Here is a 49,177-nt window from a genome sequence, read left to right on the forward strand (position 1 = left end):
TCGACCTGGATGCCTCGTGCATCATGCTCGACGCCGACAAAAAGCCCCTCGATCTGGTCTGGTTCCGCCAGCTGCAATCGCGTGACGGTGCCATTCAGCATTCGGGTGACAACCGTACCGGCGAAGGCGCGGGCGACGATGAAACCATCAGCGTCGATCTGGAAAAACTGCCTGCCACGGTCAAATACCTGGTGTTCACCGTCAATTCGTTCACCGGTCAGAATTTCGAAAAAGTCGCCAACGCCTACTGCCGTATTGTCGACCTGGGCAGCCGTAACGAACTGGGCCGCTTTGATCTGTCCGAAAAAGGTCAGCACACCGGCGTGGTGATGTCCTATCTGGCGCGCACCCCTGCAGGTTGGGATTTCACCGCAGTAGGGCAGGTCACCAATGGCCGTACTGCAGATGATCTGGTCGAGCTGGCGATCGGGGCTGTACGCGCATGACCCAACTTGTCCCGGGCGCCAACGCGCCGGTCGCTGCGGGCCCGCTGACGGTGGAAGTTATTTACTCTCCGCTCGCGGATGCGGATATCGATGTGTCTGCGTTCCTACTGACCGGTTCCGGCAAGGTCCGTGGCGATCAGGATATGTGTTTCTACGGCCAGAAAAGCGTGAACGGCGGTGCGCTGCAGCAGACGGAAGCGTCAGCCGGACGCGCAGTGTTCAGCCTTGACCCGAGCCGTCTGGACTCGGTTATCGAGAAGGTGGCCCTGACGGCGACCATCTATGAGAACAAGGCCAGTTTTGGCAGCGTGTCGCGCCTGGCCTTGAACATCACCGGTGGTATCGAAGCCGATATCCCTACCAGCGGCATGAAAGAAACCGCGTTGATTCTGGGCGAGTTCTACCTGCGTCAGGGGGCATGGAAGTTCCGTTGCGTGGCCCAGGGTTTTGCTGGTGGCCTTGAGCCGTTGGCGAAAAACTTCGGCGTTGAAGTCGCCGCGCCGCAGGATCAGCCTGCACCTGCACCTGCACCTGCACCTGCACCTGCACCTGCACCTGTTCCAGCGCCTGTGCCCAAGTCGACCGTCAGTCTGAGCAAGATCACGCTCGACAAGACCCGTGCTTCGATCAGTCTGGAAAAGTCCAGTGCCGGTTTCGGTGAGATTCGGGTCAACCTGAACTGGAACCGTCGTAACGACAGCAAGGGCGGTGGCTTCTTCTCTATGAAGAAGAGCAATGCCATCGACCTTGATGTAGGCTGCCTCTTCGAAATGCAGGACGGTCTCAAAGGCGCTGTTCAGGCGCTGGGCAACTCGTTCGGTTCGCTCAACACCGAGCCGTTCATCAAGTTGATGGGCGATGACCGTACCGGCTCGATCAGCGACGGTGAGTGGCTGCATATCAATGGCGCGCACTGGAGCAAGATCCGTCGCATCCTGGTCTACGCGTTCATCTATGAAGGTGCGCCGAACTGGAAGGAAACCGACGGGGTCGTCACCATTCACGCGCCGGGCCAGCCGCCCATCGAGGTTCGCCTCAATGAAGAGGGCGGTCGCCAGGGCATGTGTGCCATTGCCCTGCTGGAAAATGACAACGGTGCGGTCAAGGTGACGCGTCGTGTGGATTTCCATAACGGCCACAGCAACATGGATAAAGCCTACGGATGGGGCATGCGCTGGGCTGCAGGTTCCAAGTAAACATACCGTGGTATTTCTGGGCTGGCTGTGCCGCCTCATGGGAGATAGACATGCTGGACTGGTTGAAAACAAACGCAACAGCTGCTCGCGACAAGCTGGCTTCGGAAGTCTCGAAGTTCAAGAATCGCGAATTCATGGAGGCTGTGGTTTCCGGCTGTGCTCTGGTATCGGCCGCAGACGGTGATATCAGCTCCAGTGAAAAGCAGAAAATGGCCGGCTTCATTCAGAACTCTCAGGAACTGAAAGTTTTCGACATGAAGGACGTCATCCAGGGCTTCCAGGAAGCCTGCTCAAAGTTCGAGTTCGATTTTGAAATTGGTCGTGCCGAGGCCTTGAAAACCATCGGCAAGATCAAAAAGAAAGAAGATGCAGCCCGTTTGCTGGTGCGCGTCTGCTGTGCTATCGGCGGCGCCGATGGCAGCTTCGATGAGAAAGAGCGGGAAGTCTGCCGCACGATCTGTCGAGAGCTTGGCCTCAACCCGTCCGATTTCGACCTGTAATTTTTTACCCTAAGGAACGCAGTTAAATGGAAAGCACCTCTCTAGGCTTCCCTCCACTCACGATGGCGGTTTTCGTCGGTCTGGCCGTTACGGCCATGGCTATCGACATGTTCTCCCACCGGGGAAACAAGCCAATCACCCTCGCGCAAGCCTCGGCGTGGTCGATTTTCTGGGTCGCCATTTCGCTGGCCTTCGCCGGTTTCCTGTATGTCCAGCACGGCTCTGAAGTCGCCACGCTGTTCGTGACCGGTTACGCGCTGGAAAAAGTGTTAAGCGTCGACAACCTGTTCGTGTTCATGGCGTTGTTCTCCTGGTTCAAGATTCCGGATGGCCTGCGCCACCGCGTTCTGTACTGGGGCATCATCGGCGCCATCGTCTTCCGCGGCATCTTCGTCGCCATCGGTACCGGCCTTCTGGCGCTGGGTCCATGGGTCGAAGTGGTGTTTGCGGTCATCGTTGCCTGGACAGCCATCATGATGCTCAGGGCGGGCGATGACGACGACGAAGAAGTCGACTACTCGCAACACATGGCTTATCGCTTCGCCAAGAAGCTGTTCCCGGTGTGGCCAAAACTGCACGGCAGCAACTTCTTCGTTCGTCGCTCGGTTCTCGAGCAGGAAGTCAAAAAGCCTGAAAACGCCGGTATCACGCTGGCGGCCAAAGGCGCTCTGTTCGCGACCCCGCTGTTCCTGTGTCTGGTTGTGGCGGAAATCTCCGACGTGCTGTTCGCGTTCGACTCCGTGCCTGCAATCATCGCCGTGAGCCGCGAGCCGCTGATCGTATTCTCGGCCATGCTGTTCGCGATTCTCGGTCTGCGTACCCTGTACTTCGTTCTGGAAGCCCTCAAGCGCTACCTGGTGCACCTGGAGAAAGCGGTTATCGCCTTGCTGTTCTTCATCGCCGTCAAACTGGGCCTGAATGCAACCAACCACCTGTTCCATCACGGTTACGAGATCAGCGCCAACACCAGCCTGCTGGTTGTGGTCGTCGTATTGATCATCGGTATCGTTGCAAGCCTGCTTTTCCCGGGCAAAGACGAATCCGCGGAAGAAAAAGCGTAAACACTGGATAAAGGAGATAAACGAATCATGGCTTTGACTCTGCAAAAAGGTGGCAACCTTTCGCTGTCGAAAACCGACCCTACCCTGACCAACGTATTGATCGGTCTGGGCTGGGATCCGCGAGCCACTGACGGACAGGATTTCGACCTGGACGCCAGCGCATTCCTGTTGGCCGCCAATGGCAAGGTCCGCAGTGAAGCTGACTTCATTTTCTACAACCAGCTCAAGAGCGCCGACGGTTCTGTCGAGCACACCGGTGACAACCGTACCGGTGCTGGCGACGGCGATGACGAAGTCCTCAAGGTCGATCTGGCCCGTGTCCCTGCCGATGTGGAGAAAGTTGTTTTCGTCGTGACCATTCACGACGCAGACAGCCGCAAGCAGAACTTCGGTCAGGTGGGTGGCTCGTTCATTCGCGTATTGAATGAGCAGTCAGGTTCTGAAGTTGTTCGCTACGACCTGGCAGAAGACGCTTCCACTGAAACCGCGATGATTTTCGCCGAACTGTACCGCAACAATGGCGAGTGGAAGTTCCGCGCCGTGGGTAGCGGTTTTGCCGGTGGACTGAAAGCCGTAGCCAACTCTTTCGGCATGAATTTCTGATTCACGCCCAACCACTTTTCTGGAAAGGATCAAGAACATGGCAGTAAGTCTGAGTAAAGGTGGCAACGTTTCCCTGTCCAAAGAGGCTCCTGGCCTGACAGAAATCACCGTGGGCCTGGGCTGGGATCCGCGTGTGACCGATGGCACCGAGTTCGACCTGGATGCTTCGATCTTCATCGTTGGCGAAAATGGCAAAGTGCTGGACGACAGCAGTTTCATTTTCTACAACAACAAGAAGTCGGCTGATGGTTCAGTCGAGCACCTGGGCGATAACCGTTCAGGCGCTGGCGAAGGCGATGACGAGTCGGTAACGGTCAAGCTCACTGGCCTGGCAGCGGCAGTGAAGAAGCTGGTTTTCGCGGTTACCATCCATTCCGCTGAAGAGCGCAAGCAAAGCTTTGGCCAGGTTTCCAACGCTTACATCCGCGTTGTGAACAAGGCTGACGGCAAGGAAGTTGCTCGTTACGACCTGTCGGAAGATGCATCGACCGAAACCGCGATGATCTTCGGCGAGTTGTATCGCAATGGCGAAGAGTTCAAGTTCAAGGCCATTGGCCAGGGCTTTGCCGGCGGTCTGAAGCCTTTGGCAGAAGCTCACGGCGTGGCAATCGGCTAAACCCGAGCAGCGCCCAATAAAAACCCCCGCCAGCGATGGCGGGGTTTTTTTATTGGGTGCTGATCATAGCTATCGTTCCTCACGCTCCAGCGTGGGAATGCAGTTCACGACGCTCTGCGTCGTCAAGAGAACGCGGAGCGTCCGGAAAGGCATGCGACGCAGAGCGCCACACGATAGTTGCAAGTGCGCAGCACAGTCTTCGGTCCAATAACGTAGTGCTGAAGTTAACGTTCGCTTCTGCCCACACCCGATGGTCCTGCGGCCAGCATGCGCCCGGCCAGTCGAGAGAAGGGCAGGCTTTGCAGCCATACTGTGCCGGGGCCGGTCAGTCTGGCGAAGAAAACCCCTTCGCCGCCGAACAGCATCGACTTGATGCCGCCACCGACCGTGCGGATATCGTAATCGACGGTCTGGGTCATGGCTGCCAGGCAGCCGGTGTCGACGTCCAGCGCTTCGCCTGCCGTCAGTTCGATCTTGCGCACCGTGCCGCCCATGTGCACGAACACCCAGCCGTCACCTTCCAGCTTTTGCAGGATGAAACCTTCGCCCCCGAACAGACCGGTGAGGATTTTCTTCTGGAACTGGATACCGATGGAGACGCCCTTGGCGCCAGCCAGAAAACTGTCTTTCTGACAGATCAGCCTGCCGCCGAAGTCGCGCAGGTTGAGCGGCAGTATCGTGCCGGGGTAGGGCGCTGCAAACGCCACGCGGCCCTTGCCTGAACCCTGTTGCGAAAACACCGTAGTGAACAGGCTCTCGCCGGTCAGCATGCGCTTGCCTGCACCGAACAGCGAACCCAGCAGCCCGGACGATTGATTGCTGCCGTCGCCGAAGATGGTCTCCATCTGCACGTCGCAGGTCTTGTACATCATCGCTCCGGCTTCGGCGACGGCGCTTTCGCCAGGGTCAAGCTCCAGTTCGATGAACTGGGTTTCCGTGCCGTACAGCTTGAAGTCCACGCCATCGGCGGTCTGCGCCAGGCCATAGCCGCCCGAGGCGTTCGGGTCGCGCGTAAACGAAGGGCGTCTGGCGGGCACAGAGGCCGGCGCGGGTGTCGGGGCTGCCTGCGCCGGCAGCGCGGACGGCCTGGGCTGGATCATGTCCGGCGTCGGCTCAGGAAAAGGCGTCACCCCGTCCTTCTTCATGGCGCGCACCTGCGGCACCTGATAGATCGGCTGCCAGTCCGGCATGCCCTGCTTCCAGCACCACGCGCCGGGCGACTCACGGGCAATCAGCCGCGCAGCATCCGCGTCCATCGGGCCGAGTTGCTTGCCCGCGTTCATCACAAACCATTGTTCCAAAGCGTCTACTCCCGAGCGAATAGTGACAGTTGGCTGTGCGCGATGCGTCAGAGGCTCAGGCGCATGGACAGGTCCACGGCTTTCACGTCCTTGGTCATCGCACCGATGGAAATGTAATCGACACCCGTTTCTGCAATCACCCGCAGGGTGTCGTCATTGATGCCGCCGCTGGCTTCAAGGCTGGCACGGCCTGCGGTAAGGCGCACAGCCTCGCGCATGTCATCAAGGCTCAATTCATCGAGCATGATGATGTCGGCGCCTGCGTCCAGCGCCTGCCTGAGCTCACTCAGGCTTTCCACCTCGACTTCCACAGGCTTGCCGGGGGCAATCCGGTGCGCCGCTTCTATTGCCTGAGCGATGCCGCCACAGGCTGCGATATGGTTTTCCTTGATCAGAAACGCGTCGTACAGCCCGATGCGATGGTTATGACAGCCGCCGCAGGTGACCGCGTATTTCTGCGCCAGGCGCAGGCCCGGCAGGGTCTTGCGGGTATCCAGCAGTTTGACCTGAGTGCCCGCGACCATGTCCGCGAAGTACTGCGCCCGGGTGGCCACTCCCGAGAGCATCTGCAGGAAATTGAGCGCGCTGCGTTCGCCGGTCAACAGCGAGCGGGCCGGGCCTTCAAGGTGAAACAGCGCCTGATTGGGACTGACACGGTCGCCATCGGTCACTTGCCAGTGCACGGCGACGCGCGGGTCCAGTTGCCGGAAGACCGCATCGACCCAGGCAGTACCGGCGATCACCGCTGCATCGCGGGAAATGATAGTGGCCTTGGCCAGCCGTTCTGCCGGAATCAATTGGGCGGTGATATCGCCGCTGCCGACATCCTCCAGCAATGCGCGACGCACATTGGCCTCGATCTCGGCGGTCAGGTCGGCAATTCGTAAATTCGGCATAGCGGGCTCCAGTAGCAAAGTCGTTCGAGTATAAGGCACCGCATCCCGCTTACCCACCTGCGCCATGCCAGGGTGTTACCCCTGGAAACGTGCAGTTGGTCGGTTTGGCAAATTCGTTTGCGATGGAAAGCGAATATCGCGGTCTATCGCTGCATATGAATGCCTTGCCGCTTCATTCGCGAGAGTGAAAGAAAAGTCTCACTGGCGTTGATGACAAGTTTTGAAAGATAATCCGACTTGTAATTGACGCCATGAGTTTGACGTTGCGCAAGGCCAAGGGGGTCGCTTCACAGTGCGAGGGTAACAAGCCACGTTTGTGATGGGGTTCAGGTTGTTTCCTGTCAGGGGGTGTAATGCCAAACGACGAAAAAGTAGTGCCGTTGAGCAAATCGTTCCCTTTGCAGGGGGCGGGTACTCCGTTGGCCCGGTTACCCGTTGTGTTGTTGCAGGTTCGCGACAAGGCGGCCCAGCAGCTCAAGGATGCATTGCAGGCGTTGTTCGATAACGCCGACGATACGCTGTTCGAAATGGCTGACCGCGCCCGCAGCAACACTGAGCAGAACATCTTTTTTGAAGCCATGCGTGACCTGCGCCTCAAGCGCAAAAGCATAGAACGTGGCTTCCTCGACAAGTTCTACGAGTCCTTTCTGGTCCTGGGCCAGTATCAGATTCAGGAGCCTGTGCTTCCGGCCCCTGTGTCCTTCGACAAGCTGTCGCTGGTGCACAACGACGATCTCGAGAAGACCGTGGCCGTGGACGCTATGGTCAGCAAGGTCATGAGCCGTGACGCCCTGGCTCTGGGGCAGCTCACTGCACGCCTGGACGTGCTCATTCCGCAAGCCATTGCCGAAGACTCCAACCCCCTGGGGCCGGCGATGCTGTGCCGGTTCTTTCTGGACGCCGGGCGCAGCCTTGGCGTCGAGATCAAGGTCAAACTGATCATTCTCAAACTGTTCGAGAAGTACGTCCTGGCCAATACGGACGACCTGTACAGCGAAGCCAATCAGTTGCTGATTGCCACAGGTGTATTACCGAACATGAAAGCATTGCCGGCCCGTCGTTCATCCGACAGGGCGGCGCCCAGAAGTCGTGTTTCCGAGATGTCCGACCCTGCCCTGAACGAAGCCGCCGACAAACTCGACAAGGGTGTGCAGGAGGTCTTCTCGGCGTTGCAGGAATTGCTGCTGCACGTGCGCGGTAATCTCGCGCCGCGTCATGAGCCCAACGCCGAAGTGCGTCCGATTTCCAGCCGGGACCTGCTGCGCCTGCTGTCTCACCTGCAGCAATATGTGCCGTCGCAGGACACTTCAGACGATTTCGACCTGCGCAATCAGTTGGAACAACTGCTGACGCGAGTCAACGTCAAGACCGGCAAATCCAGAATCGTCGGTGTCGGTGACGAGGACGTCATCAACCTGATCGCCATGCTGTTCGAGTTCATTCTCGATGACCGCAACCTGACGCCTTCACTGCGTGCTTTGATCGGGCGTCTGCAGATTCCGATGCTCAAAGTGGCGGTCATTGACAAAAGCTTCTTCAGCCGCGGCAGTCATCCTGCCCGTCGCCTGCTTAACGAAATTGCCACTGCCGCATTGGGCTGGGGCGGTCGTGACGACTATCAGCGCGACTCGCTGTATCAGCGTGTCGAGCAGATCGTGCAGCGCCTGCTCAATGATTTTGTCGATGACCCGGCAATTTTTTCCGAGTTGCTGGCGGATTTTCTGGCCTTCACCAGTGACGAGCGTCGCCGCAGCGAGTTGCTCGAGCAGCGCACCCGCGATGCCGAAGAAGGGCGCGCCCGTGCCGAATTGGCCAGGCAGCAGGTGCAGCATGAGCTGAATCAGCGCCTATTGGGCAAAACCTTGCCCGAGGTGGTTGTGCGGCTGTTGCAGGAGGCCTGGAGCAAGGTCCTGCTGTTGACCTGTCTCAAGCATGGCGAAGAGTCCAGCGAGTGGCAGGCCGGGCTGGAGACCATGGACGAGTTGATCTGGAGCGTCGAGCTGCACGACGACCCGCAGGCTCTGCAGCGCTTGCTGGAGCTGGTTCCGGGACTGCTCAAGTCGCTGCGTGATGGCTTGACCAGCGCCGCGTTCGACCCGTTTGCCACCAGCGAATTCTTCAGCCAGCTGGAGTCGCTGCATGTCCAGGCTTTCCAGCACTTCTCGCGCCTGCAGGAAGGCGAGGGCGATACCGTTCAGGCAGACGGCCTGGCCGTCGAAGGCCCGCCGATGATGGCGGTGGTCGAGGAAATCGTTCTGATTACTCCTGAAGAGCAGATGCTCAATGAACCGGTGGTTCAGCTACCCGACGACGATGCAGGCCTGCAGATGGTCGACAAGTTGCGGGTCGGTTGCTGGGTCGAGATTCAGGAAGATGAAGAGCACAAGCTGCGTTGCAAGTTGACCGCGATTGTCGAGCCTACCGGACGTTATGTGTTCGTCAATCGTACCGGCATGAAGGTTCTGGAAAAGACCCGCACCGGCCTTGCCGTCGAATTTCGTCGCGGTGCGGTGCGTATTCTCGACGACGCGCTACTCTTCGATCGGGCTCTGGAGTCCGTCATCAGCAACTTGCGCAACCTCAAGGGCGCCTGATTGACTGATTAAAGCTATCGTTCGTCTGCGCTGCTGATCGTCAGGCAGCCGATTGACCAGCGTGCCGACGCCTCGCGTCGGCACGTGCCAGTGACGCTCCGTCACAGATCCCTGCATCTACGGCGTCTTTCCTACATCGCGGATCCGTACCCCAACCCCCACGTCAGCTGCTGTCACGGGCATAATCAGCGCTACTTATTTACCCCCGTTCAAGGAGCATTCATGCAACTGGACTCCGCAAGCGGCTGGTGCGACGGCGTGCAGCATTGCCCCTCGCCCAACTTCAATGCGCGACCCGAAGGCGAAATCTCGCTGCTGGTGATCCACAACATCAGCCTGCCGCCAGCGCAATTCAAGACCGGCAAGGTGCAGGCTTTCTTTCAGAACCGGCTCGACACCGACGAGCATCCCTACTTTGTGGGGATTGCCGATCTGCGCGTTTCAGCGCATTTTCTGATTGAACGTGATGGCGAGGTCATTCAGTTCGTCTCTTGTCTTGATCGTGCGTGGCACGCCGGTGTTTCCTGTTTTCAGGGCCGGGAAGGGTGTAATGACTTTTCTGTCGGCATCGAACTGGAGGGGACGGATGACCAGCCTTTCACCGATGCGCAATACCACGCGCTGATCGACCTGACGCGACAGTTGCGCCAGGCATTCGAGGCGATCACCCCCGAGCGTATCTGTGGTCACAGTGACGTGGCGCCGGGACGCAAGACTGATCCTGGGCCCTGTTTTGACTGGGCCAGGTTTCGAGCGGCTTTGCTGGATTGATGTGAGGGACGAACAATGAGTTTTCTGGTGCTACTGCTGGCCGTTCTTATCGAAAAGTTTTCTGCCCTGCGTCAGCGCGTTCAGCGTGACGGGCCGTGGCTGAAAGAACTGGCAAAGCTCGAGGCCAGCCCGCGGACCTCGACACGTCCCTGGTTGATGCTGGCGCTGCTGGTGCTCGTGCCCGTGCTGATCCTGCAACTGGCGCTGACCATCATCGGCTCGGTAGCCTATGGCTGGCTGGTTCTGCCCATTCACCTGCTGGTGTTGATATACAGCCTTGGCCGGGTGGATCTGGTCGCGGTGCTCGGGCCGTTTCGTGATGCCTGCCGACGTGGCGATGCGCAGGCTGCGGTGCACTTGGCCGAGCGCGACATGGGCGTGCAGGCGGACAACAGCGAGCAATTGCTGCAGGGTGTGCAGGGCTACCTGCTCTGGCAGGCGTTTCAGAGTTTCTTCGCCGTGATTTTCTGGTACTTCGTACTCGGCCCGGTGGCTGCGCTGGCCTACAGGCTATTGGCACTTGCTGCCGAGCACGGCAAGACTCCAGCACTGGTCGAGCGCGCAGGGCAGTTGCGCCATGCCTTTGACTGGGTGCCGGTCAGGTTGCTCGCCGCCAGCTTCGCATTGGTCGGCAATTTTGTGGCGGTCACCCGGGTGATGCTGCATGAACTGCTGAACTGGAACATCAGTGCTGCGCAACTGATTACGCGCGTTGGCTGCGCCGCCAGCGAGGTTCCGCCTCCGATGATGGGCGCGCAGGGCGTCACCGGCCTCGACATGCTCTGGGAGCTGCTGGTACGTGCGGCGGTGGTCTGGTACGCAGGGTTTGCCCTGTGGACCCTTCTGCTCTGATCCGATCCTGGCCGCACAGGTCAGGCAGGTGACATCAGGTGTGTGACAGGCGAGGCCAGTCGAACAGTTCGCAGGCGTTGTCGGTGCTCGCCTGGGCCAGTCGCTGGGGGCTGATCTTCATCAGCTCCGCGATGGCCTCGCAAATGTCGGGCAAGTGCTGCGGGCTGTTGCGCTGGTAGGGATGCATGGCGGGCGCCATGTCCGGTGAGTCGGTTTCCAGCACCACGCTGTCCAGCGGCAGTTCGGCGATGACCCGATGCATGCGCAGTGCCTGCGGCCAGGTCGCCGCTCCGCCCAGACCCAGTTTGAACCCCAGTTTGATGTATTCGCGTGCCTCTTCGCGGCTGCCGGCAAAGGCGTGAATGATGCCGCTGCGTTTTGGTTTGTGGCGCTTGAGCGTCGAGATCACATCGGCATGGCTGCGGCGCACGTGCAGCAAGGCGGGCAGGTTGAAGTCCGCTGCCAGCTGCAATTGCGCGTCAAAGAGCGTCTGCTGACGCGCCTTGTCCGGGCGCTCTACGTAATAATCCAGACCGATCTCACCCACCGCACATAACTGCGGATGGCCTTTCAGGCGCGTCAGCCAGTCGCCCAGCTCGGTCAGGTGTTCGGTCAGGTGTTCGGTACGGTGCTCATCGATGTACACCGGATGCATGCCGAACGCTGCGTGCAGGGCGGGGTTGGCTTCGGTCAGTTCCCAGAGCCGCTGCCAGTTACGCTGATACACCCCGAGCACCACCATGCGCTCAACGCCAAGCGTCAGACAGTTGTCCAGAACCTGAGCGCGGTCGGCATCGAAATCCGGAAAATCCAGGTGGGTATGGGTATCGATCATCGTCACAGTCACGCCTCGTGAATACGTTGCTTGAAAGCCCTGGCAATCGCATGCACGCCGGGCTGGTAATCGTCCTTCTCGATAGCGGCCAGCGCCAGTTGCAGGGCCTTGTCGGCGATCAACTGGTGTTGCTGGGCCATGGCGTTGACGGGCAACGGCAGAAAATCGAGCAACTGCGTATCGCCGAAGGTGCCCAGATGCAGTGGGGGCGATTGCAGCACCTGACTTTGCAGCACATCGAACACGCCTTGCAGCAGCACATAAGACGTTGTGATCAACGCGTCCGGAAAATGTCCCTGGCGCTGTAGCAGTTCGGTCATCAAACGCTGACCACACTGGCGGCTGAACGCTTCGCCGTGCTCGATGATGGTGGCGCCGGTAAACCCGTCGAGTGCATGTTCGAAGCCGGCTGCACGCGCGCGACTGATGCTCAGTTCAGGGCGTGCGCCGATCAGGGCGATATGTCGCGGTCGGGTTTGCAGGAGGCTGTGGGTCAGTTGCTGGCAGGCGTCATGGTCATCGCTGACCACCGAGCAGAAAAACTCGGGATTCATTTCCCGGTCGATGGCGATGATCGGCGTGCCCTTGAGCTGCAATTCCCGGTAGCTGTCGTCACCGGTCGGCAGGCAGCTGGCCACCAGCAGCGCGTCGCAACGGCGGGCGCGGAACAGCTGCAACAGTTGCAGTTCGCTGGCGGGGTCGTCATCGGAGCTGGCGATCAGCAATTGATAACCGAGGCTGCGCGCGCCTTGCTCGAGCAATTTGGCAATGCGTGCATAGCTGGGGTTTTCCAGGTCGGGCAGGATGAAGCCCAGTGTCTTGCTATGACGGCTGCGCAGGCCCGCCGCTTGCGGGTTGGGTCGGAAGTCGTGCTGCTCGACCACGGCTTTGACACGCTCGACCGTTGCCGGACTGATGCGCTGTTTTTCGGCCTTGCCATTGATCACGTAACTGGCCGTAGTGACAGAAACACCTGCCAGACGTGCGATATCGCTCAGTTTCACCCCGGAATTTCCTTTTATTAGGTACGCGGCTCAGGACAATCGAGTTATTTTTTTCATGGCGCTGATCTTTACACCAGACCGTAGGAAATTCCCAAGTACTTCACGTATTTTGGGAATTGTCCCACAGTGATCGCGCCGTCCGGGCTTCAATGAATCCGCAGAATCGAGTAACGTGCCGGGCAATTCTAGATTAAACGATTCAGCACGCCTGTTGTCTGCTGCAATCGAGATGAAAGTGATGTCCGATACGATGCTCGGAAAGATATCACCCTCATCCCCCCTAAGCTGTCGATCACGTGATCGTCATTAAAACAAGAATCAGGTGGCGCCTTGGCGCTGCACAGGAGTCAAGGCAATGCTCGAACTCACTCTGGAGCAAATATCCATGGCCCAGTCGGCTGTGGATAAAACTGCCGCACTTAAGCTGATTGCCGACCACCTGGTCGCTGATGGTCTGGTTGCCGAGGGCTACCTCACCGGGCTGATGAACCGTGAGCAGCAAGGCTCGACCTTTCTCGGCCAGGGCATCGCCATCCCACACGGTACACCCGAAACCCGCGACCTGGTGTTCACCACCGGTGTGCGTCTGATGCAGTTCCCCGAAGGGGTGGACTGGGGCGACGGACAAATGGTTTACCTGGCGATTGGTATCGCTGCCAAATCCGACGAGCACTTGCGTTTGCTGCAACTGCTGACGCGCGCACTGGGTGAAGAGGACCTCGGCCAGGCGCTGCGCGAAGCGAAGACCCCGGAAGACCTGCTCAAGCTATTGCAGGGCGCTCCGCAGGAACTGGCACTCGACGCCCAGATGATCAGCCTCGGCGTTTCAGCCGACGATTTCGAAGAACTGGTCTGGCGCGGCGCACGCCTGTTGCGCAAGGCCGACTGCGTGAGTAACGGTTTTGCCGCTGTGCTCCAGCAAGTGGAAGCGTTGTCGCTGGGTGATGGCCTCTGGTGGCTGCACAGCGAGCAAACCGTCAAGCGTCCCGGTCTGGCGTTCGTCACCCCCGACAAACCCATGCGCTACCTGGGTCAGCCGCTGACCGGTCTGTTCTGTCTGGCCAGCCTCGGTGAGGCGCATCAGGCGCTGCTCGAGCGTCTGTGTCTGTTGCTGATCGAGGGCCGTGGCCACGAGTTGGGTCACGCCACCAACAGTCGCGCCGTGCTGGAAGCGCTCGGCGGCGAACTGCCCGCCGAGTGGCCGACCCGGCAGATTCAGCTGGCCAACGCCCATGGCCTGCACGCTCGCCCGGCGAAGATACTGGCGCAGTTGGCCAAGGAGTTTGACGGCGAGATCCGCATGCGTGTGCTGGAAACCGGCGAAGCCGCCGTGTCGGCCAAGAGCCTGAGCAAGCTGCTCAGCCTCGGTGCGCGCCGTGGTCAGACGCTGGAATTCATTGCCGAGCCGAGCATCGCCGACGACGCGTTGCCAGCCCTGATCGCTGCCGTTGAGCAAGGTCTGGGCGAGGAAGTGGAACCCTTGCCTGCTGTCTCGCAGACCGAGGCTGCGCCAGCGCCGGCCCCGGCGGCTGTCAAACCGCTCAGCGCTCCGCCAGCAGGCAGCGTGTTGCAGGCCGTTTCTGCTTCACCGGGCATTGCTATGGGGCCGGCGCATATTCAAGTGCTGCAAAGCTTCGATTATCCCCAGCGGGGTGAGTCGGTGGCTGCCGAGCGCGAGCGCTTGCACAAGGCGATTGGCGAAGTGCGCAGCGATATCGAAAATCTCATTCAGCGCAGCAAATCAAAGGCCATCCGGGAAATCTTCATCACCCACCAGGAGATGCTCGAAGACCCGGAACTGACCAACGAAGTCGAGGTGCGCCTCAATAACGACGAAAGCGCGGCGGCTGCGTGGGCCACGGTCATCGAGACCGCTGCCGTTCAGCAGGAACAGCTACAGGACGCGTTGCTGGCCGAGCGCGCCGCAGACCTGCGTGACGTCGGTCGCCGCGTACTGGCGCAGATCTGTGGCGTCGAAACCGTTGCGGCCCCGGACGAACCCTACATTCTGGTGATGGACGAAGTCGGCCCGTCCGACGTTGCCCGTCTCGACCCGGCGCAGGTCGCCGGTATTCTTACCGCACGTGGCGGTGCCACCGCGCACAGCGCCATCGTGGCGCGTGCGCTGGGCATTCCTGCACTGGTAGGGGCTGGTGATGAAGTGTTGCTGCTCAAGCCGGGCACCGTACTGCTGCTCGACAGCCAGCGTGGACGGCTAACCGTCGCGCCTGACGAGGCGACTCTGCAGCGCGCAGTTCAGGACCGTGACGCGCGTGAGCAGCGTCTCAAGGCGGCAGCCGAAGCACGCATGGAGCCCGCCGTGACGCGCGATGGTCATGCTGTCGAAGTTTTCGCCAATATCGGCGACAGCACCGGCACACCGGCCGCCGTGGAGCAGGGCGCGGAAGGCGTCGGCCTGCTGCGTACCGAACTGCTGTTCATGGCGCATTCCCAGGCGCCCGATGAAGCTACGCAGGAAGCTGAATACCGCCGCGTGCTGACCGATCTGGGCGGGCGTCCGCTGGTGGTGCGTACGCTGGACGTCGGTGGCGACAAGCCGCTGCCTTACTGGCCGATCGCCAAAGAGGAAAACCCGTTCCTCGGCGTTCGCGGTATCCGTCTTACCCTGCAGCGCCCTGACGTCATGGAAAGCCAGCTTCGCGCCCTGTTGCGTTCGGCAGACAGCGGCCCGCTGCGCATCATGTTCCCGATGATTGGCACGCTTGAAGAGTGGCGTCAGGCGCGGGACATGACCCAGCGCCTGCGCGAGGAAATTCCGGTCAGCGACCTGCAACTGGGGATCATGATCGAGGTGCCATCGGCGGCGCTGATCGCTCCGGTGCTGGCGAAGGAAGTGGACTTCTTCAGCATCGGCACCAATGACCTGACGCAATACACCATGGCCATCGACCGCGGCCACCCGACGCTGTCGGCCCAGGCTGACGGCCTGCACCCGTCGGTGCTGCAACTGATCGACATGACCGTGCGCGCTGCGCATGCCAACGGCAAATGGGTGGGCGTGTGCGGTGAGCTGGCTGCAGACCCGCTGGCCGTGCCGATTCTGGTCGGTCTGGGCGTGGATGAATTGAGTGTTTCGGCGCGCAGCATTGGCGAGGTCAAGGCCTGCGTACGTGAACTGACCCTGAGCAGCGCTCAGCAACTGGCGCAAAATGCGCTGACGGCGGGCAGCGCCGCTGAAGTCCGCGCGCTTGTGGAGGCTGTGTAATGGCGAAGATTCTTACCCTGACCATGAACCCGGCGCTGGACCTGACTGTGCAGTTGGGGCAGTTGGAGCTGGGCCAGGTCAACCGCAGCACGGCGATGCTCACTCACGCCGCGGGCAAAGGCCTGAATGTGGCGCAGGTGCTGGCTGATCTGGGCCATGACCTGACCGTTGCCGGTTTTCTCGGTGTCGATAATCAGCAAGCGTTCGAGGCGTTGTTCGAGCGCCGTCAGTTCGTCGACGAGTTTGTCCGGGTGCCGGGCGAAACGCGCAGCAACATCAAGCTGGCCGAAGGCAGTGGCCGCATCACCGACTTGAACGGCCCGGGCCCCCAGGTCAGTGAAGAGGCGCAGCAAGCGCTGTTCACTCGCGTTGAACAGATCGCTCAGGGTTTCGACGTGGTGGTCGTGGCGGGCAGTCTGCCGCGCGGTGTCACGCCGGAGTGGCTGCAAAAACTGTTGCTGATGCTCAAGGACCTCGGTCTGAAAGTGGCGCTGGACAGCAGTGGTCTGGCCTTGCGTGCCGGTCTGAAGGCCGGGCCCTGGCTGATCAAACCCAATACCGAAGAGCTGGCTGATGCGCTCGACGCTCCGATCATCTCCATCGCTGCACAAGCCGAGGCGGCTGCGCGTTTGCAGGCGCAGGGCATCGAGCATGTGGTGATCTCTCAAGGCTCCGAAGGCGTGCACTGGTTCAGCCCGAGCGTGGCACTGCATTCACTGCCGCCCAAGGTTACTGTGGCCAGTACGGTCGGTGCGGGTGACTCGCTGCTGGCAGGCATGGTGCACGGCTTGATCAGCGGTCAAGAGCCGCAGAAGACCTTGCGCACTGCCACAGCGATTGCCGCCATGGCGGTGACCCAGATCGGTTTCGGTATCACCGATGCCGCGCAACTCAAACGGCTTGAAGGCGGCGTCACTGTACGCAGCCTTTCAGAACAATAAGAGAGGATCGTCATGAAGTTAGCCATAGTTACGGCCTGCCCGAACGGCAAGGTCAGCAGCGTACTCAGCGCACGATTGCTCGAAGCGGCGGCCCTGCGCCAGGGCTGGGAAACCAGCGTCGAAATCATCGATCCCAATAAGGCCGATCAGCACTTGTCCGCTCAGGACATCGAAGCCGCCGATCTTGTCCTGGTGGTCAATACCGGTCCGGTGGACCTGAGCCGCTTTGTCGGCAAACGCCTGTTTCAGGATTCGCCTGCGCATGCGTTGCAGGATGTCGACAGTTTTCTGCAGCGCGCCGAGCGAGAAGCGCAGGTGCATGTGGCGTCCGACGCAGCGGTGCCTCAGGCAAGCGGTGATACGGGCGCGCAACCGCGCATCGTTGCGATCACGGCTTGTCCGACCGGCGTCGCGCACACGTTCATGGCGGCCGAAGCGATCCAGCAGGCTGCCAAGCGTCTGAATTACGACCTGCAAGTCGAAACCCAGGGTTCGGTCGGTGCGCGCAACCCGCTCAGCGCCAAGGCCATCGCCGATGCCGGCGTGGTGCTGCTGGCGGCGGATATCGAGGTCAATACCGACCGCTTTGCCGGCAAGAAGATCTACCGTTGCGGCACCGGGATCGCCCTCAAGCAGTCCGAGGCGACCCTGAAAAAAGCCTTGGCGGAAGGGCAGGTGGAATCCGATGAGGCCACCGCCAAGTCACCCGCCAGACAAGAAAAGACGGGCGTCTACAAGCACCTTCTGACCGGCGTGTCGTTCATGCTGCCGATGGTCGTGGCGGGCGGGCTGTTGATCGCTCTTTCCTTCGTGTTCGGTATCACCGCGTTCAAAGAGCCGGGCACGCTGGCTGCGGCACTGATGCAGATCGGTGGGGAAGCGGCGTTCAAACTGATGGTGCCGTTGCTGGCCGGTTACATCGCCTATTCGATTGCTGACCGTCCGGGGCTGGCACCCGGCATGATCGGTGGTCTGTTGGCGAGTACGCTGGGTGCCGGGTTCATTGGCGGTATCGTTGCAGGCTTTCTGGCCGGTTACAGTGCTGCCGCGATTAACCGCTACGCACGTCTGCCGGCCAGCGTCGAAGCGCTCAAGCCGATTCTGATCATCCCGCTGCTGTCGAGCCTGTTCACCGGTCTGGTGATGATCTACGTGGTCGGCAAGCCGGTTGCCGGGATGCTCGAAGCGTTGACGCACTTCCTCGACAGCATGGGCACCACCAACGCGATCCTGTTGGGCGTGGTGCTGGGCGCAATGATGTGCGTCGACCTCGGTGGGCCGATCAACAAGGCGTCCTATGCGTTCTCGGTCGGTTTGCTGGCGTCCCAGAGCTACGCGCCGATGGCCACCGCCATGGCTGCCGGTATGGTGCCGCCCATCGGTATGGGCATCGCCACGATCCTGGCTCGCCGCAAGTTCGCCCAGAGCGAGCGTGAGGCAGGCAAGGCGGCGTTCGTGCTCGGGCTGTGCTTCATCTCGGAAGGTGCCATCCCCTTCGCTGCCAAGGACCCGTTGCGGGTGATTCCGGCCAGTGTCGTGGGTGGCGCGCTGACTGGTGCGTTGTCGATGTACTTCGGCTGCAAGCTGATGGCACCGCATGGCGGCCTGTTCGTGATGCTGATCCCCAACGCGATCAACCATGCGCTGCTTTATCTGCTGGCGATCATCGCTGGCAGCGTGCTGACCGGTGTGATCTACGCGCTGATCAAGCGTCCGGAGCCCGCTGACATGGAAGTGGCGCCCGCAGCCGCCTGATAACGCAAGGCGCGGGCTGTCCCGCGCCTTCTTCCTGCTCTAGCGTTCGAGCGCCAGAGCAACCCCCTGACCACCACCGATACACAGCGTGGCCAGACCCTTCTTCACATCGCGCCTGATCATTTCGTGCAGCAGTGTCACCAGCACGCGGCAGCCCGACGCGCCAATCGGGTGGCCAAGGGCGATAGCGCCACCATTCACGTTGAGCTTTTGCGGATCCAGCCCCAGCTCCTTGCCGACCGACAGGGACTGTGCGGCAAAGGCTTCGTTGGCTTCGATCAGGTCCAGATCGGCCAGCGACCAGCCAGCCTTGTCCAGGCAGCGACGCGTGGCACTGACCGGGCCGATGCCCATGATGGCCGGGTCGACACCGGCGTTGGCATAGGCGGTGATGCGCGCCAGCACCGGCAAGCCCAGTTGCTCGGCTCTGGCAGCACTCATCAGCATCACGGCGGCAGCTCCATCGTTCAGCGATGAAGCATTGCCGGCAGTGACCGTGCCGTCCTTTTTGAAGGCAGGCTTGAGCTTGGCCAGGGTCTCGGCGGTGGTGCCGGCGCGGGGCTGCTCGTCTGTTGCAAAGGACAGCGGATCACCCTTGCGCTGCGGGATCAGGATCGGGGTGATCTCATCGACGAAGCGTCCGGCTTCAATCGCAGCCAGCGCTTTCTGCTGAGACAAGGCGGCGAACTCATCCTGGGCTTCACGGCTGATGTCGTACTGCTGCGCGAGGTTCTCGGCAGTGATGCCCATGTGGTAATCATTGAATGCATCCCACAGGCCGTCAGTGATCATCGTATCGACCATGCTGGCGTGGCCCATGCGCAGTCCGGTGCGTGCGCCCGGCAGCACGTAGTTGGACAGGCTCATGTTTTCCTGACCGCCGGCGATGATGATCTCGGCGTCGCCGCAACGAATCGCCTGGGTCGCCAGGTGCAGGGCCTTGAGGCCAGAGCCGCAGACCTTGTTCAGGGTCATGGCTGGTACCGAGAAGGGCAGGCCGGCCTTGATGGCTGCCTGCCGCGCGGGGTTCTGACCAGCGCCCGCGGTCAGCACCTGACCCATGATGACTTCATCGACCTGCGCGCCGTCCACGCCGGTGCGGGCAAGCAATTGACGAATGACCGCTGCGCCGAGATCGACTGCGGCGACAGAGGCCAGTGAGCCCTGAAAACTGCCCACGGCGGTACGGGTGGCGGCGACGATAACGACGTCGTGCATGGTGCTGATCCTCATTGTTATTGAGCGCTCATGGTGGCACAGATAGGCAGACAGGTTCCAACCGTGAACCGCCCGGTCACGGTTTGCCGAAAACCGTCATGCCTCGTTCAAACGTCCATGCGGCGTCTGGCACGTTGCGCCGATCCGTCGCGCACGGCCCAGCGCAGAATGGGCGCAGTACTGTTGACGCCCAGGCGGATCATTCGGCGTTTGAAGGGGCTTTGCGTGACGTCGAGCATGTCGCTGGCCCAGTCCGGCAGCAGCTCGATACCGGCGCGCATCATCAACACGCCAAACGGCTTGGCCAGCCAGTTTGGTGCAGGCGCATCGAGCAGCAGGCGCAGTACTTCGCGGCTGCGCGCGTCACACACCAGTTTGCCGCGAATGTCGGTCAGGTAGTCAGCAATGGCCTGACGCGAGCGCGGAACGTTACGCGCGCCGAGTCGCTCGGCCACCAGCGCTGTTTCAGCGTAGTACGCGTCCTGAGCGGCGAGCGGCATGTCCGGGCTCAGATAGCGCACATGCGCTGCGAGGAAGCTGCTGACTTCGGCCACATGCACCCAGGTCAGCAAATCCGGATCGCTGGCGGCATACGGCCGGCCATCGGGCGCGGTGCCGACGATGTTGAGGTGAATGTTGCGGACCTTGTCGATCAGCCAGTTGGCATCTCGCGTTGAGCCGTAGGTGGTGCCGGAAAGAAACTGCCCGGTACGCCGCAGGCGGCCAAGCATGTCCTGACGAAAGTTGGAGTGGTCCCAGATGCCCGCCAGTGCCAGCGGGTGCAGAGTCTGCAGCATCAATGCGCTGATGCCGCCGACCAGCATGCTGGTGAAATCGCCATGCACTTCCCAGCACACCGCCTGAGGGCCAAACAGACCCGGGTCGCCCTTGGGGCTTTCCAGATCCAGTTGACCCAGGGCAAGGCCGGTGAGGCTGATGACCTGGTTTTCGATGCGGGTGCGGATGAATTCCATGTCGTGCTCGGGCATCGGGGAGGGAAGTACGGCAAAGAGACTTTTGTGGTAACGGACCGTGCGACCCTTCGCTTGCTTGCGAAAGGGCCGGTACATCCGTTAAAGATGTATCACTCGAAATAAAGCTTTCGCGAACAAGTTCGCTCCTACAAGGAGAGCGTACATCCGCTGATGATGTACAGGGCTTCTGCCCGCAGGGCGTGGGAGCGAACTTGTTCGCGAAAGGGCCCTGTGCAGCCGCAGAAGTTTCTGCGTCTGACATAACGCCTTCGCGAACAAGGCAGATCGCCGCCCCGGTCGCTCCTACAAAAGCCCCGTTTCCCCTACTCATCAAGACTTCTGCGTAACGCTGAGCGCAGAGCGCGGGAACGAGAGGGAAACAATCAGCCGCGGTGACGGCCGCGGAAGTAGTTGATCAGGCCTTGGGTCGATGCATCGTCAGCCGGCTCTTCGGTGCCGCCGGTCAGGCGCTGGTACACCGCTTTGCCCATTTCCTTGCCCAGCTCCACACCCCATTGGTCGAAGGCGTTGGTGCCCCAGATCACGCTCTGCACGAACACCTTGTGTTCATACATGGCCACCAGCGCGCCAAGACGACGCGGGCTGATGCGCTCGACCACCAGCGTGTTGCTCGGACGGTTGCCAGGGATGACCTTGTGCGGTGCCAGCTTCTGCACCTCTTGTTCGTCCATACCCTTCTCGCGCAGTTCTGCTTCGGCTTCTGCGCGGGTCTTGCCCATCATCAGTGCCTGGCTCTGCGACAGACAGTTGGCGTACAGCCACTGGTGGTGGTCGGCAACCGGGTTGAAGCTGACGATCGGCACAATGAAATCGGCCGGAATCATCTGCGTGCCCTGGTGCAGCAACTGGTGGTAAGCGTGCTGACCATTGGCACCCACGCCGCCCCAGATCACCGGTCCGGTGTCGGTCGACGTCGGCGTACCGTCCTGACGGACGCTCTTGCCGTTGGATTCCATGTCCAGTTGTTGCAGGTGCTTGGTGATGTTACGCAGGTAGTGATCGTACGGCAGGATCGCGTGGCTTTGTGCGCCCCAGAAATTGCCGTACCAGACGCCCAGCAAGCCCAGCAATACCGGCATGTTCTGCTCGAACGGCGCGCTCTGGAAATGCTGGTCCATGGTGTAGGCACCGGACAGCAGTTCCTTGAAGTTGGACATGCCGATGGCCAGCGCGATAGGCAGACCGATGGCCGACCACAGCGAATAGCGACCGCCGACCCAGTCCCACATCGGGAAGATGTTTTCTTCACGGATGCCGAAGGCCACGGCCGCAGCGTTGTTGCTGGACACCGCGATGAAGTGGCGATGCAGTTCGACTTCCGAGCCGCCTTGCGCCAAGTACCAGGCACGTGCCGCCTGTGCGTTTTTGAGGGTTTCCAGCGTGTTGAAGGATTTCGACGAGACGATGAACAGCGTGGTCTCGGCACGAATCTTCATCGACAGCTCATGGAATTCGCTGCCGTCGATGTTTGCCAGGTAATGGCAGCGGACACCTTTGTGCGCGTAGGCCACCAGCGCTTCGGAGACCAGCTCCGGGCCGAGGAACGAGCCGCCGATGCCGATGTTCACCACGTCGGTGATCGGTTTTTCGGTGTAACCGCGCCACAGGCCGTCATGGATGCGGCCGACCAGTTCGGTCATCTGATTGAGTACGCGGTGTACGTCCGGCATCACATCGACGCCGTTGACTTTCAACTTGTCGCCGACCGGGCGGCGCAGAGCGGTGTGCAGGGCAGGGCGGCCTTCGGATGAGTTGACCAGCTCGCCATCATACTGAGCCTTGATCGCATCCTTGAGGCCCACTTCGCCCGCCAGGCTGACCAACAGGTCGCGGGTCTCGGTGGTGATCAGGTTTTTGGAGTAATCGAGAAACAGGCCAGCGCTGCTGAGGGTGAATTGGCTGAAGCGCTGCGGGTCGGTGTTGAACGCTTCGCGCATGCTGAAGTTCTGCATGGTCTGGCGGTGTTTGTTCAACGCTTGCCAGGCGGGCAGAGCGGTCACATCGGAAGGAGTGCGGTAGTACGCCATCGCTGCGGGTTTCCTTTAACTGGTTCTGTCTTTGGATATTCTTGGAGCGAGGTCGCAAGCTTTCTCACGGGCTACACATCGCAGACTACCCTTCGCGTACCTGTTTGTCTGCGCCTCGCCTGACATGACCCCGGTACTTTTTCGCACACAGGCAACCGGGGTTTGGTCTCGAATACTGTCGGTTGTGGTTCAGGCAACCTGTACCGGTATGGCATTACCGGTGTGTCTTAGTTCATTGCCAGCGCACATCCTGTCAGCTTCTGGTCAGGTGCAGGTTGTCTATCAAGCGGGTTTTGCCCATGAACGCCGCTGCGAGGATGACCAGGTCGTGATTGTCGGCAGTCGTCGCCCGCAGGCTGGTGGCATCGCGTATCTCCAGGTAGTCGATACGAAAACCGGCAGCCTCCAGTTGCTGCTTCTTGCTTGCCAGCAGCGCGTCGAAATCCTGCTCGCCGGCCTTGATCGCGTCGGCGATCTGGCGGATCGCCTGATACAGCGCGGGTGCAGCGGCGCGCTGATCGTCGCTCAGATAACCGTTGCGCGAGGACAGCGCCAGGCCGTCGTCGGCGCGCACCGTCGGTTCGCCGATAATCTGGATCGGCATGTTCAGATCACGGACCATGGCCCGAATCACGGCCAGTTGCTGGAAGTCTTTTTCACCAAAGATCGCCAGGTCAGGCTGCACCATGTTGAACAGCTTGCTGACCACGGTCGCGACACCTTCGAAATGGCCGGGACGGCTGGCGCCACACAGGCCTTGCGACAGGTGCGGCACGCTGACCAGTGTCTGGTCGGCCATGCCGTGCGGATAGATTTCTTCGACGCTTGGGGTGAACAGCAGGTTGCAACCGGCCTGCAGGAGTTTTTCCTGATCGGCAGCCAGCGTGCGAGGGTAGGTGGCCAGGTCTTCGTTGGGGCCGAACTGCAGCGGATTGACGAAAATAGTGGCGACCACGAAATCGGCACGCTGCGCGGCCTTGGTGACCAGCGCGGCGTGGCCGCTGTGCAGGTTGCCCATCGTCGGGGTCAGCGCGATCCGCTTGCCTTCGCTGCGTGCCCGCGCGACAGCGGCGCGCAGGTCCTGTACGGTTTTTACTGTGTTCATGCCGAGAATCCGTGTTCAGTGGCCGGAAAGCTGACGTCTTTGACCGCGGCCACGTAGGCCCGTATAGCCGACTGGATATCGGGCTGACCGGTCATGAAATTTTTCACGAACTTGGGCACGCGTCCGGTGATGGATAGGCCGAGCATGTCGTGCAGCACCAGGACCTGCCCGTCGGTGGCGCTGCCCGCGCCAATACCGATGACCGGGACCTTCACCGCCTGGGTGATTTCCTCGGCCAGTTCGCTGGGCACGCACTCCAGCAGAATCATCGCTGCGCCCGCCTGTTCCAGTGCGATTGCATCGGCACGCATCTGCCGCGCCTGCGCCTCCAGCCGGCCCTGCACCTTGTAGCCACCCAACACGTTGACTGCCTGTGGGGTCAGACCCATGTGCGCGCACACCGGAATGCCGCGCTCGGCAAGCAAACGGATCGACTCGGCCAGCCAGGCAGCGCCTTCGACCTTGATCATGTGTGCGCCTGCCTGCATCAGCGTCGCGCTGTTGATCAGGGTCTGCTCCAGCGTCGCGTTGGCCATGAACGGCAGGTCGGCGAGGATCATCGCGCCCTGGTTGCCGCGTTTCACACACGCAACGTGGTACGCCGTTTCAGCCGTGGTAACAGGCAGGGTGCTGTCGTGACCCTGCAGGACCATGCCCAGCGAGTCGCCTATCAGCAGCACTTCTACACCCGCTTGAGAGGCCGTGTGGGCGAAGGTTGCGTCGTAGCAGGTCAGCATGGTGATTTTTTCACCTTTCTGCTTCATGGCCAGCAGCGACGTAACGGTTATGTTCGGCATGTAAAGTCCTCCATCAGGCGCTGTGAAGACGGGTGCTCAGCGCGTGAGAGTCATCCTGGAAAAGCAGGCACACCGTCGTGTCGCGGTGTTTTGCAAAGGCCTGTTTCGCGTCCGTTCGCCTGTGGTGTGGCGGCGGGAGGCCTATCTTCGTGAGGAGGGGGCGTGAAGTCAATTGAAGGTGTTACCTGTGCGTCCTACCGGTTACACCGGCGCGGTAACAGACAGGCTTCATGCCTCGGCGGGCAGACGTTCAAGGCCTGTGAACGGGCAATCATCGAGCAGACGATTCAGTAGGCGGCCGTCGGCCAGTGTCAGCCCCGGAGCCAGCTCTGCCAGCGGGTACAGCACGAAGGCCCTGGCCTGCATGTGGTAATGCGGCACTTTGAGGCGTGGCTCGTCGATCAGGCGGTCGCCGAACAGCAGGATATCGAGGTCCAGCGTGCGCGGCCCCCAGCGTTCGTGGCGTTCGCGGCCTTGATCCAGCTCGATGGCCTGTAGCGCATCAAGCAGTGTCAGCGGCGCCATGCAGGTGTCGACTGCCGCGACGGCATTGGTGAAGCGCGGTTGACCGGGCAGTAGCGAGTCGCTGATATAGAACGACGATACGCCGCTCAACTGACAATCGGGCAATTGCGCAATGGCCTTGAGGGCGCTGCGCAATTGCTCGGCCGGGTCAGCCAGGTTGCTGCCCAGACCGATGTACACGCGTTCAGTGGCCAACAGCGGTTCATTCACCGCTTTGCGCCTCGCCCGTGGTGCGCTTGCGTTTGGCACCGCTGTTACGACGACGCTTGCGCGGGGCTGTGCCCGCCGCTTCAGGCTTGTTGCTCAGGTCGCGAATCATGTCGCGGCGTTCGCTGTCGTTGCAGTCCTGATAATCGGTCCACCACTGGCCCAGACCATCGGTCTGCTCGCCCGCAGTTTCACGCAACAGCAGGAAGTCGTAGCCGGCGCGGAACCGCGAGTTGTCGAGCAGCAGGTCGGCGCGCTTGCCCGAACGGCGCGGCAGGCGCTCCTGCATGTCCCAGATCTCGCGGATCGGCAGCGTGAAGCGCTTGGGAATAGCGATGCGCTGGCACTGCTCGATGATCAGTTCGTGAGCGGCTTCCTGCATGGCTGCGATCGGCGGCATGCCGCGTTCCTGAGCACGCAGCACCTTGGCCGGCAGCGCAGGCCAGAGCAGGGCAGCGAACAGGAACGCCGGTGTGACCGGTTTGTTCTGCTTGATGCGCAGGTCGGTATTGATCAACGCATTGCTGATCAGCGTATGGGTGTAGGTCGGGTTGTATTCCAGGGCCTTGGAGCTGGCTGGGAACAACGGTTCGAACAGTTCCAGGTCCACCAGCATTTCAAAGGTGGGGGCGGCGTGCCCGGAGAGGAACAGTTTGAGCACTTCCTCGAACAGGCGTGCCGATGGAATGTCACGCAGCATCGGCGCCAGTGCGCGGATCGGTTGAGCGCTGTGCTTCTCGATGCCGAAGTCCAGCTTGGCCGCGAACCGCACGGCACGCAGCATGCGCACCGGGTCTTCTTTATAACGCTGTTCCGGATCGCCGATCAGGCGGATCAGGCGGTTACGGATGTCGTGCACGCCGTTGGCGTAATCCAGAACGCGCTCGCTAACCGGGTCGTAGTAAAGCGCGTTGATCGTGAAGTCGCGACGCTGGGCGTCTTCTTCAAGCGTGCCGTATACGTTGTCACGCAGGATGCGTCCGCTTTCATTGCGCGAGGACTGGTTGCTGTCCTCTTCTTCATCATCCTGGGGATGATTGGCGCGGAACGTCGCCACTTCGATGATTTCGCGACCGAAATGGATGTGCACCAGCTTGAACCGGCGGCCGATGATCCGCGCGTTGCGGAATTCGGCACGCACCTGTTCGGGCGTGGCGCTGGTGGCGACGTCGAAATCCTTGGGCGTTATGTTGAGCATCATGTCGCGTACGCAACCACCGACCAGATAGGCCTGGTAGCCGGCATTCTGCAGGCGCTCGACGATATTCACGGCATAGCGGCTGAATTGACTGCGTTGCAGCGAATGTTGGCTGCTGTTGAGCACTTCAGGCGTGGTGCGCGTATGTTGCTGCGGTTTGCGCAGTGGGGAACGAAATGACTGGAACAACTTCTTCAGCATGGGATGCACTGTTTGAAGGAATATTCGGCCAAAAACGTGGAATGACCGCATGATGGGCGGGGATTCTAGCATTTAGTCGAGTGATGGTGTAGGAAGCTGTCGCGCAAGGGTAAACGATGGCGCGGATCAAGGCGGGGAAGCTACTGGGGGAGCCGAAGCTCCCCCAAAGTGTGTGCTCTTTATTATTGTTTTCTGCCTGGGCTTCTTGTTTTTGTTGAGTGCCCATTCACGAGACTTTCGTCTGTGAAACCTCCCAGTCGGGAGTCAAGAGCAAACGGATTGCTTTGGTCGCTGCATTGCAATGATCATTCGATCCAACCAGTTCAGGCGCTACCTAAGGGTAGTTTTTGTTGTTCTCGGCCTGGTTGTGGGGCAAGCCCCAAATACAACTCCTCTCCAAAAGAATCAGTTAGCTGCGCCTCCGCCGTGTTGTTCTTGTTATGCGTGAGTCGATTCGTATTGTTTTTATTGTGGGTGTCGTACTGCTTGTTGTTCTTCTTGTACTAAGCATATAGCAGAAGCTGTGCCAACTTTTGCCAAGCCCCGTAAACCGGGGCTTTTCGGGCAACAGGCCGGTTTTGCGCACACAAAAAAGCCGGGCCTGCGTTACCGTAAGACCCGGCTTTTGTTACGTGAAACGCTTGAGGTAACAGTTTGTACCCGCCCTGCGCACCGCGTGCCAGAGCCTTGGGCTGGTTTTATGTCTCGCTGGCCACGCCCTTGCGCCGCGGGATACCCAGACGTTGACGGCGTTCCCACAGACATTTGCGACTGACGCCCAGTTTGCGTGCCAGCTCGGTTTCAGTCATGTGGTCCTGATGCTCCAGAACGAAGTGCTGAAAATAGTCTTCAAGCGACAGGTCTTCTGCGGGCTCGTTGCCCGACGAACCGGAAGAGCCCGGTAACGGTGCCATGCCCATGTACTCGTCGTCATCCAGCCCGTCGAGCTCAATGTCGATGCCCAGCAGGTCAGCGGTGATTTCCGGGTTCTCGCAGAGAATCACCGCGCGCTCCACCGCGTTTTCCAGCTCGCGCACGTTACCCGGCCAGCTGTAATGGCGGATCGCCTGTTCGGCGTCGTGTGCAAATTTGAGGTCGTCGCGTCCGACCTTGCTGCTCTGGCGGACCAAGAACGCACGAGCGATTTCCAGGATGTCGTTGCCACGTTCGCGCAGCGCCGGGAGTTTCAGGGCGATAACGTGCAGGCGATAGAACAGGTCTTCACGAAACTCGCCATTTTTGGCCAGTGTTTTCAGGTCCCGGTGGGTCGCGGCAATCAGGCGTACGTCGACCTTTTGTGATTGCACCGAACCGACGCGACGAATCTCGCCTTCCTGCAATACGCGCAGCAGGCGAGCCTGGGCTTCCAGGGGCAGTTCGCCGATTTCATCGAGAAACAGCGTGCCACCGTCAGCGGCCTCGACCAGACCTGCGCGGCCTGCGCTGGCCCCGGTAAACGCGCCTTTCTCGTGACCGAACAGTTCGGACTCGATCAGCGATTCGGGAATGGCCGCACAGTTGACGGAAATCATCGGTGCCTTGGCGCGGCGTGAGAGGTTATGCAGAGCGCGGGCGACCAGTTCCTTACCGGTGCCTGACTCACCTTGAATCAGGACGTTGGAATCAGTCGGGGCGACTTTGCGGATCTTGCTGTAGAGATCCAGCATGGGCGGGCATGAGCCGATGATGCCGATCTCGCCGTTATGGTTCTGAGCCGGGCCTTTTTCAGCATTGCTGGTCCTGGCGGTGGCGCTGCGTTCGTCCTGAAGGTGCTTGACCGTCTGCCGGTCACGCAGGATCCGCGAGACCGCCTGCAGCATTTCATCGTGATCGAAGGGTTTGGCGATGTAGTCCACCGCGCCCATCTTCATCGAATCGACTGCCGAGCGCAGGCTCGCGTAGCTGGTCATGATCAGCACCGGTTTGCCTTCGCCGAGCTTGATCAGTTCGGTGCCGGGCGCGCCGGGCAGGCGCAGGTCGCTGACGATCAGATCGAACGACGGGATGCTGAAGCGTTCCTGAGCCTCTTGAACGGAGCCGGCTTCACTGACTTCATACTGGTTGCGTTCAAGCAGGCGACGCAGGGCTGAGCGGATAATCGTTTCGTCTTCGACGATCAAAATATGCGGCATTGATTCAGTTCTCTCGACGGTCTCAGTTCGCGGTGGACGTCGCGTCGACATGGCGTGGCAAGGTCACCCGAATACGGGTTCCACGCTGTTGCTCGGGATCGGCCGGGCTGTCGATGGTGATCTGTCCATAATGCTCTTCAACGATGGAATAGACCAGCGCCAGGCCAAGTCCGGTTCCCTCGCCAGGATCCTTGGTGGTGAAGAACGGCTCGAACAATCGGTCCATGATTGCCTTTGAAATCCCACTGCCTTCGTCTTCGACGATCAAGTCCACAGTGTGCTCGGATACTTCGCTTCTGACCCTGACTGCGCTGCCTGCCGGGGAGGCATCACGGGCGTTGGAGAGCAGATTGATCAACACCTGCGCCAGCCGCTGCGAGTCGCCGACAGCCCAATGCTCGGGGTTGCACAGGTTGTAGAAGTGTACTTCGAAATTGCGCCGGTTCAGCGCCAGCAGACCAATAGCATCCTGGGCCACCACGGCCAGACAAACGGCTTCGTCGCTATGCTGATGAGCGCCCGCGTGGGCAAAACTCATCAATGACTGGACGATGCGCGAGACTCGTTTGGTCTGTTCGAGGATCTGGCTGCTGATCTCCTTGAGTTCGCCGTCTTCTTCGCGTTCCTCGCGCAGGTTCTGGGCGAGACAGGCAATACCGGTGATCGGATTGCCGATCTCGTGAGCCACGCCGGCGGCCAGTCGGCCGATACTTGCCAGGCGTTCCGAATGCACCAGCTTGTCTTCGAGCATCTGCGTGTCGGTCAGGTCTTCGACCAGCACCACCAGGCCGCTGTTGCCCGGCGCCAGAGGCTCGTTGATGGCGGCCTTGTGCAGATTGAGCCAGCGTGTCTGGCCGTCCAGACCGAGCTTCTGCTTGTGTAAATGCTCATCGGGCAGGCTGGTAAAACCGGTCAGCAGGCCCTTCCACGGCTCGGCAATGGTTTCCAGTCGTGAACCCACTACGCGCTGGGCGACGATGCCGGTCAATTCTTCCATGGCCCTGTTCCACATCAGGATCTCCTGATCTTCGGCCAGCGAGCAAACCCCCATTGGCAGTTCCTGAAGGGTCTGGCGGTGGTAGCGGCGCAAGGCATCGAGTTCGGCGGCAAGGCCGGTAAGGCGCGAGTGGTAGTCCTCAAGCCGGCTTTCAATAAAATGTATGTCTTCGGTGACGTATTTTTCGCTGCCTGATTTGTACGGCAGAAGGGTTTCCACCATGTCCTGCGCAACGCTCGGCCCCATCAGCCCGGACAGGTTGGCCTCGATGCGGTCGCGCAGGCGGCGCAGGGCATAAGGGCGGCGCTCGTCGAACGGCAGATAAAGATCGCGCAGCGCTTGCTCGACTTCCTTCTGCGCGGCTTTCGCGCCCAGCGGCTTGGCCAGTTGGGTGGCGAACTCCTGCGGCGACACCGCGTGCAGTTCCCGGCGTTGCGGGCGGCGCACGTTGTCGACTGCGCAGGCCTCGGCGGCCCCGGCTTCTTCAGGGCTGGCATTGGTGAACAGCGAGATCAGGGTGAACAGCAAGACGTTTGCGGCCAGCGAGGCGATGGCTGCCATGTGCCAACTGGTGTCGTCCAGCACATAAATCATGTTCAGCCAGGGAATATAGAAGCCCTGCAGGTTGCCGATCAGCGGCAACAGCATGCTGACTGCCCAGACCGAAATGCCAGCCAGCAGCCCGGCGATGAAGCCGCGTCGGTTGGCGGTCGGCCAGTACAGTACCGACAGCACGCCCGGCAGGAATTGCAGGGTCGCAACGAAGGCGACGATGCCCAGATTGGCCAGATCCTGCTGAGCGCCGAGCATCAGGTAGAAGCCGTAACCCAGCGCGATGATCGCCACGATCAGTCCGCGTCGTGTCCACTTCAGCCAGCGATAGATATTGCCCTCGGCGGGTGGCTGATACAGCGGCAGCACCAGGTGATTGAGTGCCATGCCGGACAACGCCAGCGTGGTGACGATGATCAGCCCGCTGGCCGCCGACAGCCCGCCTATATAGGCGAGCAGGGCCAGAGACTTGCTGTTGGCGGCGATGCCGATGCCGAGCGTGAAATATTCCGGGCTGGTGGTGGCGCCGAGCTTGAGCCCGGCCCAGAGGATCAGCGGCACTGCGAGGCTGATCAACAGCAGAAACAGCGGCAGACCCCAGCTGGCGCTGACCAGCGAGCGCGGGTTGAGGTTTTCCGTAAAGGTCATGTGATACATGTGCGGCATGACGATGGCCGAGGCGAAGAACACCAGCAGCAGCGTGCGCCACGGGCCTTCCTGCAAAGGCGTGTGCAGCGAGGCGAGGGCGGTCTGGTTCTGCAGCAGCCACAGTTCCAGTTGTTGCGGGCCGTCGAACACGCCATACAAGGCATACAGCCCGACGCCGCCCAGGGCGATCAGCTTGATCAGCGATTCAAAGGCGATGGCGAACACCAGGCCCTCGTGTTTCTCACGGGTCGCGATGTGCCGTGAGCCGAAGAAAATCGTGAACAGGGTGATCAGTGCGCAGAACGCCACCGCGACCCGATCCTGCACCGGCTCGCGCGTCAGAATGCCAATGGAGTCGGCAACCGCCTGAATCTGCAAGGCCAGCAGTGGCAGCACACCGATCAGCATGAATACGGTGGTCAGCGCGCCGGCCCAGGTACTGCGAAAACGGAAGGCGAACAGATCGGCCAGTGATGACAGCTGGTAGGTACGGGTAATTCTGAGGATCGGGTAAAGCAGCACCGGCGCGAGGAGGAAGGCCCCGGACACCCCCAGATAACTGGACAGAAAGCCGTAGCCATACTGATAGGCCAGACCAACCGTGCCATAAAACGCCCAGGCGCTGGCGTAGACGCCCAGTGAAAGGGTGTAGGTCAGCGGATGACGAATGATCCAGCGCGGAATCAGGCCATGTTCGCTGACCCAGGCTACGCCGAACAGCACCAACAGGTAGGCGGCGCTGACCAGCAGCATCTGCGTCAGACTAAAGCTCATCGGCATCTCGCTGGCTCTGCAGAATGAACGTCACCACAATCAGGATCAGCCACAACATGTAGGGCCGATACCAGGCACCGGTGGCATCGATCCACCAGTCCATGATGGCTGGAGAGAACAGATAAATGCCGACCACCAGAAGCAAAACCAACCGGTATATGTACATCTGGTCTCCCTGCGCTGGTAGATGAGGAGCGGCATGTTAACGGATGCCGGATAACCTGCAAGTATCCTTGCGTCGCAGTTTGCGGCGACCGCTCTGGATCAGTCTATCCGGGCTTCCTCAATATTGCGCAGTCGCGGTATCAGGTCAGCGTTCCAGTGACGGATGCCCCAGGCGAGCACTTCCTGCGCGGTGCCATCGGTCATGTGTGCATCGAGCGGTTGCCCCAACGCGCGCAAGGCCCGCAGCAGCAGCAGCGTCGCCTGATCGGCGGGCAGTGGTGGGGAGCGATAGGACTTGCCCAGCTTGTGACCATCGGGTTGGGTGATCAACGGTACATGCAGGTAGCGCGGTTGGGGCAGGCCCAGCAGTTCCTGCAGGTACAGCTGGCGGGGTGTCGAGTCGAGCAGGTCGGCACCGCGAACGATATCGGTGACGCCTTGCCAGGCGTCGTCAATGACCACGGCCAGTTGATAGGCATACAGTCCATCGCGCCGGCGGATTACAAAGTCACCGCTTTCGCGGCCCAAGTGCATTTTGAAGGTGCCCTGAACCCGGTCTTCGAAGCGATATTCCAGCTCCGGAACGCGAATGCGGATTGCGGCGTTGTCCGGCGAATGCCCGGCATTGCGGCAGAAACCCGGATAGACACCCTGAAAGTCTTCGAGCTGTTTACGCGAGCAGGTGCAGGCGTAGGCCAGGCCATGATTGAACCAGCGCTGGAGGATCTCGGCGTAGGCGTCATGACGCTCGCTTTGCCGCACCATCTGGCCGTCCCATTCAAAACCGTAGCGCTCGAGTGTCTCGAGAATCCCCGCCTGCGCGCCGGCTACTTCACGCGGCGGGTCGAGATCCTCCATGCGCAACAGCCACTGACCGTCTGCCGCGCGCGCATCGAGATAGGAGGCGAGGGCTGCGACCAGCGAGCCAAAATGCAGGTAACCACTGGGAGTCGGCGCAAAGCGCCCGATATAGGCCGGTTTTTTCATGGGCGGGATGTTACGGGTGACGGGCTTGGACGGGCAAGTGGAACGCAGTGTGTGGTTATGCCGGGCTGCTATTTGAAGTGCTTTTCGGGCGATGGGAAAGCGGTTCTGCGATGTCAGATGGGGCGGGGTTCGGCTCAGGTCACCTTTTCGCCCCTCGGCGAGTCACTTTGAAGGGGCCAAAGTGACCAAAGCCCCTGGCTCCGTTTCCGGCCCGACTTCGTCGGGTTCCTTCGCCCTGTCACTGATCCGGGGGTCGCCGCAACGGGCCCTCCATGGCCCGGTGCGGCTAGCCTGGCGTCCTGCCAGGCTACCCCCGGATCAGCGCCAGGACTCAGCCGTCACTTACGTCGCAATTTGCGTCGTCAGTGCCATCGCGATCAAAGAGCGCATGGGAGTAAGTTGGGCTGTGGACAGCGATGAGCAAGGAGTGGGAACAAGATTCGCCGTCATCGTGCTTTCAACAGGCACAAAAAAAGACGCCGAAGCGTCTTTTCAGTCAAAGGCGGCCCCAGGTCATTTACCGACCTGTTTTTCCTTGATTTCTGCAAGTGTCTTGCAGTCGACGCACTGGTCTGCAGTCGGGCGAGCCTCAAGACGGCGGATGCCGATCTCTACGCCGCAGGATTCACACCAGCCATATTCCTCGTCCTTGATCAGTTGCAGCGTCTTGTCGATTTTCTTGATCAGCTTGCGTTCGCGATCGCGGGCACGAAGTTCGAGGCTGAACTCTTCTTCCTGACTGGCACGGTCGGCCGGGTCAGGGAAGTTGGCAGCTTCATCCTTCATATGGTCTACCGTTCGGTCGACCTCTTGCATCAAGTCCTGCTTCCACTTGTTCAGGATCTTGGTGAAGTGCGCGCGCATCGGCTCGCCCATGTACTCTTCACCCTTCGTTTGCACGTAGGGCTCAAAGCCGCTGATTAGATGGTTCTGTTGCTTTTCTGGGGTGGGCATGTCTGGACCGCCTCTCACTCTTCTAATCTATTGCGCAGGATTGTTCCATCACCGACACCCGTCGGCCCTGCAGCTGCAAGCGGGCGAACTTACCAGATCAAATCGGAGTGCGCTACTCCCGGTTGTCGAGCATGACGACGCCGTCTTCTTATGGAGATGGCCATTTCGCATCTGCCCTGCATCTAAATGAACTCTAGTCGCTGCGCACCGTCGTAGCTTTCTTTTATTCAGCGTTCGGGGACCGGGTTTTTCAGTCCGCAAACACACCGTCGGGCGGGTGGTTGGGTAGAATCATGGCGCGCCGTGATGACAATCATGTTTTAACACCCGCCCTCCAAAGGAATATCCATGAGCCAGCCTTACAGTGCGCGCAGCCGCGCCATAGAACCTTTTCATGTCATGGCGTTGCTGGCGCGTGCCAATGAATTGCAGGCGGCGGGTCATGATGTGATTCACCTTGAAATCGGCGAGCCCGATTTCACCACTGCGCAGCCCATCATTAAGGCTGGTCAGGCGGCACTGGCAGACGGCAAGACGCGTTACACCGCCGCGCGCGGCCTGCCGCAGCTGCGCGAGGCCATTGCCGGGTTTTACGCCCAGCGTTACGGCTTCGACATTGATCCTCAGCGCATTCTGGTCACGCCGGGTGGTTCAGGCGCGTTGTTGCTGACCAGCAGTCTACTGGTCGATCCGGGCAAGCACTGGTTGCTGGCCGACCCTGGCTACCCGTGCAATCGACACTTTTTACGTCTGATAGAAGGCGAGGCGCAGCTGGTGCCGGTAGGTCCCCAGGAGCGTTATCAACTGACCCCCGAGCTGGTGGCCAAGCACTGGAACCAGAACAGTGTCGGCGCTCTGGTGGCATCGCCCGCCAACCCGACCGGCACTCTATTGAGTCATGACGAACTGGCAGCCTTGTCTCAGGCATTGAAAGCCCGCAATGGCCACTTGGTGGTGGACGAGATCTATCACGGCCTGACCTACGGTGTGGACGCCAGCAGTGTGCTGGAGGTGGATAATGACGCTTTCGTCCTCAATAGCTTTTCAAAGTATTTCGGCATGACCGGGTGGCGTCTTGGCTGGCTGGTCGCGCCAGAGGATGCGGTGGCCGATCTGGAAAAGCTGGCCCAGAACCTTTACATCAGCGCGCCGAGCATGGCGCAACATGCTGCGCTCGCCTGCTTTGAGCCGCAGACACTGGCCATACTCGAGCAACGGCGTGCCGAGTTCGGCCGCCGCCGTGACTTTCTGCTGCCAGCGCTACGCGAACTGGGGTTCGGTATTGCCGTCGAGCCGGAAGGGGCCTTTTATTTGTATGCCGATATCTCCGCGTTTGGCGGCGATGCCTTTGCCTTTTGCCGGCACTTTCTGGAAACCGAGTACGTCGCCTTTACACCGGGGCTGGACTTTGGTCGTTTCCAGGCCGGGCACCACGTGCGCTTTGCCTATACGCAAAGCCTGCCGCGCCTTGAACAGGCGGTCGAGCGAATCGCTCGCGGTTTGCGTAGCTGGGGCGTCTGATGCGTTTTTCTCCGCAGCTTGAACAGGGTCGTCTGCTGGTGCGTTATAAGCGTTTTCTCGCTGATATCGAAACCGATAGCGGTGAGTTGCTGACCATTCACTGCCCTAACACCGGTTCGATGCTCAACTGCATGATGCCCGGCGGGCGCGTGTGGTTCAGTCGCTCGAATGACCCCAAGCGCAAACTGCCGGGCACTTGGGAAATCAGCGAAACCCCGCAGGGTCGCCTGGCCTGTATCAATACCGGACGGGCCAATACGCTGGTTGAAGAGGCCTTGCACGCCGGGGTCATCAGCGAACTGACGGGGTTCACGGCGCTCAAGCGCGAGGTGGCCTACGGACAGGAAAAAAGCCGTGTGGACTTTCGTCTGGAGTATCCGGATGGCTACCTGTATCTGGAAGTGAAAAGTGTCACTTTGGGGTTCGATGGCTCCAGCGTGGCGGCATTCCCCGATGCGGTGACCCAGCGAGGCGCGCGGCACCTGCGCGAACTGGCGACGCTGGCGCGCGAAGGCGTGCGCGCCGTGCTGCTGTATTGCGTCAATCTCACCGGTATCGACGCTGTGCGGCCTGCGCAGGAGATTGATCCTGCCTACGCGGCGGCGTTGCGTGAAGCTATTGATGCCGGTGTGCAAATTCTTGCCTACGGTGCGCAACTGACGTCGGAAGAGATTTTTATCGACCGTCGCCTGCAGGTGCACGGACTGGATTGAGGCATCTGGCTACAGGCGGTTCAGACTCCGTCATGCCTCCAGATGCAGCGACACCCAGATGCCCTCGGCGTCTTCACGGCTTTTGATGACGGTCAAGGACTGGCCTTCGCAAGGCCCGGCAACGCATTCGCCGTTCTCGATCAGAAACAACGCCCCGTGCGTAGCGCACTGGATCAGGCTTGCACTGCTGTCCAGAAATTGATCGGGTTGCCATTCCAGGGGAATGCCGCGATGCGGGCAGCGGTTTTTGTAGACGAACACTTGGCCTTGGCGGCGCACGGCAAACAGCGCATGTTCGCCCAGCGCGAAGCCTTTGCTGTGGGCTTCGGGCAGGTGGCTTGAAGTGCAAAGGAATATCAAGAAGCCTCCATAGGCCAGTTGTTAGAGGGCCCGTTTTAGGGTGCCAGTTTTCAGGGGCGATGCCTGATCGGACAAGTCTGGCATTTTCTTCGGATTGATGCGCTGCGTTACGTTGAAGTCATTACAGGGTACGTCGGTTCTTTCCTGTCTTTCTGTAGCTTTCGTCTCTAAGCGCATCGCCTACGCCTGTAGGCCTTGCAGCCATATATCGTCCGCTCATGTCTTGCAGAGCGGAAATACTATGAAAGAGATGACAGCAGATGATGAGCGACTGGCGCGTCAGGTCATCGGGCTGCTTGAGCTGTTCGCCCTCAACACAGACGACACGGAGCAGCGCATTGTCGGCATCTGTCGGCGTGCATGTACGCCTGTGGGGCCGGTTGCCGCGGTCAGCGTCCAGCAACGTTTCGTGTGTCTGGCACGCACCACGCTGGATCGCCTACATGCTCGTCATATCAAGGTCGTCGCCGTGGTCAATTTCCCTCATGGCAGCAGCAATGTTCAGTCAGTCATCGCCCAGGTACGCGCTGCGCTGATGGCTGGCGCGGATGAGATCGACGTCGTGTATCCCTTTCGCGCATTGCTCGGCGGAGATCGGCAGCCCGGCCTGGCGATGATTTCGGCGTGTTCGGCTTTGTGTGCCGGGCAGGTCAGGCTTACCGCTACCCTTGAAACCGGTGACTTGCGTGACTCGCAAATGATCCTCGATGCGTGTCGCGATGCGATTGTTTCGGGCGCTGACTTCATCAAGACCAGCACGGGCAAGGCCGCCACGCATGTCACGCCGCAGGCTGCACGGATCATGCTGGAGTCCATTGCTGACGTAGGCGGACAAGTGGGGCTCAAGGTTGCAGGCGGGATCCGTACGTTCGACGAGGCGCGTGTTTACATGGCACTGGTCCGCGCGCGATTTGGTCTGCAATGGATCAGCGCCGGACGTTTACGGCTGGGAGGATCGAGCTTGCTGGACGATTTGCTGGCAAGGCTCGGCCTGCTCGAATCCCATGGTGGCGGCGCTGGCTTTTGAATGACCGGTGGTTTTGTGCCGGGCAAAAAAAGACCCGGCAAAGAGCCGGGTCAAAAACCGTGATTAGCCTGATGAGGAGATAATCTGAAAGTCCGAACCAAGGTCTTTCAGGCTACCGTCCAGTCTCGCGACCGGATGTGATAATCATAACGATTCTCATTTGTAAGTCAACATTTCTTTTGGTGGCCCGGACGCCGGTGCCTGCGCCTGATTCAGCACGCATATTTGAGGGCTAAAAAGTGCTGAGCACAGCGAAGACCGGGTTGCGCATGCAAGAGAAGGGGGGCATGAAAAGAGTGCGATACATCGCCAGCCCGCTATGCATCGCGCATGCAGGCTGCAACGTTTTTGCGGTATCAGTGGTTACGGTAGCGCAGGCGCGTGCCGAAATTCACCGACATCAGGATCTCGTCAGCCGAGAGTTCGGCCGGGAAGAACACCCCTGAAATCTGTGCGTGAGCGATGCTCGCACCTTCCATCGGCGTATTGCGCAGGTCCAGGCCGCGAAGGTCGGCAGAGCGAAAATAGGCGTCGGTGAAGTCGATGCCGGCTGTGTCCAGCTCGCGCAGGTCCAGCCCTCTGAAGTCGCCCCCGACCATGTCGATGGTGCCGGTTCGTGGTTTCTCTTGATTGAAACCTTCGACGTCATCTTTGCGCAGCAGCATATAAAGCGGTGAGTCGATCTGTTTGGGGTGGCTCATGATGGCCTCCGACATGTCATTGCGTTGGAATTATGGCGCCAGTATATCGCCATCATCTTGAGGCCGTGAAGCATTAACCGCTCAACGGCCATGCGTCTGTTTAAAGGCCCGGCAGGCGCTGACGCAGGTTGTCGATAAGGCCGTCCAGGTCGCTGCTGACGTTGGTTGCAACCTGCTTGCTGCGCAGGATTTCGTCGGCGCCTAGCGGCTCGCGACTGGCCTGCTGCGCCTCGATGACTTCCAGTGTGGCGTCGGAGGGGTCGTTGTTCTGTGCCTGACGCTGCGCAAGCCAGCCAGCGATCACTGCCTGTGGTGCTTCGCAATCCAGAATCAGGAACGGCACACCGGTGTTTTCCGCAATCTTTGCCGCCGCATCGCGTTGCTCGCGCTTCAGGTAGGTCGCATCGATTACCACCGAGAAGCCCGCGCGCAGTGTTGCGGAGGCCAGCTCATGCAGGCGTGCATAAGTTGCGCTGCTGGCTTGCGCGTCATACAGATCCTGGCCCTGGCCGGCAAACAGGCGCTTGCGCTCTACGTCCGAGCGCAGGCGGATGGCGCCCAGCGATTCCACCAGACGCATTGCTACGTGGCTTTTGCCGACGGCAGAGACACCGTGGGTAATCGTCAGAAACGGCGAAGGGATGGCGCTGTAGCTCTCGGCCAGATTGGCATAATTGCGGTACTGACGAAGCGTCGCCGCGCGCTGCAAACCGTCGGCATTGGCCGGCTGGGTAAACAGTGCCACCTTGGCGCGTACCATTGCGCGATAAGCCTTGTAGAAGTTCAACAGCTCAAGGCCTGCGTAGTCGCCGGTGACTTCGAGGTACTGACTGATCAAGCGCCGCGACAGCGACTTCAGGCCACGGTCCTCAAGGTCCATTGCCAGAAAGCCGATGTCGGCGTAGACGTCGGTCTTGCGGAACGGCTCGTTGAACTCGATGCAGTCGAACAGTACGACCTTGCCGTCAATCACCGTTGCGTTGCCCAGATGGATGTCGCCATGGCATTCACGGATGAACCCGTCGGCCTTGCGGTGAGCCAGCAGCGGCTTGAGTCGCGCAAAGCTCGACTCTGCCCACGCCTGCAGGGCATCAAGCTGTGCCAGGTCGGATTTTTCGCTGAGCAGCGGGCGAATCTGCTCGAAATTCTGTACCACCGGGGCCATCACGCTGTCAGGCGAGCCGAGCTCGCTTTCGGCCCCGACCTGCGGTGAGGTCAGGTGAAAGCCGGCAATCTGGCTCGCCAGTTCGTCGATGTGCGCAGTCGTCACTTCACCGTTGGCCTGCAGCGTGCTCAGCAGACCATCCTGCGAGAACTGCTTCATCTTCAGCGCGTACTCGATGGCTTCGCCGTCGCCGCCCAGTTGTGGCGCGTTCTCTGTGCCAGTGATCGGCAGGACTTCGATGTAGAGGTCGTCGGTCAGACGCTGATTCAGGCGCAACTCTTCTTCGCAGAAATGCTTGCGCAGGGCCAGCGTGGTGAAATCCAGAAAGCCGAAGTTCATCGGCTTTTTGAATTTGTAGGCATACGGACCCGTCAGCAGCACCCAGGAAATGTGCGTTTCGATGACCTGGAAACTCTCCACCGGATGGGGGAAGAGGGCAGGGTTCTGCAGGGCAGCAATCAAAGACTGGCTCACGGTCGATCCTTCAGGAATGTGTTCAAAATGTAAGTACACGATGCTGCCATTATGGCCGCTTGGCGCGAGGCTGCAAACCGCTGGCTCGGGCGTCTGTCGATCCTCGGTAAAGTGCGTATAATCCGCGCCCATGACTCGATCCCGCACCTCTCGTTCTGCAAAAAAACAACCTCCCCGCAGCCTTAACAAGTGGCTGGGCTGGGCGTTGAAGCTCGGTATTGTCGGCCTGGTTCTGCTCGGCGGCCTTGCCATTTATCTCGATGCAATCGTCCAGGAAAAATTCTCCGGCAAGCGCTGGACCATCCCGGCCAAGGTCTATGCACGGCCGCTGGAGCTGTTCGTTGGACAGAAGCTGAGCCGCGATGACTTTCTCATCGAGCTCGACGCCCTGGGCTATCGCCGCGAAAGCGTGGCGAACGGGCCCGGCGCCGCAGCGGTGAACGGCAATACCGTCGACCTCAACACGCGTGGTTTTCAGTTCTACGAAGGCACTGACGCAGCGCAGCAGGTGCGCGTGCGCTTTTCCGGTGACTACGTAGCTGACTTGTCTTCGGGCAATGGTGCAAAGCTTGCGGTGGCGCGGCTTGAGCCGTTGCTGATCGGCGGCCTGTACCCGAAGAACCTGGAAGACCGGATTCTGATCAAGCTGGATCAGGCGCCGCCCTATCTGCTCGACGGGCTGGTGGCGGTCGAGGACCGGGATTTCTATCACCACTTCGGCGTGTCGCCCAAGTCCATTGCCCGGGCGATCTGGGTCAATACCTCGCAGGGGCAGATGCGCCAGGGCGGCAGTACGCTGACCCAGCAGTTGGTCAAGAACTTCTACCTGACCAACGAACGCAGCCTGACCCGCAAGCTGACCGAAGCCATGATGGCCGTTTTGTTGGAGATCCATTACAGCAAGCAGGAAATCCTCGAGGCCTATCTCAACGAAGTGTTCGTCGGGCAGGACGGCCAGCGTGCTGTTCACGGTTTCGGTCTGGCCAGTCAGTATTTCTTCAGCCAGCCGCTGTCCGAACTGAAAATCCATCAGGTGGCGATGCTGGTCGGTCTGGTCAAAGGGCCGTCCTTCTACAACCCGCGTCGTAATCCGGAACGTGCTCTGGAGCGTCGCAATCTGGTGCTCGATCTGTTCGAGCAGCAGGGCGTCGCCACGCCGGAAGTGGTTGCCGCTGCGAAGAAAATGCCACTGGGTGTGACCAAGACCGGGACCCTCGCCGACAGCTCGTTCCCGGCGTTCCTCGATCTGGTCAAGCGTCAGCTGCGCGAAGACTATCGCGACGAAGACTTGACCGAAGAAGGGCTGCGGATCTTTACCAGTTTCGATCCGATCCTGCAGATGAAGTCCCAGGCTGCCATGGACGATACGTTCAAGAAGCTCGCCGGGCGCAAGGGTTCTGATGAGGTGGAGTCGGCCATGGTCGTCACCAACCCGGAAACCGGCGAAGTGCAGGCGTTGATCGGTGGGCGTGAGGTCGGGTTCTGGGGCTTCAACCGGGCGATCGACGCGGTTCGGCCGATCGGCTCGCTGGTCAAGCCGGCTATCTACCTGACGGCACTCGAACGGCCAAGCCAGTACACCTTGACCAGCTGGATCGCCGACGAACTGTTCCAGGTCAAGGGTGCCGATGGCCAGATCTGGAAACCGCAGAACTACGATCACAAGTCACACGGCAATATCTTCCTGTATCAGGGGCTGGCGCATTCTTACAACTTGTCGACCGCCAAGCTGGGTCTTGAGCTGGGCATTCCAAACGTGTTCAAGACGCTGGCCAAGCTGGGTGTGACGCGCGAATGGCCGACCTATCCGTCGATGCTGCTGGGTGCGGGTGGCTTGAGTCCGATGGAAGTGGCCACCATGTATCAGACCATCGCCAGCGGCGGGTTCAATACGCCGATGCGTGGTATTCGCAGCGTGCTCACCGCTGAAGGCGAGCCGCTCAAGCGTTATCCGTTCCAGATTGAACAGCGCTTCGATCCGGGTGCCATATATCTGGTACAGAATGCGATGCAGCGGGTCATGCGCGAAGGTACAGGCAAATCTGTTTACAACGTGTTGCCGAGCTCGTTGAATCTGGCGGGCAAGACCGGCACCAGTAACGATTCGCGCGACAGCTGGTTTGCCGGGTTCAGTCAGGACCTGCTGGCCGTTGTGTGGATGGGCCGCGACGACAACGGCAAGACACCGTTTACCGGTGCCACCGGTGCCCTGCAGGTCTGGACCAGTTTCATGCGCAAGGCTGGTCCGCTGCCGCTGGACATGGCGATGCCAGACAACGTCGTTCAGGCGTGGGTCGATGCGCAGACCGGTCAGGGTTCGGATGCAAGCTGCCCGAATGCCGTGCAGATGCCGTATATTCGCGGCAGTGAGCCCCAGCCTGGCGCGACATGCGGCGGCGCTCCGGCACCTGCCACTGAGGTGATGGACTGGGTCAAGGGTTGGTTGAACTAGGCAATCGAGGTTTTGAAGTGAATAAATGGTGGATTCCAGCTTTAACGGCACTGGCCTTGCTGAACGGCTGCGCCAGTGTGGAACGCGGCTCGATTCCGGTCGTGGATTCGAGCTCCAAGGTGTCCAACGGCGAACGTGCTGCAGCTTCGCGTCGCACCAACACCGCTCCGGTGCAACAGCAGCCGCAAGCTGTACCGCAGGACTCGGGCGTGGTGGTGATGGTGCCGGGCGCTGGCGGCGCCGATGCAGGACAGAGTTATTCTGCGCCCGCCAGTCAGGCACCGTTCAGTGTCAACACTCCGCCTGTCGATGCCGCTCCTGTCAATCAGGCCCCGGTCAGTCAGGCTCCCGCGAACAACAGTTACAGCATGCCGGCCGCCTCTGCCCCGACCGGAATTCCGTCCAGCGGTGGCGGTCTGTCAGAGGACGAGCAACTTGACGGGCCTGTACTGGCATTGCTGACCACTGCACAGCAACAGCAGACCAGTGGCGATCTCAACGGCGCGTCGTCCAGTCTCGAGCGGGCGCAGCGGGTTGCACCGCGCGAGCCGCAAGTGCTTTATCGTCTGGCTCAGGTGCGTCTGGCTCAGGGCGATGCAGCCCAGGCCGAGCAACTGGCACGTCGTGGTCTGACTTACGCCAACGGGCGCACCAGCCTTCAGGCCAGTCTGTGGGGATTGATCGCTCAGTCACGCGAAAAGCAAGGTGATGCGGCCGGTGCTGCCCTGGCTCGTCAAAAGGCTCGCTGATGGACGGACGTTTGCCTGAGGTTGCCGAGCAGCTGTTGTTGATAGAGCGCGAGTTGCGCTTGCTGGGCTGGTGGGATGCGACACCGCCCAGCGAGCAAGCGCTCGCCAGTCAGGAACCGTTCAGCGTCGATACCCTGGAGTTCGCCCAGTGGCTGCAATGGATTTTCCTGCCGCGTATGAAGGTCATCCTTGAGCGCGACCTGCCATTACCCAATGCGTCCGGCATTCTGGAAATGGCCGAGATGGTCTATGCCGGGTGCATGACTGAAACCCGGCAACTGCAAGCGCATCTGGCGCGGTTTGACCAGCTGATTACAGCAGCGCGCTGATCGGCGTGCTTTTAGCGGCAGTATTCGCTGATAGCCCTGTTGGTTTCTTCGATACGCGTCTTGCGGTTCTCATCCGTAAGACGCTTTGATTCGCCTCCAACCTGCTCGCGCACGCGCGGATTGTTCTGCAACTGCGCAAGATTGGTGCGCAACGTCTCGCAATTTTCCGCGCGCTTGGCTTCCTGAGCCTTCACCTGGCTTTTGACTTTCTGGTCAATCTCGCGTTGCTGCGCAGCCCCATCGTCCGCTGGCATGCCCGGCGCGGCAGCGGGAGGCGGTGTCTGCACATTGATTTCCTGCACCGGCTGGCCAGTGGGCGGCTGGGCATCAAAGTGCGTCACGCCCTGGGCATCCACCCACTTGTAGATCGATGCGGCCTGGCTGGTTGCGCTGATGGCCAGCGCGGCGGCGAGAATCATCCAATGCATGTCGGGTCCTTGAAAGTCTGTGCATGCAGAAAGCTACCATAACAGTGCATTTCAGTCCGAAACGGTGCGATTTCACTCGTCGGGTGGCAAGAAAGCGCACGGATCGCTTGACTTGAAGGGGGGGAATCACAACAATCCAAAGTTCGCTGTAGAAGGACTGCCAGAAGCAGACCCTCTCGGTAGATCATGAGGCGCACACCCGCGCCGACCTGTAACACCCGCAACGCGTTACCTCGCGCTGGGTGGGAATGTTCCGCAACACTCAGGGACCTCCCAATACTTGCTCAGTCAGTGCTGACGTAGTCGGCGACCACCGTCGCTCATGCTCTGCTGGCAGTAAACCTATTAAGACCCGTCCCGGAGTGGGCGGTATTCTGGCGTTTTAGAGGTGAACAACGTGGAGCTTTTATCTGGCGCTGAAATGGTCGTCCGCTTTTTGCGTGACGAAGGCGTTGAGCATATCTATGGGTACCCCGGTGGTGCCCTCCTGCATGTCTACGATGCCCTGTTCAAAGAACCGGCGGTGAGCCACATCCTTGTTCGCCACGAGCAGGCTGCCACGCACATGGCCGATGGCTATGCGCGGGCTACCGGCAAGGCGGGCGTGGTGCTGGTGACCTCGGGTCCTGGTGCAACCAATGCCATCACCGGTATCGCTACGGCGTACATGGACTCGATTCCGATGGTGGTCCTGTCCGGTCAGGTAGCCAGTACGCTGGTGGGCACCGACGCGTTCCAGGAGACCGACATGATCGGTATCTCCCGGCCGATCGTGAAGCACAGCTTCATGATCAAGCACCCGTCGGAAATCCCGGAAATCCTGAAAAAGGCTTTCTACCTGGCGCAGTCCGGTCGTCCGGGGCCGGTGGTCGTCGATATTCCGAAAGACATGACCAACCCGGCCGAAAAATTCGAATACGTCTTCCCGAAAAAAGCCAAGCTGCGCTCCTACAGCCCGGCGGTTCGTGGCCATTCCGGTCAGATCCGCAAGGCCGTCGAGATGCTGCTGGCGGCCAAGCGCCCGATCGTCTACGCCGGTGGCGGGGTGATCATGGGCAATGCTTCGGCGCAACTGACCGAACTGGCGCAACTGCTCGATGCACCGGTAACCAACACCCTGATGGGGCTTGGTTGCTATCCGGGCACGGATCGTCAGTTCGTCGGCATGCTCGGGATGCACGGTAGCTATACCGCCAACCTCGCGATGCACCATACCGATGTGATCCTGGCAGTCGGCGCGCGCTTTGATGACCGTGTCATCAACGGCGCCAGCAAGTTCTGCCCGAACGCCAAGATTATCCACATCGATATCGACCCGGCTTCGATCTCCAAGACCATCAAGGCCGATGTGCCTATCGTCGGTCCTGTCGAAAGCGTGCTGACCGAAATGGTCGCCACCTTGAAAGAGATCGGCGAGACACCCGACAAGGCATCCGTTGCCGCGTGGTGGAAGCAGATTGACGAGTGGCGCGGTACGGGTGATCTGTTCCCGTACAACCGTGGCGATGGCACGGTCATCAAGCCGCAGGCCGTTATCGAAACGCTGTGCGAAGTTACCAAGGGCGACGCTTATGTCACCTCGGACGTCGGTCAGCATCAGATGTTCGCTGCGCAGTACTACCGCTTCAACAAGCCGAACCGCTGGATCAACTCGGGTGGTCTGGGCACCATGGGCTTTGGCTTCCCGGCGGCGATGGGCGTCAAGCTGAACTTTCCGGATGCGCACGTCGCCTGTGTGACCGGTGAAGGCAGCATCCAGATGAACATCCAGGAGCTGTCGACCTGCCTGCAGTACGGTCTGCCGGTTAAGATCATTCTGCTCAACAACGGTGTGCTGGGCATGGTCCGCCAGTGGCAGGACATGAGCTACGGCGCGCGTCATTCGCACTCCTACATGGAGTCGCTGCCTGATTTCGTCAAGCTGGTCGAGGCTTATGGCCACGTCGGCATGCGTGTCACGGACCTGAAGGATCTGAAGCCGAAGATGGAAGAAGCCTTTGCCATGACTGACCGGCTGGTGTTCATGGATATTCAGGTCGATGTGACCGAGCACGTCTATCCGATGCAAATCAAGGACGGTTCCATGCGCGATATGTGGTTGAGCAAGACGGAGCGGACATAATCATGCGCCATATCATTTCCCTGCTGCTGGAAAACGAACCGGGTGCACTGTCGCGCGTCGTTGGTCTGTTCTCCCAGCGTAATTACAACATCGAGAGCCTGACGGTTGCGCCGACCGAAGACCCGACCCTGTCGCGTCTGACGCTCACCACCGTAGGTCATGATGAGGTGATCGAGCAGATCACCAAAAACCTCAACAAGCTCATCGAAGTGGTCAAGCTGGTCGACCTGTCGGAAAGCGCTCACATCGAGCGCGAACTGATGCTGGTCAAGGTCAAGGCCACTGGCGCACAGCGGGCCGAGATCAAGCGCACCACGGATATTTTCCGCGGACAGATCGTCGACGTCACCGCCAGCGTTTACACCGTGCAACTGAGCGGCACGAGCGACAAACTGGACAGCTTCATTCAGGCCATCGGCACCGCCGCTATCCTGGAAACAGTACGCAGTGGCGTAACGGGCATTGCCCGTGGCGACAAAGTGCTGAGCATTTAAATCAATTAAGCAAATGGCCTGCGTGGCCAAGATAACAGGGGATTTCCATGAAAGTTTTCTACGACAAAGACTGTGACCTTTCGATCATCCAGGGCAAGAAAGTCGCCATCATTGGCTATGGTTCGCAAGGCCACGCTCAGGCGTGCAACCTGAAAGACTCCGGCGTTGATGTCACTGTCGGCCTGCGTAAAGGTTCGGCTACTGTCGCCAAGGCCGAGGCTCATGGCCTGAAAGTGACCGACGTCGCTTCTGCCGTTGCTGCTGCCGACGTGGTCATGATCCTGACCCCGGACGAGTTCCAGTCCCAGCTGTACAAGAACGAAGTCGAGCCGAACCTGAAAAAGGGCGCAACACTGGCGTTCTCCCACGGCTTCGCGATTCACTACAACCAGGTCGTGCCGCGCGCTGACCTCGACGTGATCATGATCGCGCCGAAGGCTCCAGGCCACACCGTGCGTACCGAGTTCGTCAAGGGCGGCGGTATCCCTGACCTGATCGCGGTTTATCAGGATGCTTCCGGCAACGCCAAGAACGTTGCCCTGTCCTACGCTTCGGGCGTTGGCGGCGGCCGTACCGGCATCATCGAAACCACTTTCAAGGACGAGACTGAAACCGACCTGTTCGGCGAGCAGGCTGTTCTGTGCGGCGGTACTGTCGAGTTGGTCAAAGCCGGTTTCGAAACGCTGGTTGAAGCTGGCTACGCGCCGGAAATGGCTTACTTCGAATGCCTGCACGAACTGAAGCTGATCGTTGACCTCATGTACGAAGGCGGTATCGCCAACATGAACTACTCGATCTCCAACAACGCCGAGTTCGGCGAGTACGTGACCGGTCCTGAAGTCATCAACGCCGAATCCCGTCAGGCCATGCGTAACGCTCTAAAGCGCATCCAGGACGGCGAATACGCGAAGATGTTCATCACCGAAGGCGCCACTGGCTACCCGTCGATGACTGCCAAGCGTCGTAACAACGCTGCGCACGGCATCGAAATCATCGGTGAAAAACTGCGCTCGATGATGCCTTGGATCGCGGCGAACAAAATCGTCGACAAAGACAAGAACTAAGCATTCAGCTTCACAAAGAAACGCGGCCAATCGGTCGCGTTTTTTCGTTATGGGTCAGGCTCTGGTATAAAGCTGCAATTGTTTGCAGGCGAACCCTCGCTGCAGACCTGTGTCGAACCTTTTCATACCGCTGCAAGGTAATCTCCATGAGCGAACGTCCTGAAGAGCCCATCAAGGCCTCTGACGCTGAAAGTCTGCTACCGATCGATGAACATGTAGAAGAAGGGCATGATGCCGAAGGCCGGCAAGTCCGGCATCGCGGTATCTACCTGCTGCCCAACCTGTTTACCACTGCAAATCTGTTTGCGGGCTTCTATTCCATCATCAGCTCCATGAGCGCTCAAAGCGCGATGAGTGCAGGTGACACCGCCGGTGCGAGCAAGTATTTCGCATTCGCTGCGATTGCGATCTTCGTGGCCATGGTGCTCGACGGCCTGGATGGTCGTGTGGCGCGCATGACCAATACGCAAAGCGCGTTTGGCGCCGAGTACGATTCGCTGTCCGACATGGTTGCCTTTGGTGTGGCCCCGGCGTTGCTGGCGTTCGGCTGGGCACTGGGCGACATGGGCAAGGTGGGCTGGATGGTTGCCTTCATCTATGTAGCCGGCGCTGCATTGCGTCTGGCACGGTTCAATACTCAGGTCGGCAAGGCTGACAAGCGCTACTTCATCGGCCTGGCCAGTCCGGCAGCGGCAGGTGTAGTGGCCGGCACGGTCTGGGCATTCAGCGATTTCGGGATTCAGGGCTCCAAGCTGTCGTTTCTCGTTGCGTTGCTGGTCGCCGCCGCCGGTATGCTGATGGTCAGCAACATCAAGTACAACAGCTTCAAGGAACTGGACTTGAAGGGGCGTGTGCCTTTCGTTGCGATTCTGGCGGTGGTCTTGGTGTTTGCTGTCGTATTCAGCGACCCGCCGCGCATTTTGCTGCTGATATTCCTCGCTTACGCTCTGTCCGGCCCCATTCAGTATCTATTACGTCGCCGCAAAGCCTAGTCAATGATCTAATTTCCACCATACTCCGTAGTCTATTGGTGCATCAGTTCCCTGGCCTGCGGAGTCATCATGCTAATCAAGCTTCCTTCTGCGTCCGACTCCAAAGAGTCGGACGTCACGCCTGAATCCATTTATCTCTCGCGACGCACACTGCTCGCCAGCTCGCTTGCAGGTCTTGCCGTCACGGCAATGCCGCGATGGGCCGGTGCCGCCGATGCTTCGCGGTATGCCGATGTCGAGCCAGGTAAAGCGCCGGGCTGGTTCGCGGACAAACTGCCTGCGACGAAATGGCAGGCGGTCAACGTCAAGGACGAGGCGATCACGCCGTTCAAGGACGCGACCCATTACAACAACTTCTATGAGTTCGGTACTGACAAGGGCGACCCGGCAAAGAATGCCGGCTCTCTGCAAACCGAGCCCTGGAGTGTCGTGATCGATGGTGAAGTCGCCAAGCCTGGCCGCTATGCACTCGAAGACTTCATGAAGCCTTACCAACTGGAAGAGCGG

At 60.1% G+C, this 49,177-nt stretch carries 43 protein-coding genes (2 of these 43 cut by a window edge); 23 read left to right on the forward strand and 20 right to left on the reverse strand.

The window, feature by feature from the left end; genetic code table 11:
* The 6 genes in view from PCPL58_RS06160 to PCPL58_RS06185 are tightly spaced (at most 50 nt apart) and all read left to right on the forward strand, a layout consistent with a single transcriptional unit that may run on beyond the window.
* On the forward strand, positions 1-446 hold the 3' portion of the coding sequence (locus PCPL58_RS06160) for a TerD family protein (protein WP_002552034.1). Its footprint begins 148 nt before the window's first position; only the last 446 of its 594 coding nucleotides appear in the window; its start codon lies off the left edge, out of view; the stop codon is at positions 444-446.
* Positions 443-1,642: a TerD family protein gene (locus PCPL58_RS06165; RefSeq protein ID WP_065349044.1), complete on the forward strand. Its 1,200-nt coding sequence runs from the start codon at positions 443-445 to the stop codon at positions 1,640-1,642. Before PCPL58_RS06160 ends, PCPL58_RS06165 begins: the two co-directional genes overlap by 4 nt.
* A 50-nt stretch (positions 1,643-1,692) precedes the next feature.
* Positions 1,693-2,142, forward strand: a complete 450-nt coding sequence (locus PCPL58_RS06170; RefSeq protein WP_003371299.1) for a tellurite resistance TerB family protein — start codon at positions 1,693-1,695, stop codon at positions 2,140-2,142.
* A gap of 26 nt (positions 2,143-2,168) precedes the next feature.
* A complete protein-coding gene (locus tag PCPL58_RS06175) occupies positions 2,169-3,203 on the forward strand; it encodes a TerC/Alx family metal homeostasis membrane protein (RefSeq protein WP_003371301.1) in 1,035 nt (344 codons plus the stop codon).
* 27 nt (positions 3,204-3,230) lie between these two features.
* Entirely contained in the window at positions 3,231-3,806 is a 576-nt protein-coding gene (locus PCPL58_RS06180; RefSeq protein WP_003371302.1) for a TerD family protein, read from the forward strand.
* 37 nt (positions 3,807-3,843) lie between these two features.
* Positions 3,844-4,422: a TerD family protein gene (locus PCPL58_RS06185; protein ID WP_003371304.1), complete on the forward strand. Its 579-nt coding sequence runs from the start codon at positions 3,844-3,846 to the stop codon at positions 4,420-4,422.
* Positions 4,423-4,646: 224 nt separating this feature from the next.
* Here PCPL58_RS06185 and PCPL58_RS06190 read toward each other — a convergent pair whose 3' ends face one another.
* Both PCPL58_RS06190 and nadC read right to left on the reverse strand, forming a co-directional pair.
* Entirely contained in the window at positions 4,647-5,723 is a 1,077-nt protein-coding gene (locus tag PCPL58_RS06190; RefSeq protein WP_065349045.1) for a TIGR00266 family protein, read from the reverse strand.
* A gap of 47 nt (positions 5,724-5,770) precedes the next feature.
* Positions 5,771-6,619 carry a carboxylating nicotinate-nucleotide diphosphorylase gene (nadC, locus tag PCPL58_RS06195; RefSeq protein WP_044310142.1) on the reverse strand — a complete coding sequence of 283 codons (849 nt, stop codon included), beginning with the start codon at positions 6,617-6,619 and terminating at the stop codon, positions 5,771-5,773.
* Between the two features lie 353 nt (positions 6,620-6,972).
* Here nadC and PCPL58_RS06200 point away from each other — a divergent pair, with 353 nt between their 5' ends.
* From PCPL58_RS06200 to ampE, 3 genes are all read left to right on the forward strand, one after another.
* Positions 6,973-9,213 carry a DUF1631 domain-containing protein gene (locus tag PCPL58_RS06200; protein ID WP_065349046.1) on the forward strand — a complete coding sequence of 747 codons (2,241 nt, stop codon included), beginning with the start codon at positions 6,973-6,975 and terminating at the stop codon, positions 9,211-9,213.
* A gap of 222 nt (positions 9,214-9,435) precedes the next feature.
* Complete coding sequence (gene ampD, locus PCPL58_RS06205) at positions 9,436-9,984, forward strand: 1,6-anhydro-N-acetylmuramyl-L-alanine amidase AmpD (protein ID WP_003430703.1); 549 nt, start codon at positions 9,436-9,438, stop codon at positions 9,982-9,984.
* Between the two features lie 15 nt (positions 9,985-9,999).
* A complete protein-coding gene (ampE, locus tag PCPL58_RS06210) occupies positions 10,000-10,836 on the forward strand; it encodes a regulatory signaling modulator protein AmpE (RefSeq protein WP_065349047.1) in 837 nt (278 codons plus the stop codon).
* A 34-nt stretch (positions 10,837-10,870) separates the two neighbouring features.
* On the opposite strand, the gene PCPL58_RS06215 is transcribed toward ampE, so the two are convergent.
* Both PCPL58_RS06215 and cra read right to left on the reverse strand, forming a co-directional pair.
* Positions 10,871-11,683, reverse strand: a complete 813-nt coding sequence (locus tag PCPL58_RS06215; protein ID WP_065349048.1) for a TatD family hydrolase — start codon at positions 11,681-11,683, stop codon at positions 10,871-10,873.
* Entirely contained in the window at positions 11,680-12,675 is a 996-nt protein-coding gene (gene cra, locus PCPL58_RS06220) for a catabolite repressor/activator (RefSeq protein WP_003371318.1), read from the reverse strand. The genes PCPL58_RS06215 and cra overlap by 4 nt, the downstream gene beginning before the upstream one ends.
* Before the next feature lie 355 nt (positions 12,676-13,030).
* On the opposite strand from cra, the gene ptsP reads away from it, so the two are divergent.
* Genes ptsP through PCPL58_RS06235 form a run of 3 tightly spaced genes read left to right on the forward strand, consistent with a single transcriptional unit; the run spans position 13,031 to position 18,597 of the window.
* Complete coding sequence (gene ptsP, locus PCPL58_RS06225; protein WP_065349049.1) at positions 13,031-15,901, forward strand: phosphoenolpyruvate--protein phosphotransferase; 2,871 nt, start codon at positions 13,031-13,033, stop codon at positions 15,899-15,901.
* Positions 15,901-16,842 carry a 1-phosphofructokinase gene (gene pfkB / locus PCPL58_RS06230; protein WP_003430696.1) on the forward strand — a complete coding sequence of 314 codons (942 nt, stop codon included), beginning with the start codon at positions 15,901-15,903 and terminating at the stop codon, positions 16,840-16,842. Before ptsP ends, pfkB begins: the two co-directional genes overlap by 1 nt.
* Positions 16,843-16,854: 12 nt before the next feature.
* On the forward strand, positions 16,855-18,597 hold the full coding sequence (locus tag PCPL58_RS06235) for a PTS fructose-like transporter subunit IIB (RefSeq protein ID WP_065349050.1): 1,743 nt from the start codon (positions 16,855-16,857) through the stop codon (positions 18,595-18,597).
* Between the two features lie 39 nt (positions 18,598-18,636).
* On the opposite strand, the gene PCPL58_RS06240 is transcribed toward PCPL58_RS06235, so the two are convergent.
* From PCPL58_RS06240 to dksA, 12 genes are all read right to left on the reverse strand, one after another.
* The gene (locus PCPL58_RS06240) at positions 18,637-19,815 is read right to left on the reverse strand and encodes an acetyl-CoA C-acetyltransferase (RefSeq protein WP_065351008.1); all 1,179 of its coding nucleotides are present in this window, start codon (positions 19,813-19,815) and stop codon (positions 18,637-18,639) included.
* Positions 19,816-19,922: 107 nt separating this feature from the next.
* On the reverse strand, positions 19,923-20,789 hold the full coding sequence (locus PCPL58_RS06245) for an oxygenase MpaB family protein (protein WP_065349051.1): 867 nt from the start codon (positions 20,787-20,789) through the stop codon (positions 19,923-19,925).
* Positions 20,790-21,172: 383 nt separating this feature from the next.
* Entirely contained in the window at positions 21,173-22,837 is a 1,665-nt protein-coding gene (pgi, locus tag PCPL58_RS06250) for a glucose-6-phosphate isomerase (RefSeq protein WP_017278627.1), read from the reverse strand.
* A 253-nt stretch (positions 22,838-23,090) separates the two neighbouring features.
* Positions 23,091-23,942: a pantoate--beta-alanine ligase gene (gene panC / locus PCPL58_RS06255; RefSeq protein WP_004415157.1), complete on the reverse strand. Its 852-nt coding sequence runs from the start codon at positions 23,940-23,942 to the stop codon at positions 23,091-23,093.
* On the reverse strand, positions 23,939-24,739 hold the full coding sequence (gene panB / locus PCPL58_RS06260; protein ID WP_003423024.1) for a 3-methyl-2-oxobutanoate hydroxymethyltransferase: 801 nt from the start codon (positions 24,737-24,739) through the stop codon (positions 23,939-23,941). The genes panC and panB overlap by 4 nt, the downstream gene beginning before the upstream one ends.
* 228 nt (positions 24,740-24,967) lie before the next feature.
* Positions 24,968-25,474, reverse strand: coding sequence for a 2-amino-4-hydroxy-6-hydroxymethyldihydropteridine diphosphokinase (folK, locus tag PCPL58_RS06265; RefSeq protein WP_003317735.1), 507 nt, complete (start codon positions 25,472-25,474; stop codon positions 24,968-24,970).
* On the reverse strand, positions 25,467-26,870 hold the full coding sequence (locus PCPL58_RS06270; RefSeq protein ID WP_003345072.1) for a polynucleotide adenylyltransferase PcnB: 1,404 nt from the start codon (positions 26,868-26,870) through the stop codon (positions 25,467-25,469). Before PCPL58_RS06270 ends, folK begins: the two co-directional genes overlap by 8 nt.
* 698 nt (positions 26,871-27,568) lie before the next feature.
* The gene (locus PCPL58_RS06275; RefSeq protein WP_004415163.1) at positions 27,569-29,002 is read right to left on the reverse strand and encodes a sigma-54-dependent transcriptional regulator; all 1,434 of its coding nucleotides are present in this window, start codon (positions 29,000-29,002) and stop codon (positions 27,569-27,571) included.
* 22 nt (positions 29,003-29,024) lie between these two features.
* A complete protein-coding gene (locus tag PCPL58_RS06280) occupies positions 29,025-31,979 on the reverse strand; it encodes a sensor histidine kinase (protein WP_104685593.1) in 2,955 nt (984 codons plus the stop codon).
* Complete coding sequence (locus tag PCPL58_RS06285) at positions 31,963-32,139, reverse strand: hypothetical protein (protein WP_002552060.1); 177 nt, start codon at positions 32,137-32,139, stop codon at positions 31,963-31,965. Before PCPL58_RS06285 ends, PCPL58_RS06280 begins: the two co-directional genes overlap by 17 nt.
* Before the next feature lie 98 nt (positions 32,140-32,237).
* A complete protein-coding gene (gene gluQRS, locus PCPL58_RS06290) occupies positions 32,238-33,125 on the reverse strand; it encodes a tRNA glutamyl-Q(34) synthetase GluQRS (protein ID WP_065349053.1) in 888 nt (295 codons plus the stop codon).
* Positions 33,126-33,638: 513 nt separating this feature from the next.
* Positions 33,639-34,079, reverse strand: a complete 441-nt coding sequence (gene dksA / locus PCPL58_RS06295) for an RNA polymerase-binding protein DksA (protein ID WP_003317723.1) — start codon at positions 34,077-34,079, stop codon at positions 33,639-33,641.
* Between the two features lie 348 nt (positions 34,080-34,427).
* Here dksA and PCPL58_RS06300 point away from each other — a divergent pair, with 348 nt between their 5' ends.
* Together PCPL58_RS06300 and sfsA are read left to right on the forward strand one after the other, a co-directional pair.
* The gene (locus tag PCPL58_RS06300; protein WP_065349054.1) at positions 34,428-35,600 is read left to right on the forward strand and encodes a pyridoxal phosphate-dependent aminotransferase; all 1,173 of its coding nucleotides are present in this window, start codon (positions 34,428-34,430) and stop codon (positions 35,598-35,600) included.
* Positions 35,600-36,313, forward strand: coding sequence for a DNA/RNA nuclease SfsA (gene sfsA, locus PCPL58_RS06305; RefSeq protein WP_065349055.1), 714 nt, complete (start codon positions 35,600-35,602; stop codon positions 36,311-36,313). Before PCPL58_RS06300 ends, sfsA begins: the two co-directional genes overlap by 1 nt.
* Positions 36,314-36,343: 30 nt before the next feature.
* On the opposite strand, the gene PCPL58_RS06310 is transcribed toward sfsA, so the two are convergent.
* Entirely contained in the window at positions 36,344-36,673 is a 330-nt protein-coding gene (locus tag PCPL58_RS06310) for a Rieske (2Fe-2S) protein (protein ID WP_003345054.1), read from the reverse strand.
* Positions 36,674-36,914: 241 nt separating this feature from the next.
* Here PCPL58_RS06310 and deoC point away from each other — a divergent pair, with 241 nt between their 5' ends.
* Positions 36,915-37,700, forward strand: coding sequence for a deoxyribose-phosphate aldolase (deoC, locus tag PCPL58_RS06315; RefSeq protein ID WP_065349056.1), 786 nt, complete (start codon positions 36,915-36,917; stop codon positions 37,698-37,700).
* Between the two features lie 356 nt (positions 37,701-38,056).
* Here deoC and PCPL58_RS06320 read toward each other — a convergent pair whose 3' ends face one another.
* Both PCPL58_RS06320 and PCPL58_RS06325 read right to left on the reverse strand, forming a co-directional pair.
* Entirely contained in the window at positions 38,057-38,401 is a 345-nt protein-coding gene (locus PCPL58_RS06320) for a pentapeptide repeat-containing protein (protein ID WP_024650196.1), read from the reverse strand.
* A 100-nt stretch (positions 38,402-38,501) separates the two neighbouring features.
* Positions 38,502-40,040, reverse strand: coding sequence for a bifunctional aminoglycoside phosphotransferase/ATP-binding protein (locus PCPL58_RS06325; RefSeq protein WP_004415182.1), 1,539 nt, complete (start codon positions 40,038-40,040; stop codon positions 38,502-38,504).
* A gap of 130 nt (positions 40,041-40,170) precedes the next feature.
* Here PCPL58_RS06325 and mrcB point away from each other — a divergent pair, with 130 nt between their 5' ends.
* The 3 genes from mrcB to PCPL58_RS06340 are packed head-to-tail and all read left to right on the forward strand — an operon-like array spanning position 40,171 to position 43,570.
* Entirely contained in the window at positions 40,171-42,492 is a 2,322-nt protein-coding gene (gene mrcB / locus PCPL58_RS06330; RefSeq protein ID WP_065349057.1) for a penicillin-binding protein 1B, read from the forward strand.
* 17 nt (positions 42,493-42,509) lie between these two features.
* The gene (locus PCPL58_RS06335; protein WP_016567187.1) at positions 42,510-43,241 is read left to right on the forward strand and encodes a tetratricopeptide repeat protein; all 732 of its coding nucleotides are present in this window, start codon (positions 42,510-42,512) and stop codon (positions 43,239-43,241) included.
* A complete protein-coding gene (locus PCPL58_RS06340; protein WP_010415321.1) occupies positions 43,241-43,570 on the forward strand; it encodes a YqcC family protein in 330 nt (109 codons plus the stop codon). Before PCPL58_RS06335 ends, PCPL58_RS06340 begins: the two co-directional genes overlap by 1 nt.
* An 11-nt stretch (positions 43,571-43,581) precedes the next feature.
* Here the strand turns inward: PCPL58_RS06340 and PCPL58_RS06345 are convergent, their stop codons facing one another.
* Positions 43,582-43,998, reverse strand: a complete 417-nt coding sequence (locus PCPL58_RS06345; RefSeq protein ID WP_016567188.1) for a DUF4124 domain-containing protein — start codon at positions 43,996-43,998, stop codon at positions 43,582-43,584.
* A 397-nt stretch (positions 43,999-44,395) separates the two neighbouring features.
* Here PCPL58_RS06345 and PCPL58_RS06350 point away from each other — a divergent pair, with 397 nt between their 5' ends.
* The 5 genes from PCPL58_RS06350 to msrP all read left to right on the forward strand — a co-directional run.
* Positions 44,396-46,120 (forward strand): acetolactate synthase 3 large subunit, encoded by a 1,725-nt coding sequence (locus PCPL58_RS06350; protein ID WP_003317709.1) that lies wholly within the window; start codon positions 44,396-44,398, stop codon positions 46,118-46,120.
* 2 nt (positions 46,121-46,122) lie between these two features.
* Positions 46,123-46,614, forward strand: coding sequence for an acetolactate synthase small subunit (ilvN, locus tag PCPL58_RS06355; protein ID WP_002552075.1), 492 nt, complete (start codon positions 46,123-46,125; stop codon positions 46,612-46,614).
* A gap of 47 nt (positions 46,615-46,661) precedes the next feature.
* A complete protein-coding gene (gene ilvC / locus PCPL58_RS06360; protein ID WP_003427449.1) occupies positions 46,662-47,678 on the forward strand; it encodes a ketol-acid reductoisomerase in 1,017 nt (338 codons plus the stop codon).
* 146 nt (positions 47,679-47,824) lie between these two features.
* Complete coding sequence (pssA, locus tag PCPL58_RS06365; protein ID WP_003317706.1) at positions 47,825-48,670, forward strand: CDP-diacylglycerol--serine O-phosphatidyltransferase; 846 nt, start codon at positions 47,825-47,827, stop codon at positions 48,668-48,670.
* Positions 48,671-48,739: 69 nt separating this feature from the next.
* A protein-coding gene (gene msrP / locus PCPL58_RS06370; protein WP_024691980.1) for a protein-methionine-sulfoxide reductase catalytic subunit MsrP crosses the window boundary here: on the forward strand, positions 48,740-49,177 show its 5' end (the start). Its footprint extends 576 nt past the window's final position; the window shows 438 of its 1,014 coding nt (coding positions 1-438); the start codon lies at positions 48,740-48,742; its stop codon lies off the right edge, out of view.

This window comes from Pseudomonas cerasi, assembly GCF_900074915.1.
GTDB lineage: Bacteria > Pseudomonadota > Gammaproteobacteria > Pseudomonadales > Pseudomonadaceae > Aquipseudomonas > Aquipseudomonas cerasi.

Coding starts and splice junctions, on each gene's coding strand:
- panB (WP_003423024.1), bottom strand. CDS start 24,739: ATGCCGAACATAACCGTTACGTCGCTGCTGGCCATGAAGCAGAAAGGT.
- gluQRS (WP_065349053.1), bottom strand. CDS start 33,125: ATGAAAAAACCGGCCTATATCGGGCGCTTTGCGCCGACTCCCAGTGGT.
- ampE (WP_065349047.1), top strand. CDS start 10,000: ATGAGTTTTCTGGTGCTACTGCTGGCCGTTCTTATCGAAAAGTTTTCT.
- ilvC (WP_003427449.1), top strand. CDS start 46,662: ATGAAAGTTTTCTACGACAAAGACTGTGACCTTTCGATCATCCAGGGC.
- PCPL58_RS06245 (WP_065349051.1), bottom strand. CDS start 20,789: ATGGAATTCATCCGCACCCGCATCGAAAACCAGGTCATCAGCCTCACC.
- PCPL58_RS06200 (WP_065349046.1), top strand. CDS start 6,973: ATGCCAAACGACGAAAAAGTAGTGCCGTTGAGCAAATCGTTCCCTTTG.
- PCPL58_RS06280 (WP_104685593.1), bottom strand. CDS start 31,979: ATGCCGATGAGCTTTAGTCTGACGCAGATGCTGCTGGTCAGCGCCGCC.
- sfsA (WP_065349055.1), top strand. CDS start 35,600: ATGCGTTTTTCTCCGCAGCTTGAACAGGGTCGTCTGCTGGTGCGTTAT.
- dksA (WP_003317723.1), bottom strand. CDS start 34,079: ATGCCCACCCCAGAAAAGCAACAGAACCATCTAATCAGCGGCTTTGAG.
- ampD (WP_003430703.1), top strand. CDS start 9,436: ATGCAACTGGACTCCGCAAGCGGCTGGTGCGACGGCGTGCAGCATTGC.
- PCPL58_RS06270 (WP_003345072.1), bottom strand. CDS start 26,870: ATGCTGAAGAAGTTGTTCCAGTCATTTCGTTCCCCACTGCGCAAACCG.
- PCPL58_RS06235 (WP_065349050.1), top strand. CDS start 16,855: ATGAAGTTAGCCATAGTTACGGCCTGCCCGAACGGCAAGGTCAGCAGC.
- panC (WP_004415157.1), bottom strand. CDS start 23,942: ATGAACACAGTAAAAACCGTACAGGACCTGCGCGCCGCTGTCGCGCGG.
- PCPL58_RS06285 (WP_002552060.1), bottom strand. CDS start 32,139: ATGTACATATACCGGTTGGTTTTGCTTCTGGTGGTCGGCATTTATCTG.
- nadC (WP_044310142.1), bottom strand. CDS start 6,619: ATGCCGAATTTACGAATTGCCGACCTGACCGCCGAGATCGAGGCCAAT.
- deoC (WP_065349056.1), top strand. CDS start 36,915: ATGAAAGAGATGACAGCAGATGATGAGCGACTGGCGCGTCAGGTCATC.
- PCPL58_RS06170 (WP_003371299.1), top strand. CDS start 1,693: ATGCTGGACTGGTTGAAAACAAACGCAACAGCTGCTCGCGACAAGCTG.
- PCPL58_RS06320 (WP_024650196.1), bottom strand. CDS start 38,401: ATGAGCCACCCCAAACAGATCGACTCACCGCTTTATATGCTGCTGCGC.
- pfkB (WP_003430696.1), top strand. CDS start 15,901: ATGGCGAAGATTCTTACCCTGACCATGAACCCGGCGCTGGACCTGACT.
- PCPL58_RS06240 (WP_065351008.1), bottom strand. CDS start 19,815: ATGCACGACGTCGTTATCGTCGCCGCCACCCGTACCGCCGTGGGCAGT.
- ptsP (WP_065349049.1), top strand. CDS start 13,031: ATGCTCGAACTCACTCTGGAGCAAATATCCATGGCCCAGTCGGCTGTG.
- pgi (WP_017278627.1), bottom strand. CDS start 22,837: ATGGCGTACTACCGCACTCCTTCCGATGTGACCGCTCTGCCCGCCTGG.
- PCPL58_RS06185 (WP_003371304.1), top strand. CDS start 3,844: ATGGCAGTAAGTCTGAGTAAAGGTGGCAACGTTTCCCTGTCCAAAGAG.
- PCPL58_RS06340 (WP_010415321.1), top strand. CDS start 43,241: ATGGACGGACGTTTGCCTGAGGTTGCCGAGCAGCTGTTGTTGATAGAG.
- PCPL58_RS06345 (WP_016567188.1), bottom strand. CDS start 43,998: ATGCATTGGATGATTCTCGCCGCCGCGCTGGCCATCAGCGCAACCAGC.
- PCPL58_RS06175 (WP_003371301.1), top strand. CDS start 2,169: ATGGAAAGCACCTCTCTAGGCTTCCCTCCACTCACGATGGCGGTTTTC.
- pssA (WP_003317706.1), top strand. CDS start 47,825: ATGAGCGAACGTCCTGAAGAGCCCATCAAGGCCTCTGACGCTGAAAGT.
- mrcB (WP_065349057.1), top strand. CDS start 40,171: ATGACTCGATCCCGCACCTCTCGTTCTGCAAAAAAACAACCTCCCCGC.
- PCPL58_RS06165 (WP_065349044.1), top strand. CDS start 443: ATGACCCAACTTGTCCCGGGCGCCAACGCGCCGGTCGCTGCGGGCCCG.
- PCPL58_RS06275 (WP_004415163.1), bottom strand. CDS start 29,002: ATGCCGCATATTTTGATCGTCGAAGACGAAACGATTATCCGCTCAGCC.
- PCPL58_RS06180 (WP_003371302.1), top strand. CDS start 3,231: ATGGCTTTGACTCTGCAAAAAGGTGGCAACCTTTCGCTGTCGAAAACC.
- ilvN (WP_002552075.1), top strand. CDS start 46,123: ATGCGCCATATCATTTCCCTGCTGCTGGAAAACGAACCGGGTGCACTG.
- PCPL58_RS06300 (WP_065349054.1), top strand. CDS start 34,428: ATGAGCCAGCCTTACAGTGCGCGCAGCCGCGCCATAGAACCTTTTCAT.